The sequence below is a fragment of the uncultured Mucilaginibacter sp. genome (assembly GCF_903893715.1).
GTDB lineage: Bacteria > Bacteroidota > Bacteroidia > Sphingobacteriales > Sphingobacteriaceae > Mucilaginibacter.
The window spans coordinates 1-42,616 of the sequence record NZ_CAITNG010000036.1 but is presented as its reverse complement, the minus strand read 5'-3'; the positions used below and the strand labels follow the sequence as shown (position 1 = coordinate 42,616).

Below are 42,616 nucleotides of genomic sequence, written 5' to 3'. Positions count from 1 at the left end.
CCGGGGGGGGGGGGGGGGGATAAAGTAGGAATTATTTAAAACAACTATTATCCATTCTCGCCAGTCATCAAAACAATGATTTCCCGATAGCTATCGGGATGACCCAATGACAAATGACTTAAAGGGGGAAAAAGTAAGAAATATTTAAAGCAATTCCCCCCTCGCTTTGCGCCCCGCGCCATGCGCTTTGCTCACACACAAAAATACAAAAAAAGCGGCAAATTTCCCCATTCCGTCAGCAGGGAAGCTTCGGCCAAAAGCAAAAATAACAACCCCAAAAAGAGCGCAGGCCTCGTCGCAACGGAGCGGGCGTATGGCGGGAATGACGGTTTAGCTTTACTGAGTGGAGCATAGCGTAACGGTAAAGCGTGAAGAACCGGCAGGGCGGGCAAGGCAGCAGCGTTGCGACTTGATTTTTTGTTTCTTTTTTATCAAGAAAAAAGAAATAGGCCCCTCCGCCTATGAGGAGTAGGTGACATGCTTATTTCGAATTATTTATGCTAATGCAAAAGTCTATATCCACAAAAACCTACCTGACAAATACGTAATCGAAAACCAGTTCAGTCGAATTTAAGCCATTGCTTTGTTCAGATACTTTTATATGACCTGGCTTGTTCTTGGTTTTAAGTAATATGCTTGCAACGCCTGCTTCACATTTTACAACCTTATCACCTACTAAATCCGCATCTCCATTTATTGAAAAAGTCACTTCATTTTTCGCATCAGGAATAATTGTTCCATTTTGGTCTACCACACTCGCATAGACAAAGACAACATCATTACTATTCTCATAAAATCTCTCTTTCCCGCTATCATCTACACTCAACTTTATCGCATAAGGTTTCCCTGGCGTCATCCTCACAGCATCCGCCTTCTTCACCCCACCAATATACCCCACAGCCTCCAACTTACCTTTTTCAAACTCGCTAACCGCAAACGTAAATGGCGGATGCAGCAAATTATTCGAATACTGGTCCTTATCCGGCTTTTGCCTGCCAATCGATTTCCCATTCAAAAACAACTCCACCTCATCGCAATTACTGTAAACCTTTACCGATTTTGTAGCCGGGTCGTTCCAGTAATTTGCGATAAATACCATCGGCTTGCCAAAACCCTTATCGTCAGGCTTGGGCCTGTACTGACTTTGATAAAAATAATATACAAACTTGGGCAAACGGTAGATATCCATCATGCCCGACGATTCGATATCACTTGCATAACCGCGTTTATAATCAAACATCACCCACGAGGCGTCTCCAACAGCAGGGCCGTTCAAGTTATCGTTATGCGCTTCCTGGAAGTTGAGCGCCTGCTGCAGCATCCTGGTTTCACCATCTGTACGTAGCTGTCGCGAATTGCGTTCTTCCTTTTTCAAACCCTCATAAGCCTTTTGGTTAAATCCGGCGTTTTGGGCATAATATTCCCAATCGCCATACTCGGCCAGCAATAAAGGCTTAGGCTTGCTGTACTTTTTCCAATAATCGGGTGCTTTGGCGTGTTGCCTTGCGGGATTCGATACATCATAAGCAAAATCGATCCACCCTGTCGAAAACACGTCTTTAAAAGGCAACTCGGCATGCACTATGCGGTTGGCTTCGGTCATATAAGGCTTACTCATGCCCGATTCATTCAACGATGCTTCCCATAATACGATGGAAGCATGGTTACGGTCGCGGTGTATCATATCGCGGATATTCTGGTAGCTGTTCTGCTGAAAAGTTTCATCGCCGAAAAACTGCCAGCCCGGTATGGCGTCCATCACCAAAATGCCCAGCTCATCACAGGCATCCAAAAACGCCGGCGAAGGCGGGTAATGCGAACAGCGAACAAAGTTCAACCCGGCATCCTTAATTTTCCAGGCATCGCGGTACTGGGCGTTATCACTCAAAGCATAACCGATGTACGGGTACTCCTGATGGCGGTTGGTGCCTACAATATTCAATTTCTCACCATTCAAATAAAAACCACCCGGTTCAAAGCGGAAGGTTTTGATGCCGATTTTCTGAACCTGCTCATCAATTATCTTATTATTTTGAATAACCTGTACTTTTAGCGTGTATAAATAAGGATGGATTGGCGACCAAAGCATCGGCGACTTTATTGTCATGCTTTGCTCGAAAACAGGCGATCCTGCGTCTGCAAGCCTTTTCAATACCGACCTGGTTTCCGTTATTTTTTTATTATCCGCGCTCAATAACGTAAGCTGTACTTGTACAGAAGATTCGGTTCTCACATCACTTTGCACTTCTGTCTTAACCAAAACCTTTGCCAATGCTGCGCTAACGTCCTCGTAATGCACCATCACGCCGCCGCCTGCTTCATGGTTAACTGCCACTGCGTCGCTGATATGGATTGGACTCTTTACAATCAGCCATGCGTTTCGGTAAATCCCGCCATAAAAGTTAAAATCGAGGTCCTTAATAGGTTTGCCTGGCGGGATGTGAGGGTTGTCCACGTTAACCAACTTTACCAATATGCAATTTTCCCCCTGTTTTACGTTGGCCTGAAGGTCTACAGTAAAAGGTAAGTACCCACCCACGTGTTTTAACACATGCTTGCCGTTTAAATATATATCGGCATCATTCATGGCACCATCAAACTGTATAGCCCGATACCAGTTTGGACTATTAGCGTCCAAAGTAAAATACTTACGGTAGTAACAAGTGCCCTGCCATTGTTCTTTCACTTTAATAACAGGCTCTATCCGCGGGGTATGGGGCAATGTTACTTTTTCCCAAGCTATATTGGACGATTTGTGCGATGTCAGCACATCAATCGATGTCGTCGTATCAATATCCTTCACAAACTCCCAACCGCTGTTAAACAACATGCCCGGTTTATCAACTTGCGCCGATGCTTTAAACATTAATACAGCCAACAATAGGCATAGAAGTATTTTATTCATATAGTGTATTTCTTGCAAAGCCGCGTAATCCACTCAGCATATCCTAAATTTCCTTGGCGTCTTAGCGACTTTGCGCGCAATTATTTAACCCCGTATCTGGCCTTTATCACCGGGTATATGTTTAGGTATTCGTTCGGGTGCCCGGTTTTATCAAACACCGCTTCCTGGTAACCCAGTGGCTCCCAAATAAAAGTACCCACGGTGTTTTTGCCTACCAGATTAAACGCGGCATCATTCACATCCAATTTCAATTTGGAATATTCTACCACAATCACATCCTGTTTGTAACGCAGTGCCAAATCGTTCAGGTTACTTTTCAGGTCGGCAATAGAGCCATGCCATTCCGGGTAATAGCTTTCGCCGATGATATCAAATTTCACCCCGCGCGACAACATATTATCCAAAAAGAACCGAGATTCTTGGTTCTGCCCACCGCAGGCTATATGCAGCATAATTTTAGCGCTCTTATCTTCGCTTCTCACCGCCGCTATACCGGCCTTTAAAACACCTGCCAAAGTATCCAAATGCGTTACATTGGCCACCGGCCACATCATACCATGGTTTATTTCATTACCCACCTGCACCATATCCGGGGAAGTGCCCTGTTCTTTCAACTGATTCAGCACCATTTTGGTAAACGCTTTCACCGAATCTTTAAGCACCTTATAACTCAATTTCTTCCATGCCGATGGGATATGCTGTTTGCCCGGGTCGGCCCAGTTATCACTGTAGTGAAAGTCCAACAAAAAACCCATGCCAGCAGCTTTAATGCGCAAGGCCATCTTTTTGGTACTTTCCAAATCGCAATACCCTTTTTTCGAGTAGCCGCTGTCCGCCCGGGGGTTATTGAATATCCTAAGGCGGATATAATTAAAGCCCTTGTCTTTCAGTATCTGTATCGCGTCGGTAGCTTTATCATTCTCGTAATACTTTTTTCCCTGATCCTCAAACTGCGGCAACCACGATATATCTGCACCTATTATTTTCTCGGGAGCTTGACCTTTACTTAAAAAAGCAAACAGCATATTGCAGCAGAACACACAGCATACCATGCAGGTTTTCCACCTAAACGGGAATAAATTTTTAGTCATATCGGCAGGTTTAATATTGGTAGTGCAAGTTAGGGCTTAATTGCCATATCAAAAACATTTACCGTCAAAAAAACACTTAAAAAATAGAAGCTCACCTATTTTCAACTTTTACAAGTTCACAAAAAAAGATGAAAAAACATACCAAATTCCTTAACTTATCGGCTTAACAACAATATTTGGCTTTTATTTTCGTATAAATTCCGTAACTCTGCATCAATGGTTACAGCGCAAATAAAAAACATCTTTGAATCATGCTTTTCAAATTTGGAATGGTTATAATTAAGTAAAAAAGACGATTTAATTTTACTTTTATTAATAAAAAAACAGTAATTTGCTATTCAGTTTGTGTTGCCATTACGGCCAATGTTAAAAAATTATAAAGACACGGTACTATAGTTTTACTATTTTCGTGGTACTTTTGCATCAATTCAACTTAGGTTAAACATAGATGGGTAAAAAATTACATGAGAAGGTCGCGCAATTTCAGGAAGCGATCCAAATACAAGAAAAAGGCATTTATCCTTATTTCAGACCGATAGAATCAGGTCAGGATACCGAAGTAATGATCGACGGCAAACGCGTATTAATGTTTGGTTCTAACTCGTACTTAGGTTTAACAAGCCACCCCAGGATAAAAGAAGCATCAAAAAAAGCAATTGAAAAATACGGTACCGGGTGCGCGGGTTCAAGGTTTTTGAACGGCACGCTCGATATCCACGTAGAATTGGAGAACCGTCTCGCCCGTTACGTGGGCAAAGAGGCCGCAGTGATTTTCAGTACAGGCTTTCAGGTTAATTTAGGTGTTTTATCATGCATCACCGGGCGTAACGATTATTTGATATTAGATGAGTACGACCATGCTTCCATCATCGATGGTAGCCGCCTTTCGTTTTCGCGCGTCATCAAATACGCGCATAACGATATGGACGATCTGCGTTCCAAACTAAAAAACCTCCCCGAAGATGCAGTTAAGCTGATTGCGGTAGATGGTATTTTTAGCATGGAAGGCGATATTGTAAAACTGCCCGAATTGGCTCAATTAGCAACGGAATTCGGTGCCAATATCATGGTTGATGATGCGCACAGCCTCGGCGTTATCGGTGTTAATGGCGCGGGTACGGCATCGCATTTTGATATGAACGACGATGTCGACCTTATCATGGGTACTTTCAGTAAGTCTTTCGCCTCATTGGGTGGTTTTATCGCTGCTGATAAGGATACCATCGAATACATCAAACACAAAGCCCGTTCTTTGATATTCAGCGCCAGCATGACGCCCGCATCAGTAGCAAGTGTATTGGAAGCTTTGAATATCATCGAATCGGAACCACACCACATCGAAAACCTGTGGAAAAATACCCGCTACGCCACTACCTTGTTGCGCGAAGAAGGCTTTGATATAGGTAATACTGAAAGCCCGATATTACCGATATACGTGCGCGATAACGACAAAACATTCCTGGCAACCAATATGCTGCAGGAAGATGGTGTTTTTGTAAACCCGGTGGTTTCGCCTGCCGTACCGTCCGATTCTTCGCTGCTACGTTGCTCGCTTATGGCTACCCATACCTTCAGCCAAATTGATGAAGCTGTTGACAAGCTGTCCAAAACCTTCAGAAAATTAGGTGTTATCTCGGTAAAAGAGAGTATCTAAACATTTTTCCGTATGCATGTTATAATTTTTTATAATTTGCATACGGAGTATATAAACCTTCCAAAATTATTGTAATGATGACAGTTGTTCCGGTTCAATCAAAAAAAGAGCTTGGTGCTTTTATTGATTTCCCACACCATCTGTATGCAAACGACCCGAACTATGTGCCCGAGTTGTTCATCGCCCAGCGCGACTTACTCACCATCCACCCTTTCCACAAACATAATTCGTTGCAATGCTTTTTGGTGTACAATGGTGATAAGGTAACCGGTCGTATTGCTGCCATACAAAACAATGCATCAAACGAGTTTAACCACAAGAACGACGGATTTTTTGGCTTCTTCGATTGTATAAACGATTGGGAAACCGCTAAACTGTTATTCGATACCGCCGCCACCTGGTTAAAAGAGCGCGGCCTTAATACCATGATAGGCCCGGTTAACTTCTCTACCAACGAGCCCTGCGGTTTATTGATAGAAGGTTTCGATAGCCCGCCGGTGTTGATGATGACCTACAATGCGCCCTATTACATCGAACTGTTGGAAAAAGCAGGTTTCACCAAAAACATCGACCTGATAGCCTGGCATTGGGACGGCCAAAACTATGATGATAAATCGGTACGCTTATTGGATAGCCTGACGGAGCGTTTAAAACGCAGCAATGTTACCGTCCGAAAGGTAAACCTGAAAGATTTTAAAAACGAAGCCTCCAAATTGCGCGAGGTGTACAACAAAGCATGGGACAAGAATAGCGGATTCGTCCCGATGAACAACGAAGAGTTTGACTACGTAGCCAAAGACCTTAAACTCATACTCGACCCCGACTTCGCGCTCGTAGCCGAGCACGAAGGGAAGATTGTAGCCTTCGGACTCGCTTTACCTAACTACAACGAAATATTCAAGACCATAAAACGGGGACGTTTATTCCCGACAGGCATTTTCAAGCTGCTGATGAACAAGCGAAAGATAACATCCATCCGTATCTATGCACTCGGGGTTATCGATGGTTATCGTAAAATGGGCATCGAGGCGGTTCTCTATGGTACTATCATAAAAAAATACAAAGCCAAAGGCTTTTTACACGCCGAAGCCGGGTGGACACTGGAAAATAATGACATGGTAAATAAGGCCATTCAAGCCATCAAAGGCGACCCCTACAAAAAATACCGCATTTACGAAAAAGCCATCTAATGGAGCGGGTTTTAATAACAGGCGCCAGCGGCTTTGTGGGTTTTCATTTAATTGAGGCGGCTTTAAAAAATAATTTGGAGGTATATGCTGCAGTGCGTCAAAGTAGCAATATCGCGCACCTCAAGCAGCTCAACATTCGATACGTCTACTTAGATTTTGAGAACCTTGACGCCCTGATAAAGGAACTTGAGGAGAAACAATATACCTACATCATCCATGCCGCAGGTACAACCAAAGCCAAAACCGCCGAAGCCTATAACGTGGTTAACGCTGATTACAGCTATAACCTTGCATTCGCAGCTACAAAAGCCAACATCCCATTAAAAAAGTTTGTCTTTATCAGTAGCCTGGCGGCTTTAGGGCCCGCGCAATTGGGCGAAATCATTGAAGATAACAAACCGCATGCCCCGGTTTCGGCGTATGGACAAAGCAAATCATTTGCTGAACAGAAATTGGCGCTGCTCATATCCCTCCCGCTTATCACGATAAGGCCAACGGCAGTGTATGGCCCACGCGACAAGGACATTTACATCCTCCTAAAAAAAATAAGCCAGGGCATTGAGCCTTATATAGGCAAAATAGACCAGCAACTCAGTTTTGTTTACGTGAAGGATTTGGCCGCAGTAACCATACAGGCGTTATTTTCGAACATAACCCATAACGCCTATAACATCAGCGACGGCAACGCGTACGACCGCTATGAGCTTGCCGACCTGACTAAATTCATCCTGCACAAAAAGACCGTCAAAATACACCTGCCCCTATTCTTAGTAAAGATATTGGCAAACATTTTAGCCTACCTTTATGCCAACAGGAAAGATACGCCTGCCCTCAACCCCGAAAAGCTCGGCGAACTTACCGCGCCCAACTGGGCCTGCAGTATAGAACATGCCAAAACAGATCTGGGCTACCTGCCGAAATACAACCTGCATCTAGGCCTTACCGAAACCCTGAAATGGTATCAGGAAAATGGTTTGATATAGGGATTTATACCTTTTTGGGCGGCAAATCAAAAGCCACAGCTTCGTGTTCAAAATGCCCCTTATGCGAGCCATCGCAAAACGGTTTGTTTTGCGATAAGCCACAGCGGCAAATCGAAACAATCGTTCTGCCCTGCAGGCCATAAGCATTGCCTTGCATATCTACTATTTCAAAATCGTCGCCATCAATTTTAACCGAGCCGTTATTGTTAATTGTCAATTTAGTTGCCATAATTTGTATTTTGGGCTAAGATATTAAAGGCATCCCGATTGGAAAATATTTTTTATGCTTTTGCAGACATATTACTTCTTGATGGCTTTAACGGCAGCCAGCGCATTGTCCGAATGTTCCACACCATGCATCATCGAATCGTATGTATACACGATTTTCCCGCTTAGGTCAACAACAAAAGTTTCGCGGCCGCTCATTCCTAAAAAACCTTTTACACCAAACTGGTTGAGTACTTTATTGTCAGGATCGCTCAGCAAAATAAATGGCAGTTTGTGGTTGGTTGCAAAATCTTTATGGCTCTTAACAGTGCCGGCGTTAATGCCTATTACTAAAGCACCAGCCTTGGTATAAGCATCAAATGCATCGCGAAAAGCACATGCTTCCTTGGTGCAAACCATACTCTCGTCCTTCGGATAAAAGTAGATAACCAGAGCATGTTTGCCTACCTCGTCTGCTATGTTAAAAACTTTCCCGTCTTGGTTAGTCAGGGTAAATTGCGGCACTTTATCGCCCACGGCCAAAGGTTTTTTGCTTTGCGCAGACACAGTAGCGCTCAGGCTGATAAACAAGATTGTTGTTGCTAGGATATTCTTCATTGTATGTCTTTATACCAATTACGGTTTTACTACTTCAACCGTTTTATTTTTGGTAAATAATTCTCGCATTACTCCTGGTTTTGAACGGCACCCTACCGCCAAAATCCTGTACCCAATAAGTTTTATACTCAAAAATGCCTGTTTCTTTAAAATCAGCATTCATCAGGTTTTTACAATGGCCCACACTTTTTATCCATCCGTCCATCACCTCGTCAATACTTTGCTGGCCGAGGGCAATATTCTCGCCAATAGCAAAGCTCTGGTAGCCATTGTAGTTGTATCCGGCATTTAGGGCCCTGTCTTTCAGGCTCCTTCCGTCCGGACTGTCGTGGCTAAAATAATTGCGCCGCGCCATATCCAACGTATGTTCTTTTGCTGCCTGTGCCAACTGCTCGTTCCAAACCAGCGGGCCTACGGGGTGCATATAGGTAGTGCCGCAATTGCAACCGGTTTGCCGTAAGGTGTTGATGCGGTCTAAAAACTGTTGCTTAAACTCACTGTTGCTTATGTTTTTTAACGATTGCGCGCTAACATGAACAGTTACGGATAAAACCAGCGCAATAAAAAAGAAGTGTTTCATTGCAGCAATTAACGTGCGGCAAATCAATTTGTTTTATGGCTTGTGCTCACTATTTTAAGATACGCGAGCCAAATACCCTGTCCCATAAATCCGAGCTTACCCCATAACCTTTCGTAGGGTCCTGATAGTGGTGCAACATGTGGTGTTGTTTTATCCTTTTCCACAAGCCCGATTTAAAGTTGAAATGGTGAATGGCATAATGCGTCATATCGTACACCAAATACCCGCCTATAAAAGCCGGAAAGAAGGCATACACGTAGTACTGCGGCAACAAGGCGTTAAACAAAAAATAAAAACCGGTAGCCAACGGAATACTGGCCGATGGCGGCAATACCAAACGTTTCAGGTCGTTAGGGTAATCATGGTGCACGCCGTGAAATATAAAATGCAACCGCAAGGCCCATTTTTGTTTCGGCACAAAGTGGAAAACAAAACGGTGCAAAATGTATTCAACAAAGGTCCAAACAAACAGGCCTGATATCATCAGCAAGGCAATGGTAGCCGCGCCAAGTTGCACGGTAAAAATGGCTTTGTACAATAAGTAGATGATGACAGGAACATAAATAATGAGCGGTACAAAAAACTGCACTTTTGATAAAGCCTCCAATAAGTCGCTCTTAAACATCCTTGTCGACTCCGGCGAGTTTGAAACATAATTTTTCTTCATCTTATCTTTATGGCTTAAAACGCTCTGTTAACTCTTTTCCGCTTTGCGTATCGGTACCCTTTACTTCAATATACACCACATTTGGAAACCAAAACGTACCGCCTTCTATCCGCAAAAATATCCTGTTCACTATTACCTCGTGCTTATCAATATTGGCAAAAACATGGTATTTGTTATCATTTGCCCATTTCGATAGCGTCATTTGGTACTTTTTGTAGGCCACTATCCGCACATCGTATTTATCGTTGCCGGCAGGTTTCGCAACTACACCGTACGCAAATTTACGCTGAATAAAGTTAAGTTCCTCTTTTTGTCCGTGCTCATTATATTTTATCCAATAAACATGTACAGGTTCGTCGGGGTTTAATTGCCCGCTTTTCTCAACATTAAGGTCGTAAATAATGGTATTGGTATTCGGGTCGCGTTGTATATAAAACAGTTTTGGCACATTGGGTGTCGGAAATGCTATCTTCGGTTTTATCTTTCGCGACAGTGTATCACCATCTTCAAACACCGGTTTTAACGCATACACATTTGCTGTATGGTGATTTAAATGACCTAAAAAAAGGTGGAGAAATATGTAAAACGCAAACTTCATTTTTTATTGGCGCAAAAGTAATTAAAAATCAAAAACTGCACGAGTCCTTATGCCAAATCTTACCGTATTTGGGTTATCCAAATAATTAAAACGTTCCACCAAGTCTACCCTGAAGAATTTAAAGATATTACTGATGCCCACACTGCCCTCGGTATACGGTGTACGGCCCAATGCATAGGTAATTGGCCCGTACTGGTCAACCGGGAACTGGAAGAGCGAGGGGTGCAGTGCAGGGTTGTTCTCATCGCGTACGCCACCATACAAAGCTTTAAAAGTCACACATTCGCGCCATTTCAACCTTTTAAACAGGGGTATCTTGTTAAAGAAAAACCCGTTGAAGCAATGGTCAATGTTCACACTGGCGTAATGGTCGCTAACAAACTCCATAAAGTTCACCAGATTATACGAGTCGGGTTGATATGAGTAAGTTTGGTTTGCCTTGTGGATGGTAAGCAAGGGAAACGGCGCCTGCCCGAAAATATATCCACCCTCAAGGGATACATCGGTATAACCAAACTGCGACAAGTAAACGCGCTTCTCTACACCCGCATGTACGTTTTGATAATTGTACTGCCCACCTGCCAAACCCTTTATACCTTCGGTAAAATCAAGGTGAAACACCGGGTATTTATTTGGCAAGGAGTACCGGTAAATTTTGCCCTGCACAAACTTTTCGTTCGGAGCATAGCGCAATTTCAACGACACCTCCGATGTGGTTAAATTTGGCGCGTTTATTAACCCACCTCCGTCTGCCTGGGTTAAAAAATACAATGAACCTGCCGGTGATTGTTTCCAATATTTATACCCCAACTCGTACGAAAAATGGCTTTCCAACTCATGCACATAGTCAAAACGGTAATAATTATTGTACAGATATTTATCGTTTACGCCCCGCTTAAATGATAGGAACACATTATCTTCCTGTACAAATTGCAAGTCGGCACCGGGTATTTTGGTTTCCTGTTGAACGCTTGCGCGGATATAATCCTGCGGGAATTTATAAATGCTTTTAAAGTTGAGCGAATAGGTGGCGCTCAAAAAATACTTCCAGCGCCGATCGGTAAAGCCGTAAGCGGCGTAAGTTTCAAAATAATACCTTTTGTTCAGTTCAGGCGTGGTGCGGCCACCAAAACGCAGGCGGAAGCCTTCAATAGGGTTATAACTGTAAAAAGTATTTGCCGGACCCACTTCAAACGGACCAAACGATTTATAACCCGCAAACAACAACGTGACAATATCCACCGTACGCCTGAACGATGGGATAGTTTGCAGCGTATCAATATTCTTGTACACCCGCGACTCAGCCTTCGTCAGCGTGTCCCGCCCCCGGTTAATGGTCCAAAATTGCTCACTCTTGTTATCGCTGCCATTAGGAACCACCTCGGTCGGTCCCTCATAAGTCGTGTCGGGCCGGGGTTTATTGATAACATAGTTTCGGTACGATATTACCCGTTCGCCAAATATCCCGGCTTTACCGTTTTTAGTAACACCAAAATCGGCCTTCACATCGGTTTTTATCAGGTTGTACTTCCCTTGTTCATTCTTTTCAAAATCCTGGTTCACATACATATCGCGCACCCAATTCAGGTTGATATTGTGGTTGATAGACAGTTTGGCTTTCTGTACCGCGTAATTCCCATCAAGGGTAACATACAACTCACCCTCAAACAACATATCTGCATCGCTACGCGGGATGAAGCTCAGTTCAACCAGTTTGGTATTGCCGTCGGTAACGGTATCAGTTATGAAGTACTTGTAAAAAGCAGGAGCGTCATTAGCTATAGGGCTTAAAAACTGGTTCGTCATCAAGAAGATATTGTTCGAATAAATATCTACTTCCGAATACAAACGGTTCAGCATATCGTTAAACCCATCCCCATCAAGCAGGTTACCGAGGTCAACTTTCTTCTCCCCTTCTACAATTTCTTTACTGGTTTCCGGGTTTTTGCGGTAATAGTTTTGAGTTAGTCTCTCGTTCAAATAAATAGGCATCAGCGACTTCCCAGGCACGGTAACACTGTCGCGGTTATCCAGCAAAAACTTATAATTCCTTAAAAATCGGTTGTTTGATATGGAGCCCGAAATGTTGCTCAGCGAAAATTGTAGTTTTTCGTATTTTTCATATTCCGCATAGTCATAAGCCTGCACGCGGTTTTTGTCCCGGCTTTCGATTACCTTCCGAATCAACTCCACCGCCGGATTGTTTTTATTGGTATATCTTTCCTTTTTTCCGGCTTTTATGGTTACCTCGTTCAGGGTTTTATCTTCCTCCTGCAGTTGAAAATCTATCGTTTGGGCTGAACCCGGATTGACTGTTCGGATAACTTGTTTATAACCGATAAACGATACCTTAAGTTGGTTATAAGGCTTACTGGTTCGTAGTGTATATTTACCATCAACATCGGTAGTTGTGCCCGTGGTGCTGCCGTTAAAAGCTATGCTGACAAACTGTATAGGCTGTTTGGTTCGGGCATCGGTTACCTTCCCTTTGATAACAGTTTGCCCGTTAACTGCAATCGAACTAATAATAAGGAAAAGAGTCAAAACAAAGTACTTCATCACACTATTCTTACGGAATACCGGTTCAAGCAGATTTTAAAAACGTGCTTTTACCAACGAGCCGTCAAAAGTAATCACATGACTTTAGACCTTTGTTGTCAAAAAGTCAAATATCATAGCATGACTTTCAGATGAAACTATACGTTTAAACATCTAATTATTTCCCGATAAACACTTTCTTCTCAAAATCGGCCATTTGGAACAATTTATTGTTTGCAGGTTCAATGGTAGGCCATCCATCGGCATCCATATACATGGGCTTAATATTTAACAATGATGCCCCGTTTTGCAAACGCGTATAGGCGTGGTAAACAATATAGGTGGTATCGCCCTGCGCGAAAAAACCGTTATGCCCGCGCCCAGGCTCATCGTAATTTCCTGCTAAAAACAGCGAGTATTTATTGTCAAGCCAGCTCTCGCCGGTTTTAGTGAGATATGGCCCCATTACCGATTTTGACCGGCCCATCACAATTTGATAAGTACTCTGTATACCCGAGCAGCACTTTCCGCGCGAAGCAAACACATAGTAATATTCGGGACCTTTGATGATATAACTCCCCTCGCCAAGGCTGGTTGTAATGGTATATAATTCGGGTTTATCAAAAAAAGGCTTCCCTGTTTTGGGGTCCAACTCCACCAGGCGCAAGCCCGCTTTGTACGAACCGTATATCATCCATTCCCTGCCGTCCTTATTAGTAAAAACATTCGGGTCTATGCAGTTCACGCCATCGCCACCGTTCTTATACCCAATTACCTGCCCGTGGTCAACCCATTTATAATTAGGGTTGCTCTTATCCAAAGTTACATTGGTGGCATAGCCCACGCTCGAATTAAAGTTCATCCATGCTGAAACCGAATAATACAAATGGTATTGACCATCGGCATAGTGGATATCAGGTGCCCATAGGCCAACCTTATCTTTAATATCGTTGTTCCACCAGGATAAAGGTGCTGCACTGCGGTCAAATACCGGCCCCACATTGGTCCAGTTAACCATATCTTTCGATGTTTTAATACCCAACCCGGTATAAAAAACGTAGTAAGTATCCCCGGCTTTTATCATACAAGGGTCGTGCACGTTCAGGTTGCCCTTTAAGCCATTGTTCTCTATAATTTTATTTTGTTGCTGACCCTGTTGAGCTGATGCCTGGCCACACAAAATGACCAGCAACATCAAACCGCTGAATACTGTTTTCATAATTTAAAAATTGGCAAAGGCCTTGTTTGGTTTATCGCATATAAATGTCGCACATACATTCTTCATTTGCATCCTGTCGCATCCTGATATTATTTTACCAACTGCATAATTGCTCCGCAACTCATCCAAATCATGGTACTTACAACCAACCCACCTGCAATAGTTAACCACAAGGGTTGTTTATAATTGGCGATGATTTTCGAGCGGTATGCCGCGATGAGCATAATGCCTAAGGCCAGGGGCAAAATCAACCCGTTAATGGCACCTACAGCGATCAGTATTTTAACCGGTTTGCCAATGAGTAAAAAGATAATGCAGGATATGGTGATAAAAACGATAATGACCTGCCTGTTCAGTTTCAATATCAGCGGGTGAAAAGTTTTGATGAACGATACCGAAGTATACGCCGACCCCACTACCGAAGATGTCCCCGCCGCCCACATCACCAAACCAAATATTTTATAGCCTGCTGCGCCCCCTGCAAACTGGAATACCGTCGCGGCCGGATTAGTTGGGTCCAATTTAGCACCGGCGGTAATTACGCCCAATGCGGCTATAAACAACAGTATCCGCATAATGGATGCCAGGCCGATAGCGCTTAATGCCCCTTTGTTAATTGCAGGCAGGTTTTGCTGCCCGCCTTGTCCTGCATCCAGCAATCGGTGTGCCCCCGCGAAAGTAATATAGCCGCCTACCGTGCCGCCAACAACAGTCAACACCGCGGTAAAGCTAAAATGGGTCGGGTTAACCGATCTCACCACCGCCTCAACCAATGGTGGCTTACTTATCCAGGCCACAAACAATGCCAATAGTATTTTAAGCATGCCCATCGTCTTAGCGAAAGCATCCATCGCCTTCCCCGTCTCGCGATAGATAAAAATACCAATGGCAATAATGGCGCTCATTACCGCGCCCTGCCCCACGCTCACCCCCAACAACACATTTAAACCCAATCCGGCCCCGGCTATATTGCCAATATTAAAGGCCATGCCACCTAAAAACACCAGGAACGATATCACATACCCCAAGCCGGGCAAAACCTGATTGGCAATATCCTGAGCGGGTTTATCCGCAACAGCGATAATACGCCAGATGTTGAGTTGCGCGATAGCGTCCAACACCACCGACAGCAAAATAACAAAGCCAAAACTTGCACCCAATTGTGCCGTAAAAACAGCGGTCTGTGTCAAAAAACCAGGCCCTATGGCCGAACTGGCCATCAAAAACGCGGCTCCTATCAGTACGCTCCAGTTATACTTTTTATCCATGCTGCGGGGCTTTTATAGCGATGTTTTGCTCTTTGAGTTTGGCATTGATCAGCCTGGCGAAATCGACCGCTTGTACACCATCGCCATGCAGGCAAAGCGTTTCCGCTTTTAACGGGATGATTTTATTGTTGACAGATATGACCTGTTGCCCCTTTACCATCATCAATACCTGGTCTATAGCTTTTTGTTCATCGGTTATCAAAGCGTTATTCTGCGAGCGCGGTGTCAGCGACCCATCGTCCTGATAAGTACGGTCGGCAAACACTTCCGAGGCTGTTTTAAGCCCTAGCTCTTTTGCAGCCTTTACCATTTCACTTCCAGCGAGGGCATATAATATCAATCCCGCATCAACATCATAAACCGCCTGCGCTATGGCTTTCGCCAAACCCACGTCCCTTGCGGCCATATTATACAAGGCTCCGTGCGGTTTTACGTGATGCAATTCAGCGCCTGTTTTTTTTACAATTCTATGCAAAGCACGTATTTGATCGATAGTGATCTGATAAGCCTCGCTTGTCGAAATAGCCATTTCCTTCCTACCAAAATTCGGTATGTCAGGCAAACCGGGATGCGCGCCAATCGCTACGCCCTTTCGCAAAGCCAGCCTAACCGTTTGCTGCATCGTATTAGCATCGCCGGCATGAAAACCGCAAGCAACGTTTGCCGATGTGATATAATCCATTAAAATGGCATCATCGGGCATACCCTCACCCATATCGCAATTCAGATCAATTTGTTGCATGGTTCAACTTATAAAAACTTATGCTTAACCGCATGCCGAAGTGTATCAAGGTTATTTTCACGTTCAATATACAGCATTTCTGCTTCCCGCCTGCTTATGCCGGTAAAATAGATGCTATCGCCCGGCTTTAACTGCCCGCATAGTGGCATATCAACAGCCGCCACCTGCGCTATACGCGGATAACCACCCGTAGTCTGGCAATCGGCCATTAATAATATCATGCCGCCGCCACCCGTAACTTGTATGGTACCCGGCGTTACTGCGGTCGACAATAATTCCTTTTTTACCAAATGGCCAATCTTAGCGCCCTCTAAATGGCAACCCATCCGGTTACTTTGTAAGCTTAGGGTATAGGGTGTCGACAGGAAATCGATCAGTGAGTTCCCTTCGAACCAGGTAAACTCCGGACCGGGTACCACTCTGATCATCTTTCGGTTATCAGGTAGCAGTGTATCGCTCCGCAGGCTCCAGCCTGCGTGGTGAGTGGCATCAACTCGCAGGCTGTTAAAAATACGCTGCGATATTGTACTTATATCAACACAACTACTCAATATATCGCCGGGCAGCAAGGCCCGCCCATCCACACCGCCAATCCCTGCAGCGATGTAAGTGCCGCGGCTACCCAAAACCATGGGCACATCCCAACCACCGGCTACGGCAACATAGGTGCGGCTGCCTGCTTGCCCGTTCATTAATTTTATGCTACTTCCTTTCGGGATAAAAACAGGCCGTTCGGCAGGTAATATCTTATCATCACATTTAAGTACCGCACCACTGCCCGCGTACGACAACATCACATCCGTTGCGGCCCCGAACTCCGCTCCGGCATAAGTAAACTCGATCACGGCGGCATTGTCATCGTTACCCAAACATATATTGGCTATCCGTGCCGACAGCATATCCATAGCCCCCGAAATTGGCACCGCCTGCGATAAATAGGCATTTCGCCCCATATCTTGTATGGTTGCCATTATGCCGGGTTTAATGATACTTATCCGCATGTTATTAATGGGATAAATATTCAAATTCTTCGCTGCCGATGGCCTTAAAGACCACATTATCCCCGGCCTTTAACAGGGATGGTTGTTCCCGCCCGGCATCGAACATTTTTAAAGGTGTCCGCCCGATGATCTGCCATCCGCCGGGTGTTGCCAGCGGATAAATGCCGGTTTGCTTTCCGGCTATCCCGACCGAACCTGCCGGTATCGTTTTGCGTGGCGTTGCTTTGCGTGGTGTAGCGATCTGTTCATACATACCACCCATATACGCAAAACCGGGCACAAAACCAATCATATAAACTTTATAAACGTTTTTGGTATGGATGTCGATTACCTGTTGCGCTGTCAGTTGATGTATTTCCGCCACTTCATCCAGGTCCATCCCAAACCCGCCCCCGTAGCAAACAGGTATTGTGATCATTGGTGCAGCAACAGTTAAGCTATCCTGCACCTTATCTTTCAAGCTTGTTAAATATTGGGAAACCTTTTCAAAGCAATCGGCACCTGTAAGGGTATTTGATGCGGCAACCTGTGAGGGGTCAAAAAAAACACTTAAAGTGGTATAAGCCGGAACGGAGGAATAAAATCCCGGGAGTGACTGTTCAAGAAGCCTCTTATTGAAGCTGCTTATCCGCTGCAATATATCTTCACTAATCTCATTCCCAAATTCAATAGTCACAGCACTTTCGCTCAGCGAGTATATCTTAAAATAAGGTTCGGCTCGTGTTTGCATTTGGCCTTGGCGTTCTCTGTGTAATCCTTTGTGGTCTCCGTGGTAAAAATCAACCCCAGAGACCACCAAAAAGGCAACAAAGGTCGCGTGTTATTTTGTTATAGCATTTGCACTCTTCACCGGGTCGGCATTCTTCACATATTTTTCCATCCAGGTATATTGCTCCCACAACTTGTGCAGCAGGTTCTCACGGCCACGATAGCCATGTGCTTCAAACGGCAGGTAAACAAACCTTACCGTTCCGCCCAGGCCCTTAATAGCGGCAAACAAACGCTCGCTGTTTATAGGGAAAGTACCCGAATTATCATCCATATCACCATGCGTCATCAACAGCGGAGTCTTTATCTTATCGGCAAAGCTGAAGGGGCTCATGTCGTAGTACAATTTCGGGTCCTGCCAATAGGTACGGTCCTCATTTTGAAAGCCAAATGGCGTTAATGTACGGTTATAGGCGCCGCTTTCGGCCAAACCGGCCTTAAAAAGATTGGTATGGGCCAACAAATTGACCGTCATAAAAGCTCCGTAACTGTGGCCGCCGACGGCGATACGGTTGCGGTCGCCCACACCCATCTCGGCCAATTTATTGATAGCCGCCTCGGCATTTAACTGTAGCTGCTCAACAAAGCTATCATTGGGTTTCTGGCCTTCTTTGGCAACAATAGGCATTTCGGCATTATCTAACACAGCATAGCCCTGGGTTACAAAAAACACCGGACTACCGCCACCAATCAACGTAAAGCGGTATTGTGAACCGCGGGTTTGTGCCGCATCCGAGGCATTCTCATACTCACGCGGATAAGCCCATATCAGCACGGGCAATGGGCCGTCTTTTGCTTTATCATACCCTTTCGGCAGATATAGGTCGCCGGTAAGGTCAATGCCGTCGGCGCGTTTGTAGTGTATCTTTTCTTTGCTAACACCAATCAGCTGTGGGTATGGGTTGGCAAAGCTGGTGATTTGTTTAGCGGTGTTGGCCGCAATATCCCTGATGTAATAATTTGGCACCTCTGTCTGCGTTTCGCGGCGTGTCAGCACAACCAGTTTGTCCGGGTCTATCACATCCGATACACTTTCATACTCCCCCTCCTTACAACGCCAGATGATTTCGTTCGTTTTGTTAGCCAAATCAAATTTTGCCAGGAAGGGCATATCGCCCTTTGCTGATGCACCCGTGGTATTGTTCATCAACAACTTCGTGCCGTTATCAATGGTGATGATCACATCGCGGCCATACTTGTTGCGCGCCCGTACCGGTATACCGGGATTGTTATACGAGTCGTTTTGGCTGCGATCATACAATACTTCCAGTTTACCTGTCGATGGGTCAAAGCGCTCGGTCCTGTTCACCTGTTTCGAACGCATGCCCTCATTTACCATGGCAAACGTATTATTGCCCCAGCTTACATTGCGCAAACGGTATTGGGTTTTAAACAACTCCTTTGCCTCGCCGTTAAACGGGGCGCTTAACGCGTAAAACGCGTCGTGAAAATCGACCTTCTTTTTGATCAGACCACTATCCAATGGGTGTGCCCAGGTTATCGTTGCGGGCTCATCTTCCCTCCAGCCAAAATCGCGCGGAACATCCTGCGCGTTATCATAGCCCGATGGCGTACCTTCGGTTGATGGCAGTTCGGCCAGTACCTTCACAGTTTTACCGGTCAGGTCGGTAATACTCACTTCCGAAGGGAAACCGCGATCGGTAACCAGGTACGAAAAAGGCTTTTTAACCTTACGCACCATCATATACTTTTTATCGGGCGATAAAACAGTGGTATTATAAATAGCCGGTTTGCCAATTTTCGTTTCTATCCCGTTTTTATTCTGAACTAATTGCGAGGTCCCGAAAAATTCAAACAATTGCTCATCATAAGGGGTTTTAATCAGGTCTTCAAATGTTGCGCTTGGTGCCGCTTTGCCTAAGTTCTCTTGCACGGTAGGCCCTTTTGGTGTTAAAGGCCTTTGAGGCATCATACCCACCGGCTTGCTGGCTACACGGTAAAACAACGTGCTATTGTCGGCCCAAACGATGCCGTTGCCCAAAACAGTGTTCAAAGGCGTTTTGTTCACCTTCATGGCTTTATGGCTTAGGACATTGATTACATATAGATCAACAGTATGCTGATTAACCTGGATGATGGCAATTTTATGTTCATCGGGGCTCCAGCTTATGCCATTGGCAAACAAAGGTGCCGGCAAGCCGAGTATAGGATAGGTTTTGCCTGTTTTTATATTCCTTAGGGTAACATTGTTTACAAAGGTTTGGCGGCTTAACGAATAGTTGAGCGGGTTGATGCGCAAGCCCGCAATACGGACTTCAGGCGCAGCCAATTCAGCAACCGATGGATAGGCGTTACGTTCGCTCAGCAGCATCCATTCAGCTTTCGAATCAACACTTACAGCTGGCGTTGGTTTGGCCAACAACAAATCGGCCATAGCCTTTGGCGGCATTTGGTAGCTGACGGCATCCTGTGCCATAGCACGGACCATTGTGAATAAAAAGAGCAGGGGGAAGATCAATTTCTTCATAGCAAACAGTTTTGGTTTAGGATGAGTAAGTTACAAAATGTATATCAATTCACAATGAACTACCGATGTATCATTTGCACGACGATACCTATTCGCCCAACGGTGCCGTTGCCAGATGCACCTTGCTTTTCTTTTCAGCGAACATTAATACGATCATCAATACCAATCCCACGGCAAAAAAACAATCCAAAGCCAATGCCGAGTCCCGCATTTCGCCCGTTAACGATTCCACGGCCCCAAATGTGAACAAGCCCACCACGATAGCAAACTTTTCGGTCACATCATAAAAGCTAAAAAACGAAGCCGTATCCGGGATATTTGGCGGCAGGTATTTTGAATAGGTTGAACGTGATAGCGACTGCACACCGCCCATTACCGCGCCTACTACCGCTGCCGCCACAAAAAACTGTGCCGTGGTGGTAACAAAGTAAACCGAAAGGCATATCAGCGTCCATATGGTTACCAAACCAACCAGTGTTTTCACATTCCCTATTTTACCCGATACGATAGAAGTAAGCCACGCGCCTATCACACCAACAACCTGTATGGAAAGGATGATTTCGATAAGGGTATCATCGGGCATCTTCAATTCTTTTGCAGCGAAATTAGCGGCTACCAGCATAATGGTTTGCACTCCCACCGAGTAGAAGAAGAACGACGACAAAAAACGCTTTAGCAAAGGCATTTGGCGCACCTGTTTTAAAACATGCCCCAGTTCTTTGAATCCACCGGTAATTACGTTGTAGTTTTGCTTTTTTATAGCAGGAGCACTTTTAGGAAGTAATCTGAAAGGGATAATAGAAAAACCAAGCCACCATAAACATACTAGCAAAAACGAAAGGCGTTCGGGCAAGGCAACCAGTACATCTTCTTTTAATCCAAACCAGCCAGGGTTTTGTATCACCATCAAACAAAGTAGTTGTGATACCAAACTGCCCACATAACCATATATAAAACCCTTTGCACTCACGCTGTCCATTTTATCGTCGGTAGCTATTTGGGGCAGGTAGGAGTTATAAAAAACAAAGCCCCCGCAATAACCTACGCAGGCCAGCGCGTAAAATATCAGCGGCAGTTCGAGCGATGGAATACCATGCGCAACCGGCTTGAACCAAAACAGGCCCAAACACGACAAAGCACCCATCCAGGTAAAAAATTGCAGGTAGCGTTTTTTGTTGCCCCGATAATCGGCAATAGATGTCAGTATTGGCAACAACAAAACAATCAGTAGGTATGATGCACCCAGCACATAATTTTGAATAACCGTATTCACAAAACTATGCCCAAAAAAGGTTACCACATCCTTATTGGGATTATGGTAAGTGGTATAATACACATAATACGCCGGGAATATCGTCGACGTAATTACCATATTGTACGATTGGTTGGCCCAATCGAACATACACCATGCCCAGATGGTCTTCTTATTGTTTTTTGCTTCCATAGAGATTCTAAAAATATACAAATTCCTGTGTTATCAAAAAACCTTTAAAAATATCTTGGCCTACTCACGGCTTTGCAATCGTTCCCTTTTATTTTTTCCATCTTGCACCCAAACTACTGACGCTAGGCTAAGCCTCGTGTCTAAATATTCCCAGGCCTCCGGCCGTTGGGGGGAAAGTAAGACCTATTAAAAGTGTATTTTCTCATTCAATCATTCAGTAAATCAATCATTCAATCATTACCCAGGGGGAAAAAGTAAGGTTTATTTTTCCAAATTCACTACTCACTTTTGACTACTGACCAATCTATACAATATACACATAATTAGGCTAAAAACCAAAAAAACGACCCTTTCGTGCTCACTTTTAAATTTATTTTCAAAAACATTTGCGCAACCGAACGATTGCATTTATATTTGCAACCGAACAGTTGCTAATTATTATGAGACGAGACATCTTCCAAGCCATTGCCGACCCTACCCGCCGCGCCATCCTGGCCTTGCTGGCCCTGCAGGCCATGACACCCAATGCCATGGCCGAACATTTTAATACCACCCGCCAAGCTGTATCAAAGCACATCCATATACTGGCCGAATGCCAAGTGGTAACACAAAAACAAACCGGACGCGAAATCCATTATCATATTAATCTCGAAAAAATGAAAGAAATAGACCTATGGCTCGAAACCTTCCGCAAACTGTGGGACGATCGCTTTAACCAATTAGATGATATATTAAAGGACTTTTAAACTAACAATCATGAAAAATAACACAGTAATTACCAGAGACACCGCCAACAGGAAAGTAAACGTTACGCGTGACTTTGAGGCCCCCATAGAAAAAGTTTGGAAAGCTTGGACCGACCCTGTTTTATTGGACAAATGGTGGGCACCCAAACCATGGAAAGCCGTAACCAAAACAATGGACTTCCGCCCGGGCGGCCTTTGGCTCTACTATATGGCTGGCCCCGAAGGCGAAAAGTTTTGGAGCCGCGCCGATTTTAAGGAAATTGAACCCGGCGTTAGTTTTTCGCACGACTGTCGGTTTTGCGATGAGAACGGCATTGCCGACAGCAGCTCCCCCTTGATGCGCTGGCATGTTATATTCAAAGCAACGGCAAATGGTACCCTCGTCGATGTAACGCTGACATTCGACAACGACGCCGACTTTGAAAAACTCATCCAAATGGGTTTCGAAGGCGGCTTCACTATGGGCCTCAACAATCTCGACGAGCTATTGGAGGCATAAAAACCTTTTTCTCTCCACTAAAAAGGCCGTTCTCAAAAAAGAGCGGCCTTTTTTAATGTTCAAACATTTATGTTCGAGGTTTCATCTGCTTTTCATAATCAAAAGGTAAAATTGTAACACAATAGTTACTATCACAGGTTATGCTATTGTTAACAAATACAGATTAAAGTATAAAGCCCAAAACTGTTTATGATAAAATTACTTGCCAAATTAACCATGTGTGTTATGGTAACAGCGTGCCTTGCATCCTGCGTACACATTAAGGAATACCAAAAAGCCCGACTTAACGACTCGGAAATGGCTTTAGGTAACCGTAAGGTGGAAAAAAACGAAATGAATTTCCAATCGTACCGTGAGGCGGCGTCGGGCGCTAATGCGGGCAAAACAGGTGGCGGCTGCGGCTGTAATTAAACATCATTTAACAAATCTGAATGAAAAAAGTATTTCTTTCCATTGTTAGCTTTGCCATGATATGCAGCTTGGGCGCCTATTCGCAAAACCTGGCGTATAATAATTCGGCCAGCAAACACCCTTATCACTTTAACTCCAACTCGGCGGCTGATACTACCGACTACGAGAGCCGTTCCTTGCGACTGGAAGAGGTTAACTTTGTAACCAGCTACTATAACCAAAACGGCGACCACTCCCCTGTTACCGGTGGTATAGGTACCGAAAAGGTGATGGATCTGTCAAACGGCCTCGACCTTAAACTGACATGGACAGGCGACAACCAAAAGAAAAATACGATTTCGGCAGGTTTAGGCTTCGATTATCATACATCGGCATCGCAGGCTTATGTTTCAAAAACAGGCGCCTCTAAAACCAATGGTACACGTGTTTATCCATCCTTAGATTGGACCCAGGAAGGTAAAAGCGGCAGCTTTGGTGTAGGTGCCTATGTTTCAAGCGAATACAACTATCAATCAATTGGTGCCGATGTGCACTTTTCAAGAAAGATATTTGCCAACACCGGAGAGCTGAGTTTTAAAGCACAGGCATATCTGGATAACGTAACACTGATTTATCCTTCAGAATTTATCCCAAAAACCACCACAACGGTCGTCACGAGCGCGAGCGGCAAAGGCAGTAAAGCGAGTATTCCCACAGCTGGTCGAAATACCTACACGGGTTCTATATCCTATTCGCAAATGTTGACTACGCGTATGCAGGTTATGTTTTTGATTGATGGCGTGGGCCAGAACGGATATCTTGGCCTGCCGTTCCACCGCGTATACTACAATACCGGTAAAGACACCATCGAAAATCTACCCTCAACACGTTATAAACTTCCTTTAGGTTTCAGGCTCAATTACTTTGTTGGCGACAACCTCATATTACGTACCTACTACCGGTATTATACCGACAGTTGGGGTACCAGGTCGAACACAGCTAATTTTGAGATAGCTTATAAGTTCACGCCGTTCTTTTCCATATCGCCTTTCTACAGGTACTACGACCAAACAGCCGCTCGCTATTTTGCGCCTTACGAGGTGCATAAGCTTACCGACCAGTATTATACCAGCAACTATGCCTATTCGCAATTTAACAGTAGCTTTTTTGGTGCCGGTATTCGCATAGCGCCGCCAAAAGGTGTATTAGGTTGGGAAAACCTGCACGATGTGGAAATACGCTACGGTCATTATTCACAAACTACCGACCTCGTGTCGGACGTCCTGTCAATGGCATTTTCATTTAAATAAAATCCCTGCACCAGCTAATAAGCAGCGGGCGTAGAAATATGTGAACCCATTCGGGCGTTTCGTTAAGGAAACATCCGAATGGTTTATATCCAACTTTAACGGAATTTATCCGGACCATTAAAAAAAGCTAAAAGCAGGTTTTAAAATTTATTCTATATTTAGCCATATCTAAATCAAAAAATATGGCAACAGACAAAACCTGGCATCAAAAACACAAGGAATCATCAAGTTTCGGGCAGCGCTTAGCTGATTCGGTAGCAAACGGCATGGGCTCATGGCGTTTCATCATCTGGCAATCAGTTATAGTACTGGCATGGATGGTGCTAAATATAGTTGCCTGGAGCTTCCACTGGGATGTTTATCCCTTTATTCTTCTCAACCTCGTATTCTCAACACAGGCTGCTTATGCAGCACCTATCATCATGATGGCCCAAAACCGCCAAAGCGACCGCGACCGTATCCAGGCCGATGAGGATTTTGAGACCAACAAAAAAGCCAAACAAGAAATTGAAGAGCTACAAAAAAGGTTGAACGCCATCGAAATCGAAAAGCTGGACAAAATACTCGCCCTGCTCGAAAAAATGGATAAAAAAGCCTAAACCGATATTTGTTTTTGTAAAGAAATGGATAGATAAGCCGCTGTCGGCATGTTTATGCACTCAAATTGCGTTAACATTAGTTGGATATTTGATAATTTGCTACCTTCAATCTAACATTTAACTGACACACATTTTATCATTGCCCAAATGAAGAGAACTTCACTCACCATTATTTCCATGGCTTTGTCATGGGCTGCTATTGCCCAGCAAGGTAAAGTTTTAACCACACAGGATTACGAGCGTGCCGAAAACGCAATGGCTGCCTCCGTTCAGCCATTGATTGAAACCACCGGCATACGTGCCAACTGGCTGGCCGACGACCGTTTTTATTACCGTACATCCGTTGCCGAAGGCAACCAGTTTATCCTGTTCGACCCGGCAAAAGGTACCCGCGGTGCCGCTTTCGACCATAAAAAACTGGCTGCTGCCCTATCAACAGCCACAGGCAAAACCTACGATGCGGCTAACCTACCCTTCCAATCCATCAGTTTTTCTGCCGATGGCAAAGGTGTTATCTTCCAGGTGGATAGTAAACAGTACCGTTTCGATACCAAAACAAACCAGGTAGTACCCGATACCACCACCGTAAAAGTGGTGATGATAGCAGGTGCCCGTGGCCGTCGTGCAGGCGGTTTACGTGGTGGTGGCGGCAACCCCAACGAAGTACTTTCGCCCGATGGCAAAAAAGCAGCTTATATAAAAGATTATAATCTTTGGGTACGCGATGTAGCCAGCAATCAGTCCACAGCCCTCACTACTGATGGCGTAAAAGATGATGGCTATGCCACCGACAATGCCGGCTGGGCCAAAACCGACAGGGCCATATTGGTATGGTCGCCCGACTCGAAGAAGATAGCCACCTTTCAACAGGATGAGCGTAAGGTGAACAATATGTATCTGGTAAGCACAAAAGTAGGTGCGCCTGTTCTTAAAGAATGGAAATACCCCCTACCCGGCGATACCGAAATACCAATGCTCACCCGCGTCATCATTGATGTAGCCGTACGAAAAGTTATCAAATTACAAATACCTCCCGATCCACACCGTTCAACACTAAGCGATGACATCAAAGGTGGTTTAGGCTGGGCCGATGTGTATTGGAGCGACGATGCCACCAAACTGGTTTTCGCATCCACCAACCGCGACCACAAACAAGAAAAAGTGCGTGTAGCCGATGCCCAAACAGGTGCCGTTACCGAGATATTTGAAGAAACCGTGCCAACGCAATTTGAGTCCGGCTGGGATGCTGTGAACTGGCGCTATCTCAGCAAAACCAACGAAATCCTTTGGTTCTCCGAACGCGATAATTGGGGTCATTTGTACCTGTACGATGCCCTTACCGGGAAATTAAAGAACCAGGTTACCAAAGGCGAATTTGTAGTAACCAACGTGGTAAAGGTTGACGAGAAGAACCGCGTCATCTACTTCACCGCCAATAACCTCGACCCCGAAAACCCATACTTCTCCCGGTTTTGCAAAATAGGCTTTGATGGAAAAGGCTTTGTCGACCTTACCCCGGGCCCCGGCACGCACACAGCCGCCTTATCGCCAATGGGCAACTTTGTTATCGATACCTATCAAAAACCCGATGTTCCGCCGGTAACAGTCGTGCGGGATATGAAGGGCAAACAGATTATAGAGCTGGAGAAAACCGATATCAGCAAATTAACAGCCGCAGGCTGGAAACCCGTTATGCCATTCTCTGTAAAAGCACATGATGGCAAAACCGATATCTACGGCTTAATGTGGGTACCTAAAAACTTAGACCCAACCAAAAAATACCCTATTATCGATTATATCTACCCCGGTCCGCAAGGCGGTAGCGTAGGCAGCTGGGCTTTCTCGGCAGCAAAAGGCGATAATAACGCCCTCGCCGAATTAGGCTTTATCGTAGTCGAGATTGAAGGCACCAGCAATCCGCTGCGCTCAAAAAGCTTCCACGATATGAGCTACGGCAATATGGCCGACAATACTTTGGCCGACCAGGTAACAGGCATACAGCAACTTGCCGCTAAATACAGCTATATGGATATTGACCGTGTTGGCATCTGGGGCCACTCGGGTGGCGGTTTCGCTACTGCAGGTGCCATGTTCCGCTATCCGGATTTCTTTAAAGTAGGCATCGCCGAATCGGGCAACCACGAAAATCGCAACTACGAAGACAACTGGGGCGAACGTTATGACGGTTTGGTTACCAACTCCAACTATGATGCGCAGGCCAATCAAAACCTAGCCAAAAACCTCAAAGGCAAACTAATGCTTGCCCATGGTTTAATGGACGATAACGTACCGCCGCAAAACACACTGCTGGTAGTTGAAGCCCTCGAGCGCGCCAACAAGGATTACGACCTTGTCATATTTCCCAACAGCCCGCACGGCTATGGCCAATACTCCACTTACATGATGCGCCGCCGCTGGGATTACTTTGTAAAAAACCTTTTAGGCGCAGAGCCACCAAAAGAATTCACTTTCAAAGCCCCTCGTTTTGGCGGGCAGTAAAATTTTATAAGGAATTAAAAAAAAGCCCGTGGCACCTGCCACGGGCTTTTTTTAACTATAAAGCTCGTACATGGTATGTGAACCCTGTAAAGGCTTAATAACAGACTAATCTGCCGACAGCTGCCTATTCAAGCATGCTGACCATAATATCAGCTTTTAATTCAACCAGCTTGTCCCGCCCCTCATCTGCGGACAAAAGCTTAACAACAGCCGCTTGTGCCGCTTCCAGTTCGGCAATCCTCTCTTCAATACCTTTTACATCGCCCCGGTTCGTTTCACGGGCTTGCAATAGTTTTTTGCTATGATAAAATATCTTATCATTATATAAACTAACAATTAGTGATTTTGCATCCTCCGTCTGGAAAACGCCGTCCATTAATTTAAATTTTTCACTGCTTTTCATAAACTGCTTCAGCGTTTTTTGTGGTATTGGTTTTTAAATTTACGGAGCGGCAAGTTCAAACCGCACCGCTCCGTTGCGTTATGTTTTTAAACCAGTGATACTTCTATATGAGCGTTAACCTCAACCTGCTTTTGTTGAAACCTGATAAGTTCGTTTAACTTTTTCAGTTCGTTTTGCAGTTCAATAATTCGCTTTTCGCGCATTTTCATATCTTCTTCACTGTGGCCTTCAATCAGCTTTATCTTATTTTCCAGGTACTTAATTTTTATATGTACCAAACTGGTTATCAATTCTTTTGCCTCCAAGGCATCAAAATTTCCTTTAATAAGCTTTATTTCCATTCGCTTTTGTCCGTTATTGTCCCTGTCCTAAAGAGTATGCCGCTTTCCCGTCAAACAGGTAAAGGTTTTCTGTTTTTATTACATCCAGTTGGTTTTGCAGGGCTAAATTCAATAATTGCAGTATTTCCTCTTTTGATGGCTCAGCTTCTCCTTTTGTCAAAAACCTGCAGCGCCAATGATCGGTGCAAAAAGTTTCTTTAAAACCTTGAGGCCACACCTTGATACCCCTATTTGATATCATATTGAGCGACAAATTAGTAGTAGCAAGCTCCTTCATTTTCTCACCCAGTTCGTCAGCATCTGTACCGGGCCAATGTACAAACATATCTACACCGTTCAGTACTTTTTTAGCTGCTGCTTTGCGTTGGTACTTTGGTAACACTAAAGGCTGCTTTAGCGAATATTTTATCGGCTTCAAAATGGTTGGCTCTTGGCCCAGTCGTGCTATTACCGCATCGGCAAATTCGCTGGTGCCCACTTTTTCTGTACTTACACCCTCTTTGTAAATATCGTAGGTATGTACGCCGTCTTCCAGTGTTTTTAACCAGGCATTGTGCACGCGTTCGGCTACATCTGCTTGCCCTATATGGTTAAGCATTAAAATAGCGCCTTGCAACAAACCAGATGGGTTTGCCATATTTTGTCCCGCTCTTCTTGGTGCCGAGCCATGTATCGCTTCAAACATGGCGCACTCTTCACCAATATTTGCCGAACCTGCTAGCCCTACCGAACCCGCAATTTGCGCGGCAACATCCGATAGCACATCGCCATATAAATTAAGCGTTACAATCACATCAAAAACCTCCGGTGTGTCGGCCATTTTCGCCGCGCCTATATCCACAATCCAATGTTCCTTTTCAATATCCGGATATTGCTCCCCTATCTCATCAAAAACCGAATGGAACAATCCATCAGTTTGTTTCATAATGTTGTCTTTTGAAAAGCAGGTAACTTTTTTTCGTCCGTAACTTTTTGCATATTCAAACGCGTAACGTATAATCTTTTCGCAACCCGGGCGGCTAATTAATTTCAAGCATTGCACCACCTCATCAGTTTGTTGGTGCTCAATACCTGCGTAAAGGTCTTCTTCGTTTTCACGTATAATTACCAGGTCGAGGTCAGGGTGTTTAGTTTTAACAAAGGGATGCAAACTGGTGCAGGGCCTCACATTGGCATACAAACCCAACATTTTGCGGGTGGTAACATTTAAGCTTTTATAACCACCACCCTGCGGGGTTGTAATAGGTGCTTTTAAAAAAACTTTATTGTTTCGAATACTCTCCCACGATTCTTTTGCTATACCCGATGTGTTACCCGATAAGTAAATCTGCTCGCCAACCATAATTTCTTCCACTTCAATTTGAGCGCCGGCGGCTAAAATAATCTTCAACGTGGCATCCATAATTTCCGGGCCAATGCCATCTCCCTTTGCAACAGTTATTTTCTTCATGCTTTTTTTATTTTGTTTCGGCAAACATAAAAAGCTCAATTCATTAATTTATATTTATATTTTTGATGATTAACATAAACATTTTTTATGAATTACACTTTACACCAATTGCAGGTATTTACCAAAGTGGTACAATTAAAAAGTATCACCAAAGCTGCTAATCAGCTTTTTTTAACGCAGCCCGGCGTATCTATCCAACTCAAAAACTTTCAGGACAACTTTGATATTCCGCTTACCGAATTAATAGGCCGTCAGCTATACATCACCGAATTTGGTTATGAAATAGCCGCAATAGCCAGCGGTATATTGGAACAATTTGAAACCATCAACCAAAAAACGGCGGCCTTTAAGGGAATTTTGGCCGGCCGTTTAAAAATTGCAGTGGTATCTACCGGTAAGTATGTGATGCCTTATTTCCTTTCAGGTTTTTTAAACGAGCATCCAGATATTGACATAACAATGGATGTAACTAACAGAGATACGGTTATTAAAAGCTTGGAATATAACGATGTTGATTTCGGCCTTGTGTCTATCTTGCCTAATAAGCTTAGTGTTGAAGAAGAATTACTCTTGGAAAACAAACTATTCCTCATCGGAAACGCCAATTATCACGTTGGGCATAAGCCCCAAAACGCAAGCGATTTGGCCAATATCCCTTTAATATACCGCGAAGTTGGCTCAGCAACTCGTATGATAATGGAAAATTTTTTAGATGCCGGCAACATCATCGTAAAAAAGAAAATTGAACTCACATCAAATGAAGCCGTTAAGCAAGCAGTTATCGCCGGGATGGGCTATTCTGTTATGCCTGTTATTGGCATACGGAATGAAATTGCGAATGGCGAGCTCGAAATCATACCTGTGCCGGGATTCCCTATTCGCTCTCAATGGCGGCTAATATGGCTCAAGGGCAAAAAATTTTCGCCCGTAGCCAAATCTTTTATAGCTTACTTGCAGCAAAACAAAGCGACTGTGATATCACAAAGTTTTGGTTGGATAAACCAGTAGTTGCATGTATAAACCCGTCATTTTTAAATTAAAACAGTTAAATTGCTTGAGCAAAAAAACACTGGTAGTATTAGTAGTAGTAGCAAACCCGCCTTTTGGCTCTAAACAAGCCATTATACTAATAAACTACATTAAATATTCATCCCCGCCCTTTTTAAATTTCGTAAAGGGCGGGTTGAATATTTTCCATGCTATTTTATGCCCCTGGCGAAGCCGGCGGTGGCGTTACGGCGGGTTGCACAGGCGGAACTACAGGCTGGGTCGGCACTGTAGGTACAGGGTTGGCAGGTGGCAGGTCAGCTTCGGTGGCAGGTGTTGGCGGTAAAGCGGGTGGTTTGTTTTCATTAACCTTTAAGCCGAGGTAAGTTGCACTGCTGATACCTGTAAGGGCAATCAATGTATTGTCGAGCACGGGCAATTCGCCACAGGTAAGGTGTGGTATCTGGCCTAAGTATAAAACAACGGCGATCACCGTCCATATCACATTCTGAAACCGATGGATATTTATACCGTTTTGATCAGACAATATATCCGCGAAAAAACCCGCTGAAGGGCCTTGTAAACCCTGTTGCTCAAGCGTGGTATTATTGTCAATCACATTGCTGATGGCTGCAGTACCGGCACTGATACCCATCAAAGCCAGTAATGTACTATCAAAAGGCAATTCCTGTGTAGGCACGTATTTACAAAGTTCGAGGTAAACATAGGAGCAGCCTATGGCCAAAGTCCATACGCCAAGCTGGCTCCTGGCCAAACTAAAAGGTTTCGGAATCTTATTGATATCGTGTTGGTTTTTATATTGAGCAGTCGCCTGCGCGGCAGTTATAAAAGCGATGGGGTTAACAATCGATACCCGCAGCAAATTAGATCTTACAGCAATAACCAGAAAAAATATAATCATCGAAGCTATAAGTATCCAGCCAACGGCCTTATGTATATCGCTGGCAGGTTGGCAAGGAACTGTATTTGTCATCGTGCTTTGCGAAACGGGTGTAACACCTGTGGTTGTAACCATAGGTGCAGTTGGCGCCACCTGGTTAGTTATCTTAACGTTTGTATCTGACTTAAACGTTTTAGCGGGTATACTGTCCGCATACGAGCCACTAAAGCCTGCAATAATCAAAAAAATGATTAATAGTGATTTTTTCATTAGTTTAGGTTGGGTTTTGAGATAAGGTTGTAAAACCAAATATAAAATATTTATCCTATAAAACCCGTATTAAAATACATTGTCGAGCCGGCACAAACAACTCCAAAAAAAAGCTACATTAAATTAAGTGTAATTGTTACATTGCATTACCAAAATAACCTGTTTCTATGGTCGTTATATCCATAGTTTTTAGCTGATTTATATGAAAGTTCGTTACGTATTAAGCCTCATATTTCTATTGGGCACTTTGTCATCTTACTCACAAACAAAAGTGGCTGCCCTATTATGCGAAAACAGGCCCGATCCGCTCGGCATTGATGCAAAACAGCCCGGCTTGAGCTGGCAACTCCTGTCGGATGCCCGTAACGTAATGCAAACGGCTTATGAAATCCGCGTAAGCGAAAAAGAGCCCTCCCTGCTTAAAGGCAAAGCTTTGGTCTGGGAAACCGGCAAGGTCAATTCCGATTCATCGGTGCATGTATTTTATAAAGGCGCGCCACTGTCATCGGGCAAGCGTTACTATTGGCAGGTACGCGTTTGGGATAATTCGGGTAAACCCTCCCTATGGAGCGCCCCCGCGTTTTGGCAAATGGGTATGCTGGCTGCCACCGATTGGAAAGCACAATGGATAAGCCCCGCCTATAACGAGGATATTTATCGCGCCAGTCCGCTGTTCCGTAAAACATTTACATCCGCAAAAAAAATACGTTCGGCAGTAGCTTATATCACCGCTCACGGTTTATATGAAGCCGAAATTAACGGTCAACGTATCGGCGATGCCGTGCTCACCCCGGGCTGGACAAGCTACAATAAACGACTGCAATACCAGGTGTACGATGTTACCTCGTTATTAAAAAATGGAAACAACACCATAGGTGCCACTTTGGGCAATGGATGGTACCGTGGTGTACTGGCATGGAACAACTCCCGCGATCATTATGGTAAGGATATTTCCTTGTTGCTACAGGTAAATATTACCTATAAGGATGGTAGTACAGCAGTTATTGCTACCGACGACACGTGGAAGGCTGCCACCGGCCCTATCCTTTATTCCGAAATTTATAACGGCGAAACCTATGATGCCCGTCTCGAAAAAACAGGTTGGACGCTTCCCATTTACAATGATAGCAATTGGGGCGGCGTAACCGTACAAAACTTTCCTTTGACTAACCTCATTGCCACCATAAACGAGCCTGTAAAAAAACACGAAACATTTAAAGCCGTGCGGATATTTAAAACACCAAAAGGCGAACAGGTGATCGACTTTGGTCAGAATGTGGTGGGATGGGTGCAGGCAAAACTCAACGGAAAGCCCGGCGAGCGTATCACCATATCGCACGCCGAAATATTAGATAAAGCAGGCAACTTTTATACCGATAACCTGCGCGGTGCCAAAGAGCAGGACGTCTACATCCTGAAAGGCGATGGCCCGGAAGTTTTTTCGCCACATTTTACCTGGCAGGGCTTTCGTTTTATTAAGGTGGAAGGCAACAGCGAAGAGCTAAAACCCGAAGACTTTACGGCTGTGGCTTTGTATTCGGATATGAAACCTACCGGGAGTTTCAGCACCTCAAACGCATTGTTAAACCAGTTGCAGCACAACATTCAATGGGGCCAAAAGGGCAACTTTTTGGATGTACCTACCGACTGCCCCCAACGTGATGAACGCCTCGGCTGGACCGGCGACGCGCAAGTGTTCTCGCGCACCGCCTCATTTAATATGAACGTAGACAATTTTTTTGCTAAATGGCTAAAAGACGTTGCCGCCGACCAGGGGGATAACGGCAGCATGCCTTTTGTAATTCCCGCATTATCAAACGTAGGGGGCGAAGGCGCTACCGGCTGGGCCGATGTAAGTACCATCATTCCCTGGAATATGTATTTAGCTTATGGCGACAAAAAGATCCTTGCCGACCAATACACCAGCATGAAAAAATGGGTTGGTTATATGCAGCTAAAAAGCAAAAACGACCTATGGAACACCGGCCCGCACTTCGGCGATTGGTTATTTTACAGCGTGAATGACGATAACGACGGCTCATCGGCCATTACCAGCAAATACCTTATTGCCCAGTGCTTTTGGGCCTACTCAACCCAATTGGTTATTAACGCGGCAAAAGTTTTGGGTAAACCCGATGATGTGGCTTATTACACCACCATGTTAGGTAAAATAAAAGCCGCCTTTTTGAACGAATACGTTACGCCTAACGGTTCCCTACTATCCGACTCGCAAACGGCCTACGTGCTGGCCCTGCAATTCGATATGCTGCCCGAAAAGCTGCGTCCGCAAGCCGTCGATCGTTTGGTTGACAATATTGTCCGCTACCGCAACCACTTAACCACAGGCTTTTTGGGAACACCTTATCTTTGCCATGTATTAAGCCGTTTTGGCCGCACCGATGTTGCCTATCGTTTACTATTGCAAGATACCTACCCGTCATGGCTATACCCTGTAAAAATGGGCGCTACTACCATTTGGGAGCGATGGGATGGTATCAGACCTGATGGTTCGCTCGAAACCCCGACCATGAATTCGTACAATCACTACGCGTACGGCGCCATTGGCGACTGGATGTACCGCGTAGCTGCAGGCCTCGATACATATGAAGACGGCACCGGCTACAAACACATACGTGTAATGCCGCATATCGGCGGGAGCCTCACCAATGTTTCCGCACAATTGCAAACTTATTATGGTATGGCAAGTTCGGCATGGAGTATTGCCGATGGTAAACTACAGTTGAAAGTAAGCATCCCGCCAAACACCAAAGCCAATATATTTATCCCTGCCGGGGATGCCGCTACGGTAATGGAAGGCAGCCAAAAACTAAGCGATGATAAAGACATCCACATCCTGAAAACAGAGAACGGGTACGTAGAGGTGGAAGTTGGCTCAGGTAATTATGTTTTCATTGCTGATTATAAATAGCGTTTGTTTAATACTTTTTCTGCTTATCTTGTTTTCATGAAAAAGCCCTTACTATTTATAGCTGTTCTATGCCTTTTTTTGTCGGCTTATGCCCAGAAAACGGCAAAACCTGTCGATTACTTTCCACCTGTAGGCTCGTGGCAGCAACAGGCACCTGCCAAACTCGGCCTCGATGAAAAAGCCGTTAAACAAGCCATCGATTTTGCCATAGCCCACGAGGTAAAAGCACCCCGCGAGGCGGTAGCGGCCCAGTTTCAAGGCTTCGGTAAAGAACCTTTCAGTCAGCCCATTGGCCCTTTAAAAGACCGTGGCGCGCCAACCGGGCTCATCATCTACAAAGGTTATATCGTTGCCGAATGGGGCGACCCATCGCGCGTCGATATGACGCATAGCGTAACCAAAAGCTTTTTGTCCACCGTTATCGGTTTGGCTGTTGACAAAGGACTCATCGGCAGCACAATGGACACGGTATCCAAATACGTTCCTCCTATCGAACTTTATCATCCCGGCAGCACCGGCACTCCCGACCTGATATACCCTTTTGATACCGAGCACGACCGCACCCTCACCTGGGAAGTAATGCTGCGCCAAACCAGCGATTGGGAAGGCACGCTTTGGGGCAAACCCGACTGGGCCGACCGCCCCGAAGGCGATATGAGCCAATGGCAAACACGCAAACGCAACGCACCCGGCACCGTATGGAAGTATAACGATGTACGGGTAAATGCTTTGGCGCTTGCCGCGACAAGCGTTTGGCGCAGGCCTTTGCCGCAGGTATTAAAAGAACAAATTATGGACCCCATCGGCGCCTCCAACACCTGGCGCTGGAATGGTTATACCAACTCGTGGATCGTACTCGACGGGCAACCTGTGCAATCCGTTAGCGGAGGCGGGCATTGGGGTGGGGGCATGTTCATCAACGCTTACGATATGGCCCGTTTCGGCCTATTGACCATGCATTATGGTAACTGGAACGGCAAGCAACTCATCAGCCGCAAATGGGTCGACCAGGCTTTAACACCCACAGCCGCCAACCCAGAATACGGTTACATGAACTGGTTTTTAAACACCGGTAAAAAACTAATGCCATCAGCCCCCGAAAAAGCCTGGGTACACATCGGCAACGGAACGAACATGATTTATTGCGACCCGGAACACGAATTGGTTGTTGTAGCCCGATGGATTGACAGTAAGGCGATGGACGGCATGGTAAAAAGTGTGTTGGATGCCCTGCCAATTACAAAGTAAGAATAAGACCTTACTTTGAAGCTACAACCCTTTGCAGGCCGATAACATTATCAATTGCATCGGCAACCTCGTGCCCTGCAGCGGCTTTAAAGTCGAGACCCAATAATTTGGCTATGGTTTGCGCCATTTGCTTTTGATAAACGATGCCACCCGCTTTCATTTCACCCATCGAAGGGGTATCCGGTCCCATCACAGCTAACCAGGTTTGCTCTGAGTGCGGCGCGATAAATAAACCATGGTTGCACCAGCTTGCCAAAGGTTCATCACCCCTGCCGTGGTCGCAGGTTACTATAAGTGTCGTCTTATCTTTATACGCAGGGTTGCTTTGCAGGTACTCCCATATTTCTTTTATAAAACCGTCTTCCTGGTGCGCGCGGTCGAGGTAAAATTTATAATACCCGGCATGCGCCATTTCATCCGTTTCATCAAATGCCATATACAACACACGGGGCTGGTACTGTTTTAAATACTCTTTGGCAAACTCAAAGGTCAGAAAATCTATCCTTGTCGAATCGCCTAAATAGGTGGGGGCTTTATGCTGCAGTTCGTTCAGGTATTGCAAATGCTCGCTCATCACAGGCAGTTTCAGGTCCATAAAACCGGCATTTACCATCAATCCCGATCGTTTCACATTCAATATCTGCGGAAACCTTTCCCAGGATGCAAATACGGCAACTTTATCGTTAAATTCTTTTTGTTTATTGATATACTCCAATACATTTTCGTTTGGGTTATCCAAAGGGCCATTGCTATTGATGCGGGGGTCGGGAAAGTCGGTAAAAAGCTCGTTATATCCGGGATACGAAAAAAAGTACTTGTTGGCCACCTCGCTTTTATTGCCGGCATCCCTGTTGCCATACACCTGCCCGTTCTGCACCATTGTCGACCATATAAAAGGGAACAGCAATTTCCTCCGCTCCGCAGTTGTAGCCGACCAGAATTGCTTTTGCACAGCATCCTTGTCGCTCGTGTACTTTGAATCAACAAGTGCCGAATCCGCACCACGAAAAACCTCCTGCCAGCGCAGGCCGTCTATGGTAACGATAACAACATTTTGGGTTTTGAGCGGCTGCGCCAACAGTGACGAGCAAAGCGTAACGGCTAACAAAGTCAATATCAAGTTCTTCATAAAAATTCAGCTTTCCCAAAAATACCCCTGCAATGTTATCCCTGCGTTTACTGGAAATTAAGATAACGCTTGTTGAAAAATAGCCTTATTGTGGAAAAACCAAACGCTTTGAAAACCAAGACAAGATTCAGGAAATCACATTTCGTTTAAACGCACATCCCAATTCAATAATAGAGTTTGTTTTGGCTATGCCTTGTATCGTGTCGATCTTATCATATAAAATCTTGCGCATGTGTTCATGGTCCCGCGCTACAATCTTTAAATAAAGCGTATAGCCTCCCGTAATAAAGTAACACTCGGTAATCTCGGGTATCTTTTTCAATTCTTCTATAATGCGGTACGAATCCTGATCCCGTTCCAGGGTTATCCCTGTAAAAGCGGCCCAGTCGTAACCAATCTTCTTTTCATTCAACACAGGCTTAATACCCACCAGTATCCCCTGTTCGGTAAGGCGGGCAATCCGTTGGTGTATCATCGTGTTCGATACGCCGAGCGTAGACGCGATAGTAGAATAGGCCATGCGGCCGTCATCATCCAGCTGTTTTAATATTTCGAGGTCAATTGTATCAAGTGTATCCATTGCAATTAATTAATAAAAGTCAAATTTAATTTTTAATGTTACCAATATATTAAATTTTAATTTAAAAATAGGTATAAAAATTAAATTTTCTTATTATTGTACTGCAAAACCAAAAATTATGAATTTTCTTGAAACAGATTCGGAAACCACTTTTATGGAACGCGAGCAGAGGTATGGTGCACACAACTATCATCCGCTTCCTGTTGTTCTCGAAAAAGGGAAAGGTGTTTTCCTTTGGGATATCAAAGGGAAACGCTATTTTGATTTTTTGTCCGCTTACTCTGCGGTAAACCAGGGGCATTGCCACCCACGCATCATCGGGGCCCTAAAAACACAGGCCGAAAAGCTTACCCTCACCTCGCGTGCCTTTTACAACAATAAATTGGGCGAGCTGGAAGCCATGATGAGTAAACTTTTTGGGTTTGATAAAGTACTGTTAATGAACTCCGGCGTCGAAGCCGTGGAAAGCGCGCTCAAACTTTGCCGTAAATGGGCCTATAAAGTAAAAGGGATACCCGAAAATAAGGCAACGATTATATTTGCTAACGAAAACTTCCACGGCCGCACCATCTCGGTCATCTCTGCTTCTACCGATGATACTGCCAAATCAGGATTCGGGCCATTTGTTCCCGGGTTTGTCCATATACCCTATAATGATTTACATGCTTTGGAAACAATACTGGAAGCCGACCCATATATTGCCGGCTTTATAGTCGAACCCATACAAGGCGAGGCGGGCGTTATTGTACCCGATGCAAATTACCTTGCAGGGGTAAGCGCCTTGTGCAAAAAATACAACGTGTTGTATATCGCCGACGAGATACAAACCGGCATTGCACGCACCGGCAATTTTTTGTGCAGTTATGATATAACAGCACCCGCCCACCAACCTGATGTCCTCATCTTAGGGAAAGCGCTTTCGGGCGGGGTAATGCCAGTCTCGGCTGTTCTGGCAAACGACGAGGTAATGCTGACCATACTGCCTGGCGAACACGGATCGACCTTTGGAGGCAATCCTCTGGCCTGTGCTGTCGCCCTGGAGGCACTACAAGTTGCTATAGACGAAGACCTTTCGGGCAACGCGCAAAAAATGGGCGCATTGTTCCGCGATGGACTAAGGGAAATTGCAGCGGAGACTGGAATCATTACAACAGTTAGGGGAAAAGGCTTGCTAAACGCGATTGTGATCGACTGCCCCGAAACGTCGGACATGGCCTGGCGGCTTTGCCTTAAATTTGCTGAAAACGGGCTGCTAACCAAACCTACACATGGTAACAAGATCCGGCTGGCCCCACCCCTGGCAATCTCAAAAGAGCAAATCAACGAATCATTGGAAATCATCCACAAATCGTTAAAAGAATACGCCCAAAAGCTATGAAGCGTGCCATCAAACTCATCAAAAACCGTTCAGACATAGGCGCCGGAACACGCGGGTCGGACATGGGTGTGGATGCCATCGAGATAGCGGCCATTAATAAAGGGAACGATTATTTCAATAAATTCCCTTTTGAAGACTTGGTTACACATAACGAAACTATATACCAGAAGGACCGAAACACCTTTGCCAAAAGAATTGAAAAGGTTTACGAGCAATGTACCCGCGTTGCCGAGTCAGTTTGCCGCAACCTGCAGACAGGGTACCTGCCTTTGGTATTTTCGGGCGACCACTCATCGGCACTCGGAACCATCAGCGGCATCAAAGCTGCTTTCCCTAATTTGCAATTAGGTGTTATATGGTTCGATGCGCATGCCGACCTGCATTCGCCCTATACCTCGCCATCGGGAAATGTACACGGTATGCCCCTGGCCGCTGCTTTAGGATACGATAACCGGGATGCTTCGATCAACCCTGTAGATGGCGATACCTTGCATTTTTGGGATCAGATGAAAGCTGTCGGCACAGATAAACCTAAACTGGAAGCTCAACATTTGATTTATTTTGGCGTTCGCGACACCGAGGAAGCGGAAGATATAGCCATTGCATCCCTGGGGATAAAAAACTATTCCGTTAGTGAAGCGCGCTTACGCGGATTGGATGTCTGTGTAAAGGAAAGCCTGAAAAGATTGACTGGTTGCGACTTAATCTATATCTCACTCGATGTGGACAGTTTGGATTGCGACCTGGTTTCCGACGGCACAGGCACTCCTGTTGGTAAGGGCTTCGATCAATTCGAGATCATTAAATTGATCAATGGGATCATAAAGTCAGGAAAGGTAATCGGGCTTGAAATTGCCGAGGTCAATCCGCTACTTGACAGCCACGGGAACCGAATGGCCGAAATCTCTTTCGACATTTTAAATGCAATTACGACAACAATTATTGAACAGGCGCAGGTTTTCGTTTAACCTTTCATTAAAAATCACTAAACCGCGCCAGTACTTTCCGGCCAAAATCATAAACTACTCTAAAGGCTGGTTGGCTGTCGGTTAAACGTGCCGGCGATTGGTGCAGGCCTAAAATAAATTGTCCTTTTAAGTGTTTGCCAACAAAAGGGGTATAGATTAGATCCACACGGTTATAGATGGGTTTCGAATAAAAAGGATCGGCGTAGGTGAGGTAATTAGGGTCGCCTTTATAAAACTCATCAAACAATGCGAAACACTTATAGCTTAAAAACAGGCTTGCCACAAACCCGTGCGAAAACACAAACTGATATTGCGAACGCGTACGGTGCCCTGTCAACATCTCGCCTGCTTCGATTTTCAATGAATCAAATATTGTTTTGTGGCTATAATCCAGCCCTAATCGTAGCTGGCCGCCGCCGCTGTCTTGTATATCGGCAGCGGTATCGCTTTTTGAACCGGCGTTGTGTTCAAATAAAAAATAATGCGAAATATAAAAAGCATGCCCCGGATTTGGGATGGTTGTACCTAACTGCCCGGCCATAAATTGGTTGCGTTGGGTTGGGGTTTGGCGGCTTATCCAATCTATCCAGCCGGTTTCGTAACCAAACTTATTGGTATTGCGCAGCAACAAGCCCTGAACATTGGGCCGGTAATACATCATCGTATCGTTCAATAAAGCTCGTGGGTACTGGGTCAACAAGTCCTGTCTCGGGAACTCACCTGCATTGAACAACCAGTTTTTTTCGGTACGGCTATAATAGGCAACCGGGTCCAGTGTTAAAAAATAGGGTATGGCTCCAAACTCGTGCAGGGCGTTTGTACCTACAACAAAATGGTTCAGGCTATCAACGTTTAAACCAAGGTCGATGGCGGTACGTGTACCCGATATGGTCTTGCGCAAGGGGATTAGCGCATCATATTCATGATCGTCTAAAAAAGCAAAACCGTTAAAATGGATATCTAATGTATTAGGTTTGCCCGGATCGGTACTGCCCGACTGCTGTTGCGCGAAACCTGTCGAAAATATGATGGTTAAAAAAAAGGTGAATAGGTAACTTTTGCGGGCCATATAGATGTATTTGGGCGCAAAAATACAATTATTGATTACAGTATGCATATCATTTTTTAACCGCTATGTAAATAGCGCCATTTATGATTGAGCTAATCATCAACCATTGGCTTGTTCATTATCTTTTTTTTGTAGCATACCTACCTGCTCACCGGTATCCAGGTTTCCATCTCTACATGCCCGCGGTTGCCCCAGGCAAAATAAGGTATCAATTGAATGTTTACTGTACCAGCATCCTTTGCGGGAACTGTTTGGTACAACCGGTTCTTCCAAATCGTATTTTGCATGCTCGCCGTACCTGATAAGCCAACCAAATTACTATGGTCTATAACTATCTTCTCGGGTTTTAGGTCGATATGCGATGAAAGTGACAGATCCAGCACCTTCGCGTCCTTCGGTATCCCTGCAGACTCGATACAATACACTACCGGGCCTCGCTTTACGGCTATTTGGTTACGCGTTTCTTCTACCAGCGGGTTGGCCTCCACCATGGTTACGGGCATGGCTAAATTCAGTTCTATCTTGTCGCCGGCTTTCCATTGGGCGTTCAATTCGGCATATTCGCCGGGTATTAATTTTATGGATGTGGGTTTGCCGTTCACGGTCAGTTTAGCGTCTGTACACCATCCCGGTATCCTAAAAAACATCGAAAAAGCAGATTCAGGTGCTTGGTTTACCGTAAACCTGATATCCCCGTTCCAGGGGTAATCGGTTTGCTCTGCAATTTTTATCGCTTTGCCATTCTTTAAAGTGGTCGACAGATTGTTCCCACCATAAAGGTTAAAGTAAAGGCCCTTTTCCGACAGGCTGTACACATAATTGCTCAGCTCGGCAATAGTGCGTACCACGTTGGGCGGACAGCAATCCGAGTAGCCGATGTACCCTACCCTATCCTTCGACCAGCGTTGCTGAAAAGGCAAGTCATCCGAAACACTCAAAGGATTGGTGTACAAATACTT

The 42,616-nt window shown here is 44.9% G+C and carries 36 protein-coding genes and 1 pseudogene; 14 read left to right on the top strand and 23 right to left on the bottom strand.

Going from position 1 to position 42,616, the window contains the following annotated elements:
- Positions 1-529: 529 nt before the first annotated feature.
- Complete coding sequence (locus QZX97_RS04695; RefSeq protein WP_295654096.1) at positions 530-2,905, bottom strand: glycoside hydrolase family 2 TIM barrel-domain containing protein; 2,376 nt, start codon at positions 2,903-2,905, stop codon at positions 530-532.
- Between the two features lie 80 nt (positions 2,906-2,985).
- Complete coding sequence (locus QZX97_RS04690; protein ID WP_295654094.1) at positions 2,986-3,996, bottom strand: glycosyl hydrolase 53 family protein; 1,011 nt, start codon at positions 3,994-3,996, stop codon at positions 2,986-2,988.
- A gap of 448 nt (positions 3,997-4,444) precedes the next feature.
- Between QZX97_RS04690 and QZX97_RS04685 the strand changes: the two genes are divergently transcribed.
- The 3 genes from QZX97_RS04685 (at position 4,445) to QZX97_RS04675 (ending at position 7,823) form a co-directional block, all read left to right on the top strand.
- Positions 4,445-5,650 carry a pyridoxal phosphate-dependent aminotransferase family protein gene (locus QZX97_RS04685; RefSeq protein ID WP_295654093.1) on the top strand — a complete coding sequence of 402 codons (1,206 nt, stop codon included), beginning with the start codon at positions 4,445-4,447 and terminating at the stop codon, positions 5,648-5,650.
- A gap of 74 nt (positions 5,651-5,724) precedes the next feature.
- Positions 5,725-6,840, top strand: coding sequence for a GNAT family N-acetyltransferase (locus QZX97_RS04680; RefSeq protein ID WP_295654090.1), 1,116 nt, complete (start codon positions 5,725-5,727; stop codon positions 6,838-6,840).
- On the top strand, positions 6,840-7,823 hold the full coding sequence (locus tag QZX97_RS04675) for an NAD(P)-dependent oxidoreductase (RefSeq protein WP_295654088.1): 984 nt from the start codon (positions 6,840-6,842) through the stop codon (positions 7,821-7,823). The genes QZX97_RS04680 and QZX97_RS04675 overlap by 1 nt, the downstream gene beginning before the upstream one ends.
- 4 nt (positions 7,824-7,827) lie before the next feature.
- On the opposite strand, the gene QZX97_RS04670 is transcribed toward QZX97_RS04675, so the two are convergent.
- The 13 genes from QZX97_RS04670 to QZX97_RS04610 all read right to left on the bottom strand — a co-directional run bounded on the left by QZX97_RS04670 (position 7,828) and on the right by QZX97_RS04610 (position 21,961).
- Positions 7,828-8,055: a CDGSH iron-sulfur domain-containing protein gene (locus tag QZX97_RS04670; protein ID WP_363151928.1), complete on the bottom strand. Its 228-nt coding sequence runs from the start codon at positions 8,053-8,055 to the stop codon at positions 7,828-7,830.
- Between the two features lie 68 nt (positions 8,056-8,123).
- Positions 8,124-8,648, bottom strand: a complete 525-nt coding sequence (locus QZX97_RS04665; RefSeq protein ID WP_295654082.1) for a peroxiredoxin — start codon at positions 8,646-8,648, stop codon at positions 8,124-8,126.
- Between the two features lie 43 nt (positions 8,649-8,691).
- Positions 8,692-9,228: a CAP domain-containing protein gene (locus tag QZX97_RS04660; RefSeq protein WP_295664279.1), complete on the bottom strand. Its 537-nt coding sequence runs from the start codon at positions 9,226-9,228 to the stop codon at positions 8,692-8,694.
- A 49-nt stretch (positions 9,229-9,277) separates the two neighbouring features.
- Positions 9,278-9,895, bottom strand: coding sequence for a sterol desaturase family protein (locus QZX97_RS04655; RefSeq protein ID WP_295654078.1), 618 nt, complete (start codon positions 9,893-9,895; stop codon positions 9,278-9,280).
- A gap of 7 nt (positions 9,896-9,902) precedes the next feature.
- On the bottom strand, positions 9,903-10,493 hold the full coding sequence (locus tag QZX97_RS04650; RefSeq protein ID WP_295664276.1) for a DUF4833 domain-containing protein: 591 nt from the start codon (positions 10,491-10,493) through the stop codon (positions 9,903-9,905).
- 21 nt (positions 10,494-10,514) lie between these two features.
- Positions 10,515-13,052, bottom strand: coding sequence for a DUF5686 and carboxypeptidase-like regulatory domain-containing protein (locus tag QZX97_RS04645; protein WP_295654073.1), 2,538 nt, complete (start codon positions 13,050-13,052; stop codon positions 10,515-10,517).
- 157 nt (positions 13,053-13,209) lie between these two features.
- On the bottom strand, positions 13,210-14,250 hold the full coding sequence (locus QZX97_RS04640) for an arabinan endo-1,5-alpha-L-arabinosidase (RefSeq protein WP_295654047.1): 1,041 nt from the start codon (positions 14,248-14,250) through the stop codon (positions 13,210-13,212).
- Between the two features lie 89 nt (positions 14,251-14,339).
- Positions 14,340-15,518, bottom strand: a complete 1,179-nt coding sequence (locus tag QZX97_RS04635) for an NRAMP family divalent metal transporter (protein ID WP_295654046.1) — start codon at positions 15,516-15,518, stop codon at positions 14,340-14,342.
- Positions 15,511-16,260, bottom strand: coding sequence for a 5-oxoprolinase subunit PxpA (locus tag QZX97_RS04630; RefSeq protein WP_295654045.1), 750 nt, complete (start codon positions 16,258-16,260; stop codon positions 15,511-15,513). The genes QZX97_RS04635 and QZX97_RS04630 overlap by 8 nt, the downstream gene beginning before the upstream one ends.
- Positions 16,261-16,268: 8 nt before the next feature.
- Positions 16,269-17,261, bottom strand: coding sequence for a biotin-dependent carboxyltransferase family protein (locus QZX97_RS04625; RefSeq protein ID WP_295654044.1), 993 nt, complete (start codon positions 17,259-17,261; stop codon positions 16,269-16,271).
- A 4-nt stretch (positions 17,262-17,265) separates the two neighbouring features.
- Complete coding sequence (pxpB, locus tag QZX97_RS04620) at positions 17,266-17,991, bottom strand: 5-oxoprolinase subunit PxpB (protein WP_295654042.1); 726 nt, start codon at positions 17,989-17,991, stop codon at positions 17,266-17,268.
- Positions 17,992-18,081: 90 nt separating this feature from the next.
- Positions 18,082-20,517 (bottom strand): prolyl oligopeptidase family serine peptidase, encoded by a 2,436-nt coding sequence (locus QZX97_RS04615; RefSeq protein ID WP_295654038.1) that lies wholly within the window; start codon positions 20,515-20,517, stop codon positions 18,082-18,084.
- A gap of 88 nt (positions 20,518-20,605) precedes the next feature.
- Positions 20,606-21,961 carry an MFS transporter gene (locus QZX97_RS04610; protein ID WP_295654036.1) on the bottom strand — a complete coding sequence of 452 codons (1,356 nt, stop codon included), beginning with the start codon at positions 21,959-21,961 and terminating at the stop codon, positions 20,606-20,608.
- Positions 21,962-22,401: 440 nt separating this feature from the next.
- On the opposite strand from QZX97_RS04610, the gene QZX97_RS04605 reads away from it, so the two are divergent.
- From QZX97_RS04605 to QZX97_RS04580, 6 genes are all read left to right on the top strand, one after another.
- The gene (locus QZX97_RS04605; protein WP_295654035.1) at positions 22,402-22,707 is read left to right on the top strand and encodes a metalloregulator ArsR/SmtB family transcription factor; all 306 of its coding nucleotides are present in this window, start codon (positions 22,402-22,404) and stop codon (positions 22,705-22,707) included.
- Between the two features lie 10 nt (positions 22,708-22,717).
- Positions 22,718-23,206, top strand: a complete 489-nt coding sequence (locus tag QZX97_RS04600) for an SRPBCC domain-containing protein (RefSeq protein WP_295654033.1) — start codon at positions 22,718-22,720, stop codon at positions 23,204-23,206.
- Positions 23,207-23,395: 189 nt separating this feature from the next.
- Positions 23,396-23,617: a DUF4266 domain-containing protein gene (locus QZX97_RS04595; RefSeq protein ID WP_295654028.1), complete on the top strand. Its 222-nt coding sequence runs from the start codon at positions 23,396-23,398 to the stop codon at positions 23,615-23,617.
- 20 nt (positions 23,618-23,637) lie between these two features.
- Positions 23,638-24,906, top strand: a complete 1,269-nt coding sequence (locus QZX97_RS04590; protein ID WP_295654027.1) for a DUF3570 domain-containing protein — start codon at positions 23,638-23,640, stop codon at positions 24,904-24,906.
- A gap of 182 nt (positions 24,907-25,088) precedes the next feature.
- A complete protein-coding gene (locus QZX97_RS04585; protein WP_295654026.1) occupies positions 25,089-25,505 on the top strand; it encodes a DUF1003 domain-containing protein in 417 nt (138 codons plus the stop codon).
- 147 nt (positions 25,506-25,652) lie between these two features.
- Entirely contained in the window at positions 25,653-28,004 is a 2,352-nt protein-coding gene (locus QZX97_RS04580) for a DPP IV N-terminal domain-containing protein (RefSeq protein WP_295654024.1), read from the top strand.
- A gap of 124 nt (positions 28,005-28,128) precedes the next feature.
- Here the strand turns inward: QZX97_RS04580 and QZX97_RS04575 are convergent, their stop codons facing one another.
- The 3 genes from QZX97_RS04575 to QZX97_RS04565 form a co-directional block, all read right to left on the bottom strand.
- Positions 28,129-28,407, bottom strand: coding sequence for a hypothetical protein (locus QZX97_RS04575; protein ID WP_295654020.1), 279 nt, complete (start codon positions 28,405-28,407; stop codon positions 28,129-28,131).
- Positions 28,408-28,493: 86 nt separating this feature from the next.
- Positions 28,494-28,748, bottom strand: a complete 255-nt coding sequence (locus tag QZX97_RS04570) for a hypothetical protein (RefSeq protein WP_295664273.1) — start codon at positions 28,746-28,748, stop codon at positions 28,494-28,496.
- 13 nt (positions 28,749-28,761) lie between these two features.
- The gene (locus tag QZX97_RS04565) at positions 28,762-30,198 is read right to left on the bottom strand and encodes an NADP-dependent isocitrate dehydrogenase (protein ID WP_295654018.1); all 1,437 of its coding nucleotides are present in this window, start codon (positions 30,196-30,198) and stop codon (positions 28,762-28,764) included.
- Positions 30,199-30,285: 87 nt separating this feature from the next.
- On the opposite strand from QZX97_RS04565, the gene QZX97_RS04560 reads away from it, so the two are divergent.
- Entirely contained in the window at positions 30,286-31,206 is a 921-nt protein-coding gene (locus tag QZX97_RS04560; RefSeq protein WP_295654011.1) for a LysR family transcriptional regulator, read from the top strand.
- A gap of 196 nt (positions 31,207-31,402) precedes the next feature.
- Here QZX97_RS04560 and QZX97_RS04555 read toward each other — a convergent pair whose 3' ends face one another.
- Entirely contained in the window at positions 31,403-32,356 is a 954-nt protein-coding gene (locus tag QZX97_RS04555) for a hypothetical protein (RefSeq protein WP_295664270.1), read from the bottom strand.
- A 202-nt stretch (positions 32,357-32,558) separates the two neighbouring features.
- Here QZX97_RS04555 and QZX97_RS04550 point away from each other — a divergent pair, with 202 nt between their 5' ends.
- Entirely contained in the window at positions 32,559-35,285 is a 2,727-nt protein-coding gene (locus QZX97_RS04550; protein ID WP_295654005.1) for an alpha-L-rhamnosidase, read from the top strand.
- Between the two features lie 36 nt (positions 35,286-35,321).
- Positions 35,322-36,533: a serine hydrolase gene (locus QZX97_RS04545; protein WP_295654002.1), complete on the top strand. Its 1,212-nt coding sequence runs from the start codon at positions 35,322-35,324 to the stop codon at positions 36,531-36,533.
- Between the two features lie 10 nt (positions 36,534-36,543).
- On the opposite strand, the gene QZX97_RS04540 is transcribed toward QZX97_RS04545, so the two are convergent.
- Together QZX97_RS04540 and QZX97_RS04535 are read right to left on the bottom strand one after the other, a co-directional pair.
- On the bottom strand, positions 36,544-37,662 hold the full coding sequence (locus QZX97_RS04540; protein WP_295653999.1) for an alkaline phosphatase family protein: 1,119 nt from the start codon (positions 37,660-37,662) through the stop codon (positions 36,544-36,546).
- 127 nt (positions 37,663-37,789) lie between these two features.
- Positions 37,790-38,242, bottom strand: coding sequence for an Lrp/AsnC family transcriptional regulator (locus tag QZX97_RS04535; protein WP_295653997.1), 453 nt, complete (start codon positions 38,240-38,242; stop codon positions 37,790-37,792).
- A gap of 118 nt (positions 38,243-38,360) precedes the next feature.
- Here QZX97_RS04535 and rocD point away from each other — a divergent pair, with 118 nt between their 5' ends.
- A complete protein-coding gene (rocD, locus tag QZX97_RS04530) occupies positions 38,361-39,620 on the top strand; it encodes an ornithine--oxo-acid transaminase (RefSeq protein WP_295653994.1) in 1,260 nt (419 codons plus the stop codon).
- A complete protein-coding gene (locus QZX97_RS04525) occupies positions 39,617-40,588 on the top strand; it encodes an arginase (protein ID WP_295653991.1) in 972 nt (323 codons plus the stop codon). Before rocD ends, QZX97_RS04525 begins: the two co-directional genes overlap by 4 nt.
- Before the next feature lie 7 nt (positions 40,589-40,595).
- Here the strand turns inward: QZX97_RS04525 and QZX97_RS04520 are convergent, their stop codons facing one another.
- Both QZX97_RS04520 and QZX97_RS04515 read right to left on the bottom strand, forming a co-directional pair.
- Complete coding sequence (locus QZX97_RS04520) at positions 40,596-41,657, bottom strand: hypothetical protein (protein ID WP_295653989.1); 1,062 nt, start codon at positions 41,655-41,657, stop codon at positions 40,596-40,598.
- A gap of 140 nt (positions 41,658-41,797) precedes the next feature.
- Positions 41,798-42,616, bottom strand: a pseudogene (locus tag QZX97_RS04515) (beta-L-arabinofuranosidase domain-containing protein); the annotation flags it as partial.

Bases quoted from the DNA above. Each gene is read 5' to 3' on its own strand.
- QZX97_RS04695 (WP_295654096.1), bottom strand. From the start codon at position 2,905: ATGAATAAAATACTTCTATGCCTATTGTTGGCTGTATTAATGTTTAAA.
- QZX97_RS04690 (WP_295654094.1), bottom strand. From the start codon at position 3,996: ATGACTAAAAATTTATTCCCGTTTAGGTGGAAAACCTGCATGGTATGC.
- QZX97_RS04685 (WP_295654093.1), top strand. From the start codon at position 4,445: ATGGGTAAAAAATTACATGAGAAGGTCGCGCAATTTCAGGAAGCGATC.
- QZX97_RS04680 (WP_295654090.1), top strand. From the start codon at position 5,725: ATGATGACAGTTGTTCCGGTTCAATCAAAAAAAGAGCTTGGTGCTTTT.
- QZX97_RS04675 (WP_295654088.1), top strand. From the start codon at position 6,840: ATGGAGCGGGTTTTAATAACAGGCGCCAGCGGCTTTGTGGGTTTTCAT.
- QZX97_RS04665 (WP_295654082.1), bottom strand. From the start codon at position 8,648: ATGAAGAATATCCTAGCAACAACAATCTTGTTTATCAGCCTGAGCGCT.
- QZX97_RS04660 (WP_295664279.1), bottom strand. From the start codon at position 9,228: ATGAAACACTTCTTTTTTATTGCGCTGGTTTTATCCGTAACTGTTCAT.
- QZX97_RS04655 (WP_295654078.1), bottom strand. From the start codon at position 9,895: ATGAAGAAAAATTATGTTTCAAACTCGCCGGAGTCGACAAGGATGTTT.
- QZX97_RS04650 (WP_295664276.1), bottom strand. From the start codon at position 10,493: ATGAAGTTTGCGTTTTACATATTTCTCCACCTTTTTTTAGGTCATTTA.
- QZX97_RS04645 (WP_295654073.1), bottom strand. From the start codon at position 13,052: ATGAAGTACTTTGTTTTGACTCTTTTCCTTATTATTAGTTCGATTGCA.
- QZX97_RS04640 (WP_295654047.1), bottom strand. From the start codon at position 14,250: ATGAAAACAGTATTCAGCGGTTTGATGTTGCTGGTCATTTTGTGTGGC.
- QZX97_RS04635 (WP_295654046.1), bottom strand. From the start codon at position 15,518: ATGGATAAAAAGTATAACTGGAGCGTACTGATAGGAGCCGCGTTTTTG.
- QZX97_RS04630 (WP_295654045.1), bottom strand. From the start codon at position 16,260: ATGCAACAAATTGATCTGAATTGCGATATGGGTGAGGGTATGCCCGAT.
- QZX97_RS04625 (WP_295654044.1), bottom strand. From the start codon at position 17,261: ATGCGGATAAGTATCATTAAACCCGGCATAATGGCAACCATACAAGAT.
- pxpB (WP_295654042.1), bottom strand. From the start codon at position 17,991: ATGCAAACACGAGCCGAACCTTATTTTAAGATATACTCGCTGAGCGAA.
- QZX97_RS04615 (WP_295654038.1), bottom strand. From the start codon at position 20,517: ATGAAGAAATTGATCTTCCCCCTGCTCTTTTTATTCACAATGGTCCGT.
- QZX97_RS04610 (WP_295654036.1), bottom strand. From the start codon at position 21,961: ATGGAAGCAAAAAACAATAAGAAGACCATCTGGGCATGGTGTATGTTC.
- QZX97_RS04605 (WP_295654035.1), top strand. From the start codon at position 22,402: ATGAGACGAGACATCTTCCAAGCCATTGCCGACCCTACCCGCCGCGCC.
- QZX97_RS04600 (WP_295654033.1), top strand. From the start codon at position 22,718: ATGAAAAATAACACAGTAATTACCAGAGACACCGCCAACAGGAAAGTA.
- QZX97_RS04595 (WP_295654028.1), top strand. From the start codon at position 23,396: ATGATAAAATTACTTGCCAAATTAACCATGTGTGTTATGGTAACAGCG.
- QZX97_RS04590 (WP_295654027.1), top strand. From the start codon at position 23,638: ATGAAAAAAGTATTTCTTTCCATTGTTAGCTTTGCCATGATATGCAGC.
- QZX97_RS04585 (WP_295654026.1), top strand. From the start codon at position 25,089: ATGGCAACAGACAAAACCTGGCATCAAAAACACAAGGAATCATCAAGT.
- QZX97_RS04580 (WP_295654024.1), top strand. From the start codon at position 25,653: ATGAAGAGAACTTCACTCACCATTATTTCCATGGCTTTGTCATGGGCT.
- QZX97_RS04575 (WP_295654020.1), bottom strand. From the start codon at position 28,407: ATGAAAAGCAGTGAAAAATTTAAATTAATGGACGGCGTTTTCCAGACG.
- QZX97_RS04570 (WP_295664273.1), bottom strand. From the start codon at position 28,748: ATGGAAATAAAGCTTATTAAAGGAAATTTTGATGCCTTGGAGGCAAAA.
- QZX97_RS04565 (WP_295654018.1), bottom strand. From the start codon at position 30,198: ATGAAGAAAATAACTGTTGCAAAGGGAGATGGCATTGGCCCGGAAATT.
- QZX97_RS04560 (WP_295654011.1), top strand. From the start codon at position 30,286: ATGAATTACACTTTACACCAATTGCAGGTATTTACCAAAGTGGTACAA.
- QZX97_RS04555 (WP_295664270.1), bottom strand. From the start codon at position 32,356: ATGAAAAAATCACTATTAATCATTTTTTTGATTATTGCAGGCTTTAGT.
- QZX97_RS04550 (WP_295654005.1), top strand. From the start codon at position 32,559: ATGAAAGTTCGTTACGTATTAAGCCTCATATTTCTATTGGGCACTTTG.
- QZX97_RS04545 (WP_295654002.1), top strand. From the start codon at position 35,322: ATGAAAAAGCCCTTACTATTTATAGCTGTTCTATGCCTTTTTTTGTCG.
- QZX97_RS04540 (WP_295653999.1), bottom strand. From the start codon at position 37,662: ATGAAGAACTTGATATTGACTTTGTTAGCCGTTACGCTTTGCTCGTCA.
- QZX97_RS04535 (WP_295653997.1), bottom strand. From the start codon at position 38,242: ATGGATACACTTGATACAATTGACCTCGAAATATTAAAACAGCTGGAT.
- rocD (WP_295653994.1), top strand. From the start codon at position 38,361: ATGAATTTTCTTGAAACAGATTCGGAAACCACTTTTATGGAACGCGAG.
- QZX97_RS04525 (WP_295653991.1), top strand. From the start codon at position 39,617: ATGAAGCGTGCCATCAAACTCATCAAAAACCGTTCAGACATAGGCGCC.
- QZX97_RS04520 (WP_295653989.1), bottom strand. From the start codon at position 41,657: ATGGCCCGCAAAAGTTACCTATTCACCTTTTTTTTAACCATCATATTT.